The 57,671-nt window shown below is 57.7% G+C and carries 53 protein-coding genes and 3 tRNA genes (1 of these 56 running past the window's edge); 38 read left to right on the top strand and 18 right to left on the bottom strand.

Annotated features, from left to right (window positions below; all coding sequences use genetic code 11):
• From SPI05_RS07140 to SPI05_RS07090, 11 genes are all read left to right on the top strand, one after another.
• On the top strand, positions 1-480 hold the final stretch of the coding sequence (locus SPI05_RS07140) for a M50 family metallopeptidase (RefSeq protein ID WP_321077395.1). It extends 729 nt beyond the left edge of the window; 480 of the gene's 1,209 nt are visible here — the last part of the coding sequence; the start codon falls outside the window, past its left edge; it ends in the stop codon at positions 478-480.
• A gap of 2 nt (positions 481-482) precedes the next feature.
• Complete coding sequence (locus tag SPI05_RS07135; protein WP_321077511.1) at positions 483-1,910, top strand: MATE family efflux transporter; 1,428 nt, start codon at positions 483-485, stop codon at positions 1,908-1,910.
• A 75-nt stretch (positions 1,911-1,985) separates the two neighbouring features.
• Positions 1,986-2,294: a 50S ribosomal protein L21 gene (rplU, locus tag SPI05_RS07130; RefSeq protein WP_295027688.1), complete on the top strand. Its 309-nt coding sequence runs from the start codon at positions 1,986-1,988 to the stop codon at positions 2,292-2,294.
• Positions 2,295-2,305: 11 nt separating this feature from the next.
• Complete coding sequence (gene rpmA / locus SPI05_RS07125; protein WP_004007117.1) at positions 2,306-2,566, top strand: 50S ribosomal protein L27; 261 nt, start codon at positions 2,306-2,308, stop codon at positions 2,564-2,566.
• Between the two features lie 102 nt (positions 2,567-2,668).
• Positions 2,669-4,210 carry a GTPase ObgE gene (gene obgE, locus SPI05_RS07120; protein ID WP_321077391.1) on the top strand — a complete coding sequence of 514 codons (1,542 nt, stop codon included), beginning with the start codon at positions 2,669-2,671 and terminating at the stop codon, positions 4,208-4,210.
• Between the two features lie 50 nt (positions 4,211-4,260).
• Positions 4,261-5,310 carry a glutamate 5-kinase gene (gene proB, locus SPI05_RS07115; protein ID WP_321077390.1) on the top strand — a complete coding sequence of 350 codons (1,050 nt, stop codon included), beginning with the start codon at positions 4,261-4,263 and terminating at the stop codon, positions 5,308-5,310.
• A 96-nt stretch (positions 5,311-5,406) separates the two neighbouring features.
• A complete protein-coding gene (locus SPI05_RS07110) occupies positions 5,407-6,681 on the top strand; it encodes a glutamate-5-semialdehyde dehydrogenase (RefSeq protein WP_321077389.1) in 1,275 nt (424 codons plus the stop codon).
• Between the two features lie 171 nt (positions 6,682-6,852).
• On the top strand, positions 6,853-7,632 hold the full coding sequence (nadD, locus tag SPI05_RS07105) for a nicotinate-nucleotide adenylyltransferase (RefSeq protein ID WP_321077388.1): 780 nt from the start codon (positions 6,853-6,855) through the stop codon (positions 7,630-7,632).
• Entirely contained in the window at positions 7,629-9,512 is a 1,884-nt protein-coding gene (locus SPI05_RS07100) for a hypothetical protein (protein WP_321077386.1), read from the top strand. The genes nadD and SPI05_RS07100 overlap by 4 nt, the downstream gene beginning before the upstream one ends.
• Complete coding sequence (rsfS, locus tag SPI05_RS07095) at positions 9,509-9,970, top strand: ribosome silencing factor (protein ID WP_321077385.1); 462 nt, start codon at positions 9,509-9,511, stop codon at positions 9,968-9,970. Before SPI05_RS07100 ends, rsfS begins: the two co-directional genes overlap by 4 nt.
• Positions 9,971-10,023: 53 nt before the next feature.
• Complete coding sequence (locus SPI05_RS07090; protein ID WP_321077383.1) at positions 10,024-10,659, top strand: histidine phosphatase family protein; 636 nt, start codon at positions 10,024-10,026, stop codon at positions 10,657-10,659.
• Here the strand turns inward: SPI05_RS07090 and SPI05_RS07085 are convergent.
• The 12 genes from SPI05_RS07085 to SPI05_RS07030 all read right to left on the bottom strand — a co-directional run bounded on the left by SPI05_RS07085 (position 10,649) and on the right by SPI05_RS07030 (position 25,367).
• A complete protein-coding gene (locus SPI05_RS07085; protein WP_321077381.1) occupies positions 10,649-10,921 on the bottom strand; it encodes a hypothetical protein in 273 nt (90 codons plus the stop codon). The two genes, SPI05_RS07090 and SPI05_RS07085, sit on opposite strands and share 11 nt — an antisense overlap.
• Positions 10,922-11,395: 474 nt before the next feature.
• Positions 11,396-11,468 (bottom strand) — tRNA-Ala (locus SPI05_RS07080).
• Positions 11,469-11,667: 199 nt separating this feature from the next.
• Positions 11,668-15,912: an InlB B-repeat-containing protein gene (locus tag SPI05_RS07075; protein ID WP_321077379.1), complete on the bottom strand. Its 4,245-nt coding sequence runs from the start codon at positions 15,910-15,912 to the stop codon at positions 11,668-11,670.
• A 221-nt stretch (positions 15,913-16,133) separates the two neighbouring features.
• Positions 16,134-17,687 (bottom strand): ATP-binding protein, encoded by a 1,554-nt coding sequence (locus SPI05_RS07070; RefSeq protein WP_321077377.1) that lies wholly within the window; start codon positions 17,685-17,687, stop codon positions 16,134-16,136.
• Between the two features lie 42 nt (positions 17,688-17,729).
• A complete protein-coding gene (locus tag SPI05_RS07065) occupies positions 17,730-18,413 on the bottom strand; it encodes a response regulator transcription factor (protein ID WP_321077375.1) in 684 nt (227 codons plus the stop codon).
• A 28-nt stretch (positions 18,414-18,441) separates the two neighbouring features.
• Positions 18,442-19,107 (bottom strand): phosphate signaling complex protein PhoU, encoded by a 666-nt coding sequence (gene phoU, locus SPI05_RS07060; protein ID WP_321077373.1) that lies wholly within the window; start codon positions 19,105-19,107, stop codon positions 18,442-18,444.
• Positions 19,108-19,193: 86 nt separating this feature from the next.
• On the bottom strand, positions 19,194-19,997 hold the full coding sequence (gene pstB / locus SPI05_RS07055) for a phosphate ABC transporter ATP-binding protein PstB (RefSeq protein ID WP_321077372.1): 804 nt from the start codon (positions 19,995-19,997) through the stop codon (positions 19,194-19,196).
• Between the two features lie 6 nt (positions 19,998-20,003).
• Positions 20,004-21,071: a phosphate ABC transporter permease PstA gene (gene pstA / locus SPI05_RS07050; RefSeq protein ID WP_321077370.1), complete on the bottom strand. Its 1,068-nt coding sequence runs from the start codon at positions 21,069-21,071 to the stop codon at positions 20,004-20,006.
• On the bottom strand, positions 21,068-22,087 hold the full coding sequence (pstC, locus tag SPI05_RS07045) for a phosphate ABC transporter permease subunit PstC (RefSeq protein WP_321077369.1): 1,020 nt from the start codon (positions 22,085-22,087) through the stop codon (positions 21,068-21,070). Before pstC ends, pstA begins: the two co-directional genes overlap by 4 nt.
• A gap of 75 nt (positions 22,088-22,162) precedes the next feature.
• A complete protein-coding gene (locus tag SPI05_RS07040) occupies positions 22,163-23,089 on the bottom strand; it encodes a phosphate ABC transporter substrate-binding protein (protein WP_321077368.1) in 927 nt (308 codons plus the stop codon).
• Between the two features lie 150 nt (positions 23,090-23,239).
• Positions 23,240-23,944 (bottom strand): potassium channel family protein, encoded by a 705-nt coding sequence (locus SPI05_RS07035; RefSeq protein WP_297346355.1) that lies wholly within the window; start codon positions 23,942-23,944, stop codon positions 23,240-23,242.
• 10 nt (positions 23,945-23,954) lie between these two features.
• On the bottom strand, positions 23,955-25,367 hold the full coding sequence (locus SPI05_RS07030; RefSeq protein ID WP_321077366.1) for a TrkH family potassium uptake protein: 1,413 nt from the start codon (positions 25,365-25,367) through the stop codon (positions 23,955-23,957).
• A gap of 75 nt (positions 25,368-25,442) precedes the next feature.
• On the opposite strand from SPI05_RS07030, the gene prfB reads away from it, so the two are divergent.
• The 5 genes from prfB to smpB all read left to right on the top strand — a co-directional run bounded on the left by prfB (position 25,443) and on the right by smpB (position 30,587).
• A complete protein-coding gene (gene prfB / locus SPI05_RS07025) occupies positions 25,443-26,570 on the top strand; it encodes a peptide chain release factor 2 (RefSeq protein ID WP_321077364.1) in 1,128 nt (375 codons plus the stop codon).
• 173 nt (positions 26,571-26,743) lie between these two features.
• Positions 26,744-27,532: a cell division ATP-binding protein FtsE gene (ftsE, locus tag SPI05_RS07020; RefSeq protein WP_321077362.1), complete on the top strand. Its 789-nt coding sequence runs from the start codon at positions 26,744-26,746 to the stop codon at positions 27,530-27,532.
• A complete protein-coding gene (gene ftsX, locus SPI05_RS07015; protein ID WP_321077360.1) occupies positions 27,532-28,446 on the top strand; it encodes a permease-like cell division protein FtsX in 915 nt (304 codons plus the stop codon). The genes ftsE and ftsX overlap by 1 nt, the downstream gene beginning before the upstream one ends.
• Positions 28,447-28,547: 101 nt before the next feature.
• Complete coding sequence (locus SPI05_RS07010) at positions 28,548-29,876, top strand: peptidoglycan DD-metalloendopeptidase family protein (RefSeq protein ID WP_321077358.1); 1,329 nt, start codon at positions 28,548-28,550, stop codon at positions 29,874-29,876.
• Between the two features lie 171 nt (positions 29,877-30,047).
• Positions 30,048-30,587 (top strand): SsrA-binding protein SmpB, encoded by a 540-nt coding sequence (gene smpB, locus SPI05_RS07005; RefSeq protein ID WP_307742294.1) that lies wholly within the window; start codon positions 30,048-30,050, stop codon positions 30,585-30,587.
• 157 nt (positions 30,588-30,744) lie between these two features.
• On the opposite strand, the gene SPI05_RS07000 is transcribed toward smpB, so the two are convergent.
• Positions 30,745-31,365, bottom strand: coding sequence for an O-acetyl-ADP-ribose deacetylase (locus SPI05_RS07000; RefSeq protein ID WP_321077356.1), 621 nt, complete (start codon positions 31,363-31,365; stop codon positions 30,745-30,747).
• A 231-nt stretch (positions 31,366-31,596) separates the two neighbouring features.
• A tRNA-Ile gene (locus SPI05_RS06995) sits at positions 31,597-31,670 on the bottom strand.
• A gap of 132 nt (positions 31,671-31,802) precedes the next feature.
• Between SPI05_RS06995 and SPI05_RS06990 the strand changes: the two genes are divergently transcribed.
• Positions 31,803-32,300, top strand: coding sequence for a hypothetical protein (locus SPI05_RS06990; protein ID WP_321077354.1), 498 nt, complete (start codon positions 31,803-31,805; stop codon positions 32,298-32,300).
• A gap of 62 nt (positions 32,301-32,362) precedes the next feature.
• Positions 32,363-32,434, top strand: a tRNA-Asn gene (locus SPI05_RS06985).
• Between the two features lie 331 nt (positions 32,435-32,765).
• On the opposite strand, the gene SPI05_RS06980 is transcribed toward SPI05_RS06985, so the two are convergent.
• Entirely contained in the window at positions 32,766-32,888 is a 123-nt protein-coding gene (locus SPI05_RS06980; RefSeq protein ID WP_321077352.1) for a hypothetical protein, read from the bottom strand.
• Positions 32,889-33,106: 218 nt separating this feature from the next.
• Here SPI05_RS06980 and SPI05_RS06975 point away from each other — a divergent pair, with 218 nt between their 5' ends.
• Complete coding sequence (locus tag SPI05_RS06975) at positions 33,107-34,222, top strand: DUF1524 domain-containing protein (RefSeq protein WP_321077350.1); 1,116 nt, start codon at positions 33,107-33,109, stop codon at positions 34,220-34,222.
• A gap of 67 nt (positions 34,223-34,289) precedes the next feature.
• Positions 34,290-34,661: an RNA-binding S4 domain-containing protein gene (locus SPI05_RS06970; protein ID WP_297724311.1), complete on the top strand. Its 372-nt coding sequence runs from the start codon at positions 34,290-34,292 to the stop codon at positions 34,659-34,661.
• A gap of 75 nt (positions 34,662-34,736) precedes the next feature.
• Here the strand turns inward: SPI05_RS06970 and SPI05_RS06965 are convergent, their stop codons facing one another.
• Together SPI05_RS06965 and SPI05_RS06960 are read right to left on the bottom strand one after the other, a co-directional pair.
• Positions 34,737-36,503 (bottom strand): cell wall-binding repeat-containing protein, encoded by a 1,767-nt coding sequence (locus SPI05_RS06965; protein ID WP_321077348.1) that lies wholly within the window; start codon positions 36,501-36,503, stop codon positions 34,737-34,739.
• A gap of 107 nt (positions 36,504-36,610) precedes the next feature.
• Positions 36,611-37,165 (bottom strand): hypothetical protein, encoded by a 555-nt coding sequence (locus tag SPI05_RS06960; protein WP_321077346.1) that lies wholly within the window; start codon positions 37,163-37,165, stop codon positions 36,611-36,613.
• A gap of 29 nt (positions 37,166-37,194) precedes the next feature.
• Here SPI05_RS06960 and SPI05_RS06955 point away from each other — a divergent pair, with 29 nt between their 5' ends.
• From SPI05_RS06955 to SPI05_RS06880, 16 genes are all read left to right on the top strand, one after another.
• Positions 37,195-38,604: a pitrilysin family protein gene (locus SPI05_RS06955; RefSeq protein ID WP_321077344.1), complete on the top strand. Its 1,410-nt coding sequence runs from the start codon at positions 37,195-37,197 to the stop codon at positions 38,602-38,604.
• Between the two features lie 86 nt (positions 38,605-38,690).
• A complete protein-coding gene (gene dapA / locus SPI05_RS06950) occupies positions 38,691-39,578 on the top strand; it encodes a 4-hydroxy-tetrahydrodipicolinate synthase (RefSeq protein ID WP_321077342.1) in 888 nt (295 codons plus the stop codon).
• Between the two features lie 44 nt (positions 39,579-39,622).
• Positions 39,623-40,366 carry a 4-hydroxy-tetrahydrodipicolinate reductase gene (gene dapB / locus SPI05_RS06945; protein ID WP_321077340.1) on the top strand — a complete coding sequence of 248 codons (744 nt, stop codon included), beginning with the start codon at positions 39,623-39,625 and terminating at the stop codon, positions 40,364-40,366.
• Between the two features lie 139 nt (positions 40,367-40,505).
• Positions 40,506-42,200, top strand: a complete 1,695-nt coding sequence (locus SPI05_RS06940) for a ribonuclease J (protein ID WP_321077339.1) — start codon at positions 40,506-40,508, stop codon at positions 42,198-42,200.
• A gap of 16 nt (positions 42,201-42,216) precedes the next feature.
• Positions 42,217-43,152 carry a PfkB family carbohydrate kinase gene (locus SPI05_RS06935; protein WP_321077338.1) on the top strand — a complete coding sequence of 312 codons (936 nt, stop codon included), beginning with the start codon at positions 42,217-42,219 and terminating at the stop codon, positions 43,150-43,152.
• A gap of 62 nt (positions 43,153-43,214) precedes the next feature.
• Positions 43,215-45,947, top strand: coding sequence for a DNA translocase FtsK (locus tag SPI05_RS06930; RefSeq protein ID WP_321077337.1), 2,733 nt, complete (start codon positions 43,215-43,217; stop codon positions 45,945-45,947).
• 13 nt (positions 45,948-45,960) lie between these two features.
• Positions 45,961-46,560 (top strand): CDP-diacylglycerol--glycerol-3-phosphate 3-phosphatidyltransferase, encoded by a 600-nt coding sequence (gene pgsA, locus SPI05_RS06925; protein WP_321077335.1) that lies wholly within the window; start codon positions 45,961-45,963, stop codon positions 46,558-46,560.
• A gap of 231 nt (positions 46,561-46,791) precedes the next feature.
• Positions 46,792-47,127, top strand: coding sequence for a helix-turn-helix domain-containing protein (locus SPI05_RS06920; protein WP_282922641.1), 336 nt, complete (start codon positions 46,792-46,794; stop codon positions 47,125-47,127).
• On the top strand, positions 47,127-47,393 hold the full coding sequence (locus tag SPI05_RS06915; RefSeq protein WP_295028023.1) for a DUF3046 domain-containing protein: 267 nt from the start codon (positions 47,127-47,129) through the stop codon (positions 47,391-47,393). The genes SPI05_RS06920 and SPI05_RS06915 overlap by 1 nt, the downstream gene beginning before the upstream one ends.
• Positions 47,394-47,488: 95 nt before the next feature.
• Positions 47,489-49,360, top strand: a complete 1,872-nt coding sequence (locus SPI05_RS06910; RefSeq protein WP_321077334.1) for a proline--tRNA ligase — start codon at positions 47,489-47,491, stop codon at positions 49,358-49,360.
• A gap of 30 nt (positions 49,361-49,390) precedes the next feature.
• Positions 49,391-49,885: a peptide deformylase gene (gene def / locus SPI05_RS06905; protein ID WP_296181571.1), complete on the top strand. Its 495-nt coding sequence runs from the start codon at positions 49,391-49,393 to the stop codon at positions 49,883-49,885.
• A 142-nt stretch (positions 49,886-50,027) separates the two neighbouring features.
• Positions 50,028-50,525 carry a DUF3145 domain-containing protein gene (locus SPI05_RS06900; RefSeq protein WP_297724341.1) on the top strand — a complete coding sequence of 166 codons (498 nt, stop codon included), beginning with the start codon at positions 50,028-50,030 and terminating at the stop codon, positions 50,523-50,525.
• Between the two features lie 89 nt (positions 50,526-50,614).
• The gene (locus SPI05_RS06895; protein ID WP_295028016.1) at positions 50,615-51,070 is read left to right on the top strand and encodes a DUF3052 domain-containing protein; all 456 of its coding nucleotides are present in this window, start codon (positions 50,615-50,617) and stop codon (positions 51,068-51,070) included.
• A gap of 142 nt (positions 51,071-51,212) precedes the next feature.
• The gene (gene tig / locus SPI05_RS06890; protein WP_321077329.1) at positions 51,213-52,601 is read left to right on the top strand and encodes a trigger factor; all 1,389 of its coding nucleotides are present in this window, start codon (positions 51,213-51,215) and stop codon (positions 52,599-52,601) included.
• Positions 52,602-52,853: 252 nt separating this feature from the next.
• Positions 52,854-53,462 (top strand): ATP-dependent Clp protease proteolytic subunit, encoded by a 609-nt coding sequence (locus SPI05_RS06885; RefSeq protein WP_321077328.1) that lies wholly within the window; start codon positions 52,854-52,856, stop codon positions 53,460-53,462.
• A gap of 26 nt (positions 53,463-53,488) precedes the next feature.
• A complete protein-coding gene (locus tag SPI05_RS06880) occupies positions 53,489-54,169 on the top strand; it encodes an ATP-dependent Clp protease proteolytic subunit (protein ID WP_414601977.1) in 681 nt (226 codons plus the stop codon).
• A 169-nt stretch (positions 54,170-54,338) separates the two neighbouring features.
• Here the strand turns inward: SPI05_RS06880 and SPI05_RS06875 are convergent, their stop codons facing one another.
• Entirely contained in the window at positions 54,339-55,004 is a 666-nt protein-coding gene (locus SPI05_RS06875; RefSeq protein ID WP_321077324.1) for a type IV toxin-antitoxin system AbiEi family antitoxin, read from the bottom strand.
• Positions 55,005-55,773: 769 nt separating this feature from the next.
• Between SPI05_RS06875 and SPI05_RS06870 the strand changes: the two genes are divergently transcribed.
• Together SPI05_RS06870 and SPI05_RS06865 are read left to right on the top strand one after the other, a co-directional pair.
• Positions 55,774-56,928, top strand: coding sequence for a histidine kinase (locus SPI05_RS06870; protein ID WP_321077323.1), 1,155 nt, complete (start codon positions 55,774-55,776; stop codon positions 56,926-56,928).
• A 19-nt stretch (positions 56,929-56,947) separates the two neighbouring features.
• On the top strand, positions 56,948-57,643 hold the full coding sequence (locus tag SPI05_RS06865; RefSeq protein WP_321077321.1) for a response regulator transcription factor: 696 nt from the start codon (positions 56,948-56,950) through the stop codon (positions 57,641-57,643).
• The last annotated feature ends 28 nt before the right edge of the window (positions 57,644-57,671 follow it).

Genomic DNA, 57,671 nt, shown 5'->3' with positions numbered 1-57,671 from the left:
CTGGGGGAAGTCGCCAAATATGAATGGGAAATCGGGAAAGGCACCGCGAAAATCCTGCTGGCTCTGCCCGTGAAACTGTGGCAAACCACCATCGGGTTGTTCCAGCCGAATCAGCCGCGCGACCCGAACTCCGTGATGGGAATCGTGGGAATGGGCCAGGTCGCGGGCTCTATCGCTGCCAGCGAAGCCACTGGTTACGGGTTCTTGGAAAAGCTGCGGGCCTTCCTGATGTTGTTCGGGTCGTTGAATATGACCTTGTTCATGTTTAACCTGATTCCGCTGATGCCCCTGGATGGCGGGCAAGCCGCGGGCGCGATTTATGAAGGCATCCGCAAGCGGGTGCGCCGCGCGCGGGGCCTCGACGACGGCGGGCCGGTCGATTTGGCGGCAATGCTGCCGGTGACAGCCACGGTGGTTATCGCTTTCATCGCCATGACGGTGCTGCTGATTGTGGCCGATATTTTGAAGCCGGTACTGTGAACATGGAAACGGGGGACACCATGCCGGCTGAAAACCGACCTTCTGAATCGGGGAACCGACCTGTTGAATCGGAGGCACAACCTGTTGAATCGGAGAACCAGCCCCTGAATCGGCGGATTTTGTCACTCGCCGTGCCCTCCCTGGGGTCGCTGCTGGCTGAACCGCTCATGGTGTTGGCGGATTCGGCCATGATTGGGCACGTGGGAACGACCGAGCTGGCCGGCTTGACCCTCGGTTCGTCGGTCAACGTGTTCTTGGTAGGGATTTGTATTTTCCTGGTCTACACCACGACCGCGGTGGCCTCCCGTCAGCTGGGCGCGGGGGACCGGCATGGTGCGGTCAAGACCGGGGTAGACGGAGCCTGGCTGGGGCTGCTGGTGGGAGTGGTGCTGTCCGTAGTCCTGTGGGTCGGGGCGCTGCCGATTGTTTCGCTGTTCGGGGCCTCCGCGGCGGTTAATGTTCAGGGGGCAGCGTACCTGCGGGCGGCGGCACCTTCAATGCTGGGAATGATGCTGGTACTGGCGGGAACCGGGGCCATGCGCGGCGTGTTGGACGCCAAGACTCCACTGGTGATTTCGGTCACCGGCGCCATCGCGAACGTGGCTTTCAACGCCACGTTTATCTACGGTTTCAACCTGGGAGTCACCGGGGCGGGCATCGGCACTTCCATCGCGGGTATCGGCATGGGGGCAGCGTTTGCGCTGAAAATTATGGCCGGAGCCCGGCGCGCCAAAGTTGCACTGTATCCCGAGTTCCGAGCGATTTTCGCGGCGCTGGCCGGGGGCGTGCCCCTAATGATTCGCACTCTCACCATGCAGATTGTTATCCTCGGCACCCTGTGGGTGGCGGCCTCCCAAGGGGAAGTCGCCATCGCCGGGCGTCAGATTGCGGCAAACACCTGGACTCTCGGGGCAAACCTGCACGATTCTCTGGCTATCGCGGTGCAGGCACTCATTGGTTTCGAGTTGGGACGAGCCGACCGCCAGGCGGTGCGTGACCTGATTCGCCGGGTGACGCTGTGGGGACTGGGGCTGGGAGTCGTGCTGGGACTGAGCATCGCGGCTCTGGCTTCGCTGTGGCCGCGGATCTTTTCCAGCGATCCTGAAGTGCTGGCTGCGGCCGCTTTGGCACTGCTGGTATCGGCCTTTTTTCAGCCGCTGGCCGGGGTGGTTTTCGTGTTTGACGGGGTCTTGATTGGTGCCAACGACACGTGGTATCTGGCTCTCGCGGGACTGATTAACCTGGGTGTTTATATACCTGCTCTGGTGCTGGTGTGGCGTTTCGCACCCGGCGGAATCCTGGGACTGGCCTGGCTGTGGGGGTGCTATTGCGGGGTGTTTTTCCTGGCTCGCTTGGCCACGTTGAGCTGGCGTATCCGCCAAGACCGGTGGATGAAACTTGATTTTGCAAAAACAGGTGAAATCCGGTAATTTAGAACTTCGGTGCTTCTTGCGGTTCGTGAGGGCACAGTTGGACGAAAGACATTCAGAAAAGCGAGTTTCGACGTGGTATATGCAATCGTTAAGGCCGGCGGTCGACAGGAGAAAGTCTCTGTCGGTGAAGAGCTGCTGGTGGAAAAGGTAGACAAGGCAGTGGGGGAGACGATTGAGCTGCCTGCGATTCTGTTGGTGGACGGCGCCAAGGTAACGTCCCAGGCTGCTGACGTAGCAAAGGTAAAGGTCAGCGCGGAGGTGCTGGGCGCGGCCAAGGGTCCCAAGATTTCCATTGTCAAGTACAAGAACAAGACTGGTTATCGGAAGCGTCAAGGTCACCGTCAGCCGCTGACCCGCATTAAGATAACTTCCATTAAGTAAGGGGTGTAACAATGGCACATAAGAAAGGTCTCGGTTCTTCCCACAACGGTCGTGATTCGAACGCGCAGCGCCTGGGCGTCAAGCGTTTCGGCGGTCAGCTGGTTAACGCTGGTGAAATTTTGGTACGCCAGCGCGGCACCCACTACCACCCCGGCTTTAACGTGGGCATCGGCAAGGACGATACTCTGTTCGCGCTTAAGACCGGCGAAGTGGAGTTCGGCCGTCATCGCGATCGCCGTATCGTGAGCATTAAGGAAGTCGCCAACGCCTAAATGTTGGCAGTGACTACTTTCGTGAGGGGGCTCGTTCGAGCCCTCTTGCTGTTTAACGTAACGATGGCTCTGTGAGGGAGCCGGAGGAGGTCAGTAGCCCAGATGGTCAGCTTCGTGGATTATGTGAAAATTTTTGCCCAAGCCGGGGCTGGCGGCAACGGCTGCGCCTCCATTCGCCGCGAAAAATACAAGCCGTTGGCGGGCCCGGACGGCGGGGCTGGCGGCCATGGGGGATCGGTCATTCTGCGCGTCAATCCACAAGAAACAACCCTGCTGCCGTTCCATCATCGCCCGCACGTGAAAGCGGAAAGCGGTCAAGCCGGGATGGGCGACTACCGCGATGGACGTCGCGGTGAGGACCTGTTCTTGGACGTTCCCCAAGGTACGGTCGTCACCAGTGAGGATGGCGAGTTTCTGGCGGACTTAGATGCCCCGGATGCCCAGTTGGTCATCGCGCGCGGCGGGGTGGGAGGCATGGGCAACTACGGCCTGGCCTCCGCGAAACGCAAGGCACCGGGCTTTGCCCTGTTGGGAGAACCTGGTGAAGAACGTACCGTCATTCTGGAACTGAAGTCGATGGCTGACGTGGCGCTGGTGGGATATCCTTCGGCGGGCAAATCTTCGCTGATAGCGGCTATGAGTGCGGCGCGCCCCAAGATTGCGGACTACCCTTTCACGACCCTGGTACCGAACCTGGCGGTAGTGGATAATCCGGTCGCGCGCTACACCGTGGCGGACGTGCCCGGATTGATTCCCGGCGCGGCCGCGGGCAAAGGTCTGGGGCTGGATTTCTTGCGTCACATCGAACGTTGCTGCGTGATTGCCCACGTGGTGGACTTGGCGGCGTGGGATCCGGAACGTGAACCGCTGGCCGACATTAAGACTTTGGAACGCGAACTTGCCCACTACGCGAAATCCCTGGACCGCTACCGTCCCGGGAGGGACTTCTTGCCACCCCTGATGGAACGCCAACGCGCCATTATCCTCAACAAAATCGATGTCCCGGACGGGCGAGACATGGCCGCCCTGATGGAAAACGAGATTGCGAAACTCGGCTGGCCGGTCTTTACAGTTTCCGCGACTACTCACGAAGGGTTGAAAGAACTCGCTTTTGGGCTGGCCGAAATGGTTCAGGAATACCGTTCCCAACTGCCCGAGGACGACAGCGCGCGACCCGTGTTGCGCCCGCAGCCGAAATCAGCGCGCCCCGCCAAGACCTACACCATTGAGATGACCACAATCGAGGGCGAGCCGGGATTCTCTATCCGTGGCGAACAGGTGGAGCGCTGGGTGAAACAGACCGACTTCACTAACGATGAAGCGGTCGGTTACCTGGCCGACCGCCTGGCAAACGTGGGAGTTGAGGACGACCTGCTGAAAGCCGGGGCACACGCGGGGGATACCGTAGTGATTGGCGACCCCGAAACGGGTGTTGTTTTTGACTGGGAGCCGACCCTGCAAGCCGGAGCGGAACTGCTGGGCGCGCGCGGCACGGACGCGCGACTCTACGAAAACACCCGCCGCACCAACCAGCAGCGCCGTATCGACTACCACGCCTGGATGGACGCCAAGAAACGTGCTCGTGAAGAACTGGACGCGGAGCGCGAGTCTGGCCTGTGGAACGACCCCGGGGAAACCGAGTAGGACCGAGAATACGCCCCAACGCCCTGGTGCGGGTAGGGTAGGCTGAACGCATGACGACAGTAGTGAAAATCGGTTCCAGCTCGCTGACCAGGGCCGACGGATACCTGGATTTGAACCGTATCGACGAGGTTTCGCGACTGTTGGCGCGGGCTCAGAAGGGCGGTGAGGACATCGCGTTGGTGTCCTCCGGGGCCATTTCGGCAGGTTCGCAGCCTTTGGGTCGCCAGGAACGCCCCAAAGACCTGGCTACGGCCCAGGCGGTGGCGGCGGTCGGGCAGGGGCTACTGATGTATCGCTGGAATCAGGCGATGGCGTGGCAAGGGGTGATTGGGGCCCAGATTCTCTTGTCGGCCGCGGAAGTGGTGAGCCACCAGCAATACAACAACGCTTCGCGCGCGCTGGAAAAGCTACGGGCTTTGGGGGTCATCCCGATTATCAACGAAAATGATGCCGTCGCTACTGATGAAGTGCGTTTTGGGGACAATGACCGGCTCGCGGCGATAGTGTCGCACATGGTGCGTGCCGAGAGACTCATTCTCTGTACCGATGTTGACGGCTTGTACACCGCCCATCCCTCCGATCCGACCGCGCGGTTCATCCCCGAAGTTCGAGGGGAACAGGATTTAGCCGGCGTGCAGGCGGGAAATGCTGGTTCCCGCTGGGGCACCGGGGGAATGCACACGAAACTGCTGGCAGCGCGGGTGGCGTGCGCAAACGGGACCGAAGTGGTGTTGACTTCAACCGATAATTTGGGTCCGGCTCTGCGCGGGGAACCAGTCGGGACGGTGTTTCGAGTCACCGGTCCGCGGCGCGGAATTAAGCAACTGTGGTTGGCTTACGCGGCGACCGTGCAGGGACGCCTGGTGTTGGACGATGGCGCGGCCCGGGCGATTACAGAGGGAAAGAAGTCGCTGCTCGCTGCCGGTATCACTGAGGTGGAAGGGACTTTCCACGCCGGGGACGTGGTGGAGCTGGTTGATACCAGGGGCGAAATCCTCGCAAAAGGGGTCGCCGCCTATGATTCCGCGCAAGTTGAGGCTGAAAATACGGACCTCGGCCCGGTCGTCCACCGCGACTATTTGGCCGAGACACGGTACTGATTGTGGATATAAGGGGAATATAGGGCAGTAGCTGCCAATAATGGCAGCAATCGCCCTATTTTCACCCGTTATTCCCGTTGTTGGTAGCCTTTTCTCATGAGTGTTTACGATCAAGTGCGCCAGATAGCACGGCAATCACAGGCAGCCAGCCGGGTGATGCGCGGGGCGGGGAGCCCAAACCGGCTGTTAGAGACCATTGCCGGTCTGCTCGAAACCAACACCGAGCGAATCTTGGCGGCCAATGAACGCGATATGCAGCAAGCCAAAGCCAATGAAATGCCCCCTGGTCTGCAAGACAGGCTGCAGCTCACCCCGGAGCGGGTGCAGGCTCTGGCTGACGCCGTGCGTGATATTGCGGCGTTGCCCAGCCCGATAGGCCAAACCCTGTGGGGACGCACCATGGAGAACGGTCTCAGGATTGAACAAATCCGGGTGCCTCTGGGCGTGGTGGCGATGATTTATGAAGCGCGACCGAACGTCACCGTAGATGCCGCCGCGCTGAGCTTGAAAACGAATAATGCCGTCATTTTGCGGGGCGGCTCAGCCGCCGTTCATTCCAATCGGACCCTCGTAGACGTTATTCAACGAGCCCTGGAACAGCAAGGTTTGCCGCGAGACACCGTGCAGACCCTGGACGGACTGGGCCGCGAGGCGGTCGAGGCGATTTTGACGCAGCGGGGATTGGTGGATTTGGCGATTCCTCGCGGCGGAGCGGGACTCATCGAAATGGTGGTGAACACCGCGACGGTTCCGGTCATCGAGACGGGGGTGGGGAACTGCCACATTTATGTGGATCAATCCGCCAAACTCGATGACGCCCTACGCATCGTTATTAATGCGAAAACACAGCGGGTCGGGGTGTGCAACGCGGCGGAAACCCTGCTGGTGGACTGCGGCATCGCGCCCGCGTTCCTGCCGCTGGTCCTGCCGGCACTGGCGGCGAACCAGGTCCGCCTGCACACCGACCAGGCGACCCGCACGGTAGCGAGCCAACACCCGGAAACTGAGCAAATCGACCTTGTGCCCGCCACAGAAAAGGATTGGGAAACGGAGTACCTGGACTACGACTTGGCGGTGCGGCTCGTGGATGGGGTGGACGCGGCGATTGACCACATCACACGGTATTCCACCGGTCATACCGAGGCTGTTATCGCTCAGGATCAGGACGTGATTGACCATTTCGTGAATGCCGTTGATGCGGCGGCGATTGCCGTCAACGCCTCCACGCGATTCACCGATGGCGCCGTGTTCGGGTTGGGGGCGGAAATCGGCATCAGCACTCAAAAACTGCATGCACGAGGCCCGATGGGAATGGAAGCGTTGACGACCACCAAATCCGTCATCCGCGGTCACGGTCAGGTCCGTTCGTGAGCCGAGCTCGCGAGCGCCTGGAGGTGCCGCGCGTGGGGACAAACTCAAAGGATAGATATTGCAGATTCTCTCACCATTTATAGGAACCACTCAGGTTCGGGCGGGTATAATTTCATAAAAGGAAGTTTTGTGTGCTCGTATTTGGGTAGTAAAGGATTAAGAAAGGCCGTCATGGAGTCTCGCTCGCACAGATGCGTTTGGGCGTTAGACTCCGAAAATTCGGCAAAGTCCAATCAGCGTCGACGTCGTATCGGGGTGATGGGCGGCACTTTTGACCCGATTCACCACGGTCACCTGGTAGCGGCTTCGGAAGTACAGGCGGTTTTCGGCCTTGATGAGGTCATTTTTGTGCCCACTTTTATGCAGCCATTCAAGCTGGGGCGCCCGGTCACTGAGGCGGAACACCGCTACCTGATGGCGGTGATTGCGACGGCTTCAAATCCGCGGTTTTCGGTGTCCCGCGTGGATATTGACCGAGCTACCACGACCTATACGATTGACACTCTGACCGACTTGAAAGCCGCTTTAGGTGATGCGCAGCTATTCTTTATCACCGGAGCTGACGCGATTTCTGACATTATGCGCTGGAAAGACATCGACAAACTGTTTGAACTGGCGCACTTCGTGGGGGTAACTCGCCCGGGACATTCCTTTGATCCCGCTAACCTTCCGGCACAGCATGTCTCTTTGGTTGAGGTTCCGGCCATGGCAATCAGCTCAACCGACTGTCGGAATCGGGTAAAATCGCACCAACCGGTGTGGTACTTGGTGCCCGACGGTGTTGTTCAATATATTGCTAAATATGGACTCTATGCTGACGACACGCGACTGCAGTCGGATTCGCGAGAGGCGTCATACGCCGTTCCCAAGGCGGCTTTGACAGCGGCCGCGGTGAATGACGTGGCGCAGCCAGAAAGTTCAACGATGACTTTGTCGAGAGGGGGATTGTGAGCGAGGGCAAGCCAAGGCCGCGACCCGTGCCGGTGCAGGCGGTCAATTTACCGGGCTTAGGAGCTAGTGCCCCTCGGCCTGGGCAAGTGTTGCCCGGTGCCGGTCCGACCGGTCCCGCTCTGCAAGTTCCCAATACTGCCCAAGCCGTGCGTGCTGTTGACAAGGACGGGGCTCTGACCGGCATGATTCCGGTAGTTGGCAAGGCTCAGGCCGTGAGTGCTGCCGGGCCGCAAGTCGCCGGTGTCCAGCGTCCCCTCGTGCGCGGCACTACTCCCGTGGTGCCCGAAAAACCCGCAGTTCCGGTCGGGAATCGCCCCGCGGATACGGCGGTTCGTCAGTTGCCGACACCGGGGACTCCGGTGCCCCCTTCCACGACGGGCATGATTCCCACGATAGCGCCGAACTCGACCGGTTCCGCGCAGGTTCCCCCGCCCCGAGCGAACCCACCTGTTCCCGGCAGCGCGTCCCGGCCCCTGCCGTCCTCCCCGGCAGGTTCCGCTGCGGCGAGGCCGGCGGCACCTGGAGGCAGCGTAAATCCGCCAGTTCCGGTATTTTCAGGACCCGGCGGCTTGCCAAACCAGGCCCGGTCGTCAACCACGTTACCGACCTCACGACCGAATCCTCCGGTGCCGCGTCCCGGCCAGATGGAAGCCGCACCGCCTCACCAGCAGACTCCGCCGGAAACTGCTCCGGCACAGCCCGGAATGCCCGGTTCACGCCCCGGGAGCCCCGCGGCTCCCGGATTGGCGCCGGACGCCAAGGCTCCGGGAACGGTACCGGACTTCGCGGCGCGCCCGCCCTTGTCAGCTGGACGACCCGGACAACCGACACAGCCGCCCGCCCAGCCGGGGCAACTCGGACAACCGGGACAAATGCCTGGGCAGAGGCCTGGCCAAACCGTTCAGCCCAATCAACTCAGCCAACCTAATCAGCCGGGACAACCTGGGCAACCGGGATCGGTCCCGGGTCAGCAGCCTGGTCAGACCCATAAATCATCACAACCTGGGCAGATGCTGGTTCAGACTCCGGGAGCTCCCTCAGGCGATTCCCGCATGGCAGGCCAGCCGGGGCAGATACCCGGCCAGTCCGGCCAGCCCGGAATGCCGGGACGTCCGGGAATGCCTGGTCAACCGGGGATGCCGGGACAGCCGGGCGCTCCCTATGGAATGTGGGGACGTCCGAATCCTTACGGCCGCCCGGGGATGCCCGGAATGCCGGGCATGCCGGGTATGCCCGGCTATGGGATGCCTGGACTGCCTTACGGCCGCCCCGGTATGCCAGGTATGCCAGGTATGCCAGGCTACGGGATGCCCGGAATGCCTTACGGCCGCCCCGGAATGCCGGGAATGCCCGGCCGACCTGGAATGCCGGGAATGCCCGGCCGACCTGGAATGCCGACCTTGTGGAATCCGCAAGAATCCCGCTCGGCACGCCGCGAAAGCCTGGAACAAGCCGAGGCTCGACAACTCCAAGAGCTCAAAGAAGCCGAACAGAAATTCCACGAGGCCGATGTTGAAGTTTTGCGTAAGGAACTCGGCTCGGACATCACCGAGGAAGAACTGGAGAACATCGACTGGGAAGAGTTCGAATTCGAGGAGTCCTTCACCGAACGTTTGATTCGCAAGTCCGGGCGTTGGGGCGAAACTTTGCTGATGCTGGGTCAGGCGGCCCGCTGGGCGTTGGTCGTGCTGGTGACTGTGGTGGTCGTGGGCATGCTCATCTTCGCTCTGGACAAGAACGCCGCGGTGACGTCTGCCTCGGGAACTACGCTAGAGACGGAAGCCACGCTGAGCGCGGCTGCGCTAGACTCTCCAGCCGCCACGTCAGGAGATGCTCTCCTGCCCGATTCCACAACCGAAATGGGGATTTTTTCTGTATGAGTGCTGACGCCAAGTCCATCGAACTCGCCATAGCAGCAGGTCAAGCAGCAAAATCGAAGAAGGCCACGGAGGTTATTGCCCTGGACGTTTCCGAACGCCTGGTGCTGACCGACATGTTTGTGCTGGCTACGGGCAATAACGACCGTCAGGTGCGGGCCATTGTCGACGCTGTTGACGAGGCGATGACGAAAGCTGGTTTAAAGTTGCTGCGTCGTGAGGGTCTGGAGCAGGCTCATTGGGTTTTGCTCGATTACGGGATGATTGTGGTGCATGTCCAGCAAGAAGACGACCGACAGTTTTACGCGTTGGAACGCTTGTGGGCCGATGTGCCCCTGGTTGAGGTGCCCGATCCGGAGGAACCGGCCTCTCAGACTGACAGTCCCGCTCCGTCCAGCCCCGCTGTGCAGGCACCCGAACCCGTCTCTCCGCTGGACCTCATCGGCGAGGACTTTTCATAACGCTGGCCGGCAGGGACAAAAGTAACGGGTCGACCGAACAGGAGGACAGGGCAATGACGAAAACCTTGGTGATGTGGCGGCATGGACAAACCGATTACAACAAGCAGCACCGGATTCAGGGACAGATTGACATCCCCCTCAATGAAACGGGCATAGCACAGGCCCAAGACGCCGCAGTCGGGTTGGCTCGTTTGCCTTTCACAAGGGTAATCTCCTCACCTTTGGGCCGTGCCCTCGACACCGCTCACGCACTGGCCGACCGGCTCGGCTTGCCCGTCGAAGTCGACGAACGCCTGATGGAACGGGCTTTTGGGGCTTGGGAGGGGCTCAACGCCACGGAAATCAAGGCGGGCTGGCCCGATGATTTCACCTCATGGCGCGATTTTGGCGACCCCGACCCGGAAACCACCAAGGTGGAGCCGCGCCGCGAGGTTGGACTGCGAGTGTCTCAGGCTTACCGCGACTGGGCTGACAAAATTGCTGATGGTGAAACGATTTTGTTCGTTTCCCACGGGTCTGCCACCTCGCAGGGAATCGTGACTTTGCTGGGACACGACCCGGCCCAGTGGCATGGCCTGCGCGGTTTGGACAACTGCCATTGGGCGGTGATTCAGTCCGAGCATCGCGAGCCGTACTGGCGGATTGATTCGTATAACGTGGGCGTGTCGGATACCGCGATTAAGGCTTAGTTGTCCTGGCGGCTAGCGCATCTAGCATTTCTTCATAATAGCCCTCGTCAAACACTGGTTCGAGGGCGAGGATTTCGTCAAGCAGTTCTGAGGGAATGGCATTTGGATGGTTCTGTACCACAGCGCTTATGCCTGCCAGTGCGCCAAGAGTCCCATCATCATCGATGAATGTATTCATATCCTTGAACTCTTGATCAGTAATGACCTTTTGCTGGTGCATATGCTTGAGAACCAAACGTATTTCCTCTTCGCCCTCATCCATTTTAGTCCTCCAATCTGCAGAAAGTAATCACCTCTACTTTACCGCGGGAACGCTATACTCCACTGGCTTAGCTCCGACTGAATTCGCCACGGCGATACTCGTGGTGTTTTCTACTGTTCCCAAGGGCGTTGGGGGACCTCACGTAACCCGGCGCGAAACGTGGTGATAACGCAGGTTTCCTTATAACTGGCCTGGTTGCAGGGTATTTCGCGCTGAGTAAATGAGCGACATTTCCAAGGTTGTGTTCTTCCACGGGGTTAGGTGAAACCCGTGACGCTTCCGGGAGACTCTGCTCACTCCGGGCGGCGTTGCTAATTTGCGATTAGATTGGGGTTGCTGGTCTATATGACCACCAACCCCGATCTAATCCCCGATTTCTAACATTTCGGGCCAGCCCTCTCGGGTTCGAATCCCCTATAGAGTCCTTAAATGTTTGAAAATCCGGGGACTTGCTGTTCTCGGATTTTCAAAATGTGGAGCATAGGGGATTCGAACCCCTGACCTCTTCCATGCCATGGAAGCGCGCTACCAACTGCGCCAATGCCCCGAAGTGCCTAAACAGTATATATAACCTGGGCGGTGACAGCAAATTAATGACGTGCCTGACCGATATCGGCCGCGCAAGGGGTGTGGGTGGGGGCAAGTTGGTGTGTGGCCGGGGGCCTTGCGGCAGCACGAAGGACCGCACGAGGCCGGTCGCGGGCACGAGGCCGGGGGCGCGTGGTTGGGGCGCTTAGAGCATAATCCTAGGCCCGGTAACCCTGGGCACGTTTCCTGCTGATTCGGAGCATCAAGCCACCGGTGGCGGTAAACAAAACTGCTGCGTATAGGTAGAGCAGCGAATTGGCTCCGGTCACCGTCGTATCAAAAGCGTTCAGCTTGTCCTGCGGATTAGGCTGATTGGGCACGCTTGGCGAAGCCGGTGCGGACGGCATACCAGGGATACCGGGCGAAGCCGGTGTGCCGGGCTGGTTTGGCGTACTGGGTGCAGCCGGAGAAGCCGGAGTACTTGGCGAGGTGGGGGAGGGAGTGGGCGAAACTGGGCCCGTGGGATTTCCTCCCGGGATGCCGGGTGTGCCTGGTGTAGTGGGGTTAGGCGTCGGGGTACCCGGTGTGCCTGGTGTGGTCGGGTTAGGCGTGGGTGTGCCCGGGTTTCCGCCTGGGGTTGGGACAGTGAATTTCGCAGTAAAGACCGTGTTGTCGTTGAGCGGAGTGTCGGTAAGTGGATCCGTATCCCACATGTCGAAACTCTTGTCTGCATCCGGAGTCACGTAGTGTTTATTCGGATCACGCGTTCCTATCAACTGTTGGGGGACGGGAAGCTGCTTCGATTTAATACCTTTGAGGACATCGTAATGAAGTTCTTTGATGGGATTCCCGGCGCCATCGGTGCCAAAGGAACCGCCCTCATCTGCCTGGAAAGTCACTCTGACATAGCCTGGTGGTGTCGTACCAGTGCTTGGCACTTCGAGGATTCTGACGTCCTTGTAATAGAAGGTGATTTCATCGGAACCGGTACCGTTAATTCCGACAAGTTCGTTAGTATCTTCATTGACGTCATAAAACAGCTGCTGCTGCGGCTTGGAGGTGAGTACCCAACCGTTGATTGGCTTGTAGTTGCGTGCGTCATAGTGACGCGCCAGACTGGAGACAGTTTCCTGGTCGAGAATGCGGTATTTATTGAGAACATTCTGTCTGTCTGCTGTAGTTTGAGCAGGATCTAATTCTGCTGTGGCTCTTTCGTCAATGTAGTTAACTTTGTAAACTCGGGTCCTGAACGGGGTGTAAAAGAACCGGAAAACATTATGCTTGTAATCGGGATTTGCGGTTGCCTGACCATTGACAGTAATAGTTTTTGGTTCGACCTTTAACGTTTGCAAGTAACTGTTATTTGTCTGCTGCATACGGTTGTTATACTCGGTATAGAGTTTCAAAAGATTCGTATCAGTAGTTTTCATAATTTCGGCATGTGGAGCCAGAAACCAAGAGTCGCTTTGTTCAGAGCCAGATGAAGTAGTGTACTGACCGGCGCGCTGATTCTGGATGACTCGAGATTTTGGATTATCCATAATGGAATGATCGATATGGTATTGCTGATCCAAAAAGTAATGGTAGACGGTGACCTTTTCCAAATTATCCTTCACCCAGATTGCTTTTAAGTAAATAGGACTGACGATATCGTTGCCGAAATAGTAAAGTTCGGGAACGCCGTAAGTCTGAGAATAGGAATCATCAAATTTGGTCGTATAGGTGCCATCGGCGTCCTTTTTATAACGCAGTACTTCCCATCCCAAGAAGTTGTAACCGTCTCGGGTTGGGGTGGGAGGTTTGACCAATTTTTGGCGCTGGAGCACGGTAAATTGTTGTTTATCGCCGTCATTAGCTAACTTGTGTGGGTAAGTTACCTCGACTTGCTGCTCTGCGTGACCCTCAAGGATGGTTTTTTGAGTTTTAGTGAGTTTCTGTTCGTCGAGTGGTGCTAAGTTACCGCCGTTGGGGTCAAAAATAACCTTCCAATTTTTATCGGGCTCATCCCATTTGGCATAAAGAACCATGTTGTGATTAGGCATGGTCTCGTTGCCGTCTCGCACCATTTTAGTACCGTTGGGATCGAGCGCCCAGCCTTTGAATTCGAAGTGTTCAGGAACACCATCTGGTTTTTTGACTTTATAATTGCCGAGTTGATCCTTTATGAGATTACTGGACGCATCGTGTTCCAGGAGGTCAGTCAAGCCAAGTTTGAAAAAATTATTAGGGTTGTCTAAATCTAAATCTCTGAGTTTGTAATCGTAGTAGATGTTAATCTTTTCTTTTTGAGTATACGCAGAGTCTGCTTTGGGTGAGTCTGGATTATTATTAAATTTTAATTCGTACTTGTTACGGGTGTACATAAATTTCATATAACCGTTTTTATTAAAAGAGAAACTATCTCCGTCTTGGAAATTTGTATGGAAGCGCATTTTACCTTTGTCGTTATCGAAAGGCTTTACGGCTTCGCGAGCATTATTGTACTCATCGAGTTGATCTATTTTGAACTTTTCAGAGGAGATAGTAGCGCTGAGGGGGGTATAGCCTAAAATGGGGGGGGTCAATGGCATATAATTGTCTAATTGTGTATCAGACTTCACTTGGTAGAGGTCGTAATCAGGAATAAAATTACCCTCGAAATCTTGCAGCCAAAAATCGAGATGGTGGGGCATAACTCCATTACCCTGTTCTATACCAAGAGCAATATCAAAGGGTTCACCGGTCTTGTCAGGTTGTCCGTAAATTGGAATTTTATATTTTGCATCTTCGGGAACTTTTTCTATGTCCAAGAATAGATCTGCAGATAACCTATAAGGGGGTGTATCACGAAATGCTTTTAAGGAACCAACATAACGCGAAATATTGGGTATATTAAGAGTCCAGCCAAAGCTATTATAACCAGATGAAAACCCTTTTACCTCTAACGGGTCGTTAGGCCATTGATCTACCATCCGTTGATTAAAACGCGCCTTAAATGTATAGGGCTTCTCAGGGCTGCCTACGGTTTTGCCATTTCTAACTATTGTTGGAAAGAAAGTGTTGTATTTAGTTAATGATTTTGTGAAATAAAGTGTGTAAATTTGCCGGTCGTAATATACATTGTAGACAGTTTTGCCCGTAGAGGAAACGGACTTTACCACACTGGGGTTACCGGCTTCGGCATTTTCCTTCGCGGTCAAGTCTGCGTTATAAACAAAGAATTTATTGAAATAAGACTTATTTGTCCAAGCTTTCTGCAATCGTGCTGCACTAAGGTCAGGAAACTCAACATTCTCTATCGTTTCAGCCGATAAGTCCGGACTGGAACCTGTGTCTACATTATTAATAACTCGAGTACCGATGAAATCGTATTTGTCCCTCAGCTTTGCGTTATCTGCATGATCTGACTTTTCCGCCCAGTACAGAACCGTATACTTGGCTTTATCTCTTTCCTCCCATACGGCAGTGAACTTAACGTTTTGTGCTGGCATGATCAGTTTGGTGTCCAAATCCTTTATAGGATTGTTACTGGCGTCCTGGATGGGCTCCCCAGCCTTAAAGGTTACGACACTTCCGTTTCGGGTACCCTGTAAATCAACGGATGGCTTCCAACCGGCAAATTTTGCTCCGGACTTTGTCGGGATATCCGCTGCGTTCAGTTTCGGAATGACTTGCCCATAATACAGTGCGCGATCCGGAACGGCAGTTCCGTCAACTGTGTCAAACTCGGCATTGAAGTGGTTGCGATTGTACCGCAAGAATACCGTCTGTGACTTTTGAGAAATTAAAATTTGATTACCGCTATCTTCCGGGATGAAACCCGCTATCTTAGCTTTCTCTAACGGTTCAATGGTAACCAGCGAACCGAAATCTCCAGTTTGCTCTGTGGTAATCTCACCTGCACTCCCTGGCTTGTTGCCATATTTATCCATCTGATTAATATCTTGAAACAGGTGCTTAATCGTAATAGTTCCGCTACCTCCGGTATATTCGTATTTTTTCTGAGCTTTATACGCTTCTCCGTAATCAGCATCTCCCGAATGCTCTCCAGCTTTTGCGGCTTGGACAACTTTGTTATAGTCAATGTCAAAATTCTTTATGGGCTGACCTGCGCCATTTTTGGGATTATCGTAACCGGTGAATTCCGGCAGTTTTACAGTCTGCTTGACTTTTTGACGTTCCTCTGGCGTAGCCGACTCTCCCACAGTAGCGACGTAGGGCTGGTAGTTGGTGACTTCCTCTCCATAGCGGGAGACGATGTAGTCGCTGCGTAGAGTGTAAATGTCAGGCTGTGCGGGGTTTTTGACCAAATCTTCTGCCTTTTGACCATCAGGTACTTTAACTGGCTGTGCCTCCAGGTTGTCCGCATACTGACTGGTTTCGCCGGCATATGCCGTCATAGGCTGGAAAAAAATCATCGCCCCCGGCAGTACTAGAGCCAGTGCCAGCATCAAAGATACGGTTTGTTTTACGGATACTCTCATGGGGACTCCTCACCATCGACCGAGCTATTGAGTGCAACGCGGCAAGTTATTGTGTTCAATCTCCAGATAATCTGAGGAAACACAACTGTTTCATTCTATCTTACCCCACCTGGAAAGGCCAGCTTGCCCTTACCTTTTAACCATGCCCCGCACCCACAGGCAGCTCCAGGCCGTCCCCCCGAATCAGCGCCGCAGTTCGCCCCCACTGGCTGGCGCCAAAATCAGGCCGCGTCCGGAAAAGTCACTTCGATGCGCGTGCCCTGGCCCGGGGTCGAGTTCACTGTAATCTCCGCCGAATGTAGGATAGCGGCGTGCTTGACGATAGAGAGACCCAAACCGGTACCCCCGGTCTGTCGCGAATGGGATTTATCCACCCGATAAAACCGTTCAAACACACGCTCCTGATCCTCGTAAGGAATCCCGATACCCGTGTCGGTCACAATCAGCTGGGGCCTGCCCAGATGAGTCCCCGCCCAAACTTTCACCTCACCGCCCTCGCGATTGTACTTAATCGCGTTGTCCACCAGGTTATACACCATCTCACCCAGGAGCGGCTCCACCCCGGTGAGGGTCGTGTGCGAACCGGAGAGGGTCAGCTTCACATCGAAAGACGCGGCGCGAGGCTGCAGCCGCTCCACCACCGTGCGGCACAAATCAAACAACTCGACCTCCCCCGCTTCTGCCGGCAGACCACCCTCGTCCAGCCGGGACAGCTCCATAATGTCGCCAATCAGGTCTAGCAGGCGGGAGGACTCCTGGTGAATGCGCTCAGCAAAACCCGGAATGTCCTCATCTTTCACCAAACCGTTACGGATAATCTCGGCATATCCAGAGATGGAGGTCAGCGGGGTTTTCAACTCGTGAGACACGTTAGCGGAAAACTCGCGGCGAGAACGCGCGGCCGCTTCCTTGTCCCGATTCTGATGTTCCAGACGTTGCAGCAGCGGCAAAAACTCGGGGTAAATCGGGACCGTTCCGTGGTCTTTGCCGTAGGCCTGGAGCATATCGTGGGGCAGGGGAGGCTCCGCCGACTCAGACCGGCTCGGCTCGTCTCCCGGTTTCGTGTCGGTGTAGGCACCCGAACCGAAAACCCCGCCACCACCGAAAACGCTGGAGTTCCCGAACACCCCGTTTTTGCTGACTTCGGGCAGCAGGTCGCGGTCATAAGGGGTGCCCGAGAGCGGGTGGTTCAGGTCAATCTGTTCCAGCGGCGCGACAATGAGGCGGGCCTGACGCCGCGCAATGAGGAAAGACAGCCCAAATACACCCAGGGCAATGCCGCCCAAAATCGGCAGCCCGGACAGGGCCGTGGCATAAAACGTGCGGACGGGACGCGCCACGCGGACGATTTTGCCCGACGGGATAGCCCGCGCGTAATAGCACATATCCTCGCCGAGAGTGTCAGAATCACGCACCTCGATATCGGAGCCCAACCCGGAAGCCTGGTGTCTCAAAGCCGAGACAATCTCAGGCCGGTTCGCATGGTTGGACATCTGAGCGGCGGGAACTTCTGAATCATAGAGAACCTCACCGTCACCGGCTACCAAAGTCAGGCGAACCCCGGGGGTCTGACGGTGAAAATCGGTGAGCATCTGGGTCTGAATATCATCGGTATGATGTTCCAGGCTCAGCGCCAACAGGTTGCCCTCTTCGGTCAGAGTATCCAAAATGTTGGCGCGATTGACCTCGTAAAAGAACAAAACGGAACCGACATAAGCAAGCACCAGGGCTAGGGCAGAAATACCTGAGATAGCCCCCAGAATCTTGCGTCGCATATAATCTCCCTTGATTCGATGGCGATTACGCTAACAGCGCCCTCATTCGGAAATCTTGTAGCCTACGCCGCGCACGGTTTCAATGTGTTTTGCGGCCGGACCGAGCTTCTTGCGCAGCGTGCGAATATGCACGTCAACCGTGCGCGTCTCGCCGTGGAAACTGTATCCCCAGATGGAATCCAGCAGTTTGTCGCGGGAAAACAAAATCCCCGGCTGGCTCATGAGTTCCTCCAGTAGCTGGTATTCCTTTAGAGTCAGCTTCACCTCCTGACCCTCAACCGCGACCGTGTGGCGGGGAAGGTTCAGGTCAATAGTGCCGATGGTGAGGATTTCCTCGTCCTCAGCAGCGGGGTCGGCGGGGCGAGCCACGCGGCGCAACACCGCCCGGACTCGTGACACCAGCTCCATCATGCCAAACGGCTTGGTGATGTAGTCGTCCGCACCCAAGTCCAAGGACTTGACCTTGTCGAACTCGGCGCCTTTCGCTGTGACCATGATGACTGGAATGCCCTCGGTTTCCGGGTTGGCCCGAATCCGGCGCAAAATCTGGATGCCATCAACGCCAGGCAGCATAATGTCCAGCAAAATCATTTCCGGGAGCAGCTGCGCCATCGCTTCGCGAAATTCCCGATAATCAGCGAAGCCCCGTGCGGTAAAACCGGTGGAACCGAGGGTGTAAACGACCAAATCCCGAATGTTTAGGTCGTCCTCGACAAAATAAATCACACTTCCATTATTCCAGGGAGCGCCCGATTCAGGCGGATTTTGTGTCGAAGATGACATCGTGTACCCCCGTGATTGCGAAATCCACCCACTCGGCGATGTTCGTGGCGTGGTCGCCGATGCGTTCCAAGTATTTGGCAATCATGATGACGTCGATAGCCTTTTGGGCGTCCGCCGCGTCAGCATGCACGATGAAATCAATCATCTCGGTGGCGACCTCATCGAACATCCGGTCTACCGCGTCGTCCGCCGCTTGGGTGGCAGTAGCCAAAGCCAGGTCGCGGTCGACAAAAGACTGGACCGCGTCGTGGACCATCTCAGCAGTTTTCGCCGCCATTTGAGGGATTTTGGGGAATCCTCGCACCAGGGACATATCCGTAGACTTCACGATTTCCGCAATGTCCGCGGCCTGGTCGCCGATACGCTCCATGTCGGTAATCATTTTGAGAGCGGCGGAAACCTGGCGTAAATCCCCGGCTACCGGTTGCTGTTGCAACAGCAATTTCAGGCACAGGTGCTCAATGTCTCGCTCCATCTGATCGATTTGGGCATCAGCCCGGATCACTTCACGAGCGATTTCATCGCTGGAACTGGACAGGGCCACCATGGTCTGACTGATGGCCTGTTCGCAGAGCTCTCCGGTCTGAACCAGCAGTTCTTTGAGCTGCATGAGTTGTTGATCGAATCGGGAACGCATTACCTCTCTACTTTCTGTTTCATAACTCAAAACTATATTTCCCTGACGTACCCCGCGGAATCTGCCGGGCACGCGAAACCACGGTGTTAGCTGAACCGACCCGTGATGTAGTCCTCGGTGCGTTTGTCCGAAGGCACGCTGAACAGGGTTTCCGTATCGTTGTACTCCACCAGTTCGCCCAGCAGGAAGAACGCCGTGTTGTCGGCGATGCGCGAAGCCTGCTGCATATTGTGGGTCACAATCACGATCGTGTAATCCCGAGCCAGATCGACGACCAGTTCCTCAATCTTGGAGGTAGAAATCGGGTCGAGAGCGGAGGTCGGTTCGTCCATTAAGATAACGTCCGGTTCGGTAGCCAAAGCGCGGGCGATGCACAGACGTTGCTGCTGACCACCGGAAAGTCCCACGGCGGACTTGTGCAAGCGATCCTTTAGCTCGTCCCAAATCGCGGCTTGACGCAGGGAACGCTCCACGATGTCGCTCAGTTCCCGATGATTGCGAATCCCGTTGATGCGCGGCCCGTAGGCGATATTGTCAAAGACCGACTTGGGGAACGGGTTAGGCTGCTGGAACACCATGCCCACCCGCTTGCGCAGGGCGATGGCATCCATATCCTTGAAAATATCCGCGCCGTCGAGCAGTACCTGTCCGGTGATGCTGACGCCCTTGACCAGGTCATTCATTCGGTTCAAGGTTTTCAGGAAGGTCGACTTGCCGCAGCCGGAGGGGCCAATCAAAGCCGTAATCCGATGGGGCAAAATGTCGATGTTGACTCCCTTGAGAGCCTCAAAGTCGCCGTATTGCAGGTGTAGGTCACGTGCGGAAAACTTGGCGGTGGTGGAAATTTTGGGCGCTGCGGGGGACTCCAAAACGTTAGTTTGCCCAGTCATGAGTGGTTATTCCTTTCCTTTAGGGTGGAAACGGTCGGTGAAGTTCGACGCGTCAATAGTCGGTTCGGCATGGTTCACCGTGTCGGTAGTGGGGGCGGGGGTTTCAGAGTTGGCCTTACGCCACTTGCCTTTGCCGCCCTTGGGAGCCTGGTCAGACAGGCCCGCCAGGCTGGCGTGAACCCGCTTGGTGATGGTGCGAGCCAAAATCGAGAACAGGAGGGCAATCAGCACCAGCACCGCGGCTGAGAAGTTAGCGATGTCCACCGCGTTTGGTTCCACCGCTTCGGTACGCATCGCCCACACGTGCAGCGACAACGTCTCGCCGGGACGCATGGGGTTGAATGCGTTGGTGGGGGAGGTGATGTCTGTGGAGGACCAGTTGATGTTGGTGGACATACCGGCCGTATAGAGCAGGGCGGCAGCTTCCCCGAAACCACGCTCTGCTGCCAGCACGACCCCTGTCATCAGGTGGGGGAGGGCCGCCGGGAGCTGTACCCGCACGATGGTGGTCCAGTGGGTCGCACCCAAGGCCGCGGAACCGTACTTCAGGTCTTGGGGTAGTGCCCGGAGAGCCGACTCGGTGGACGTGGTGACTAAGGGCAGGTTCAGAATCGAAACCGCCAAAGCGCCAGCCAGCAGGTTCCACTGTTGCCCCACCATCAGGATAAAGACCAAGTAACCGAACAGGCCGACCACGATGGAGGGTAGGGAGGACAGCGACTCGATAGAGATGCGTATGAACCCGGTCCAGCGATTTTCTGGAGCGTATTCAGCCATGTAGATTCCGGCGGGAACACCGAGGGCGACGGACACAATCAGGGACAAAAACACCAGGTAAACGGTGTTGAACACCTGGTTCATGATGCCGTCACGGCTGAAACTGAGGAACACGGGGTCAAAACTCAGCAAACCGCGAACCACGATGTAGGCCGCCAGCGCCACAATCAACATCAGGAAGAAACCTCCGATAGCGCCAAAGACGCCGGTCATCAGGTTGTTGATGCTCTTGGCACGGCGAATACGGTGTTCCATCTGGGCGGAAAGACCCGAAGCGGTAGTCGTAGCGGTACTCATTGATTCTGCTTCCTTTCCGCGCCGATGAGGTGGATCACAAAGATAAAGAACATCGAGATGAGGAACAGCAGCAAAGCCATGGTCCACAGCGCCGAGTTGTGTTCCCCGCCGTTGGTGGTGTTGCCCATGTCGGCGGTAATCGCCGTGGTCAATGAACTGGTCGGAGAGAGGATGTCTGCGGGCAAGGCGCGAGTCTTTCCGATGACCATCGCGACCGCCAGAGCTTCGCCAAAAGCCCTGGCCAAACCCAGGATAATGCCGGTCAAAATGCCCTTCTTGGCCGCGGGCAGGACAATGTGGTAAATCGACTGCCAGCGGGTAGAACCCAAGCCGTAGGCCGCCTCGCGATAATCGTAAGGAACCGCGGTAATCGCGTCGGCGGAAACGGTGGTGATGGTCGGGAAAATCATGACCGCCAGGACAATGCCCGCCGCTAGAACCGAATAGCCGCCCAGGGGGGCGTGAAAAAAGTCACGAATAAAAGGCACCAGGACGGTCAAACCGACCCAGCCGTAAACCACGGAAGGGATGCCGAGGAACAGTTCTACAGCGGGACGGAACAGGCGCTCACCCGCGCGGGGAGCAATCTCTGTAATGAACACGGCGGCTCCCAACGCGAAAGGCGTAGCGATGGCCAGGCCCAGGAAGCAGGTCGTCAGCGAACCCAGAATAAAGATAAGGGCGCCGACGCTGCCGCGCAGAGTTAAGTCCGGGCTGTCCTGCGGTTCCCAGTCCGGGGAAAACAGGAATTCCCCCACCGTGTGCTGGAACGCGGTAAAGGTGAAAGAACCTTTGTACAGCAGGAACAGGCCAATAACGACTGTTAGCACAATCAGGAAAACACCCGCAATCGCCACGGCAGAACCGCCGATTTTGTTTGCCAAACGGAAACGTTTGTCCGCCCCGCTCGAGTCGAACCGCGGCCGAGCCAGAGATGAATCCGCCGCGGAATTACGCGCCTGCGGGAGCGCTGAATCTGTGGATTCAAGACGAGTGGACACGTCCGGTTCAGTCATCCTTGTTTCCATCGATTCAGGCTCCCGCACCGAAGAAGCTGTGGTAGCCATTTGTTCAGTTGCGCCTGAGCCTCTTTAGGCCGCGGGGTCAGGGTGAGAATCGGTGGCTTCCGAGGACATCTTGGAAGACACGCCGTAGCCCATCTTTTCCAGGTCGCCAGCGAATTTGTCGCCCATCATGTAGTCAAGGAAAGCCTTGGTTACTTCATCAGGCTCACCCTTGGTGTACATGTGCTCGAAGCCCCACACCTTGTATTTGCCGTTGTAGGTATTTTCCAAGGTCGGTTCCACGCCATCGATAGCGAGGGGCTGAACTTCGTCCTTGCCAGCCAGGTAGGACAGAGCCACGTAGCCGATAGCGCCCTTGTTCTGGGTCACGGTCTGGAGCAGAGTACCGGAGTCGTCGGTCTCGAGGGACTGGTTGGAGGCTTCCTCGGCACCGTTCAGCGCCCAGGTCTTAAACAGGGCGCGAGTACCGGAGGAGGACGGGCGGGTGACCAACACAATCTTTTCGTCCGGGCCGCCAACTTCCTTCCAGTTTGTGGTCTTTCCGGTAAAGATGTCGGTCAACTGGGCGGTAGTGAGGTCCGTGACCCCCAAATCCTTGTTGACCACCGGAGCCATCGTGATGGTGCAGACCTTGTGGTCGACCAAGTCGGCGGCCTGGGTCGCATCGAGCTTCTCAGAAGCGAAAACGTCAGAGTTACCGATGTTTACGGAACCGGCCGCAACCTGCTTGAGACCCTCACCGGAACCGCCGCCGTTCATCGTGACGGTCACATCGGGGTTGTCTTTCATGAAAGCATCGGCCGCGGCTTTTGCCAGGGGCAGCAGCGCGGAGGAGCCGGAACCGGTGACGGTGCCGCTCAGGGTCGAAGTCGGTTCACTGGACTCGGTGTCAGTACCGGAAGCGGCCTTATCGCCACCGCCGGCACAGCCGGTCAGTAAAGACATGGAAAGCAAACCAGCGCCAAAAATTGCGCCAATACGAGAGATTTTCATTGTGTTCCTTTCATACATCGAACTTTTACTCCCAAGTCAGATAGTAAGAAAGGATTGTTAAGGCTAGCGCGGGGCCAATGTTAAGATTACGTAAAACAATTTTACTTTACGGAAGTTGTCCTTTTCTTTTACGATTACAAGGATTTTTCGTTAATCTTGGCGGGTGACTTTGGAGATAATCCGAGTCGGCGCCACCACCATGACCCGGTCGTCAGGGGACAGTATGGTCTGGGCGTGAGCGGTCTCCCAAGTGCCGGAAGCCGATTCAATCGCCACGATAGAGAATCCATCGCGGCGGCGCACATCGAGCTCACCGAGGGTTTTCCCGCAGTAGCGCGGCCCCAAACTGGTGATGACCAAGGCAAACCCGTGCCCCAGGTCAATGTAGTTCTCGAAAGACTGCGCGACCTGGTGGGCAGCGCGCAAGCCCATCTCGGATTCCGGATAGAACACGCGAGTGATGCCCATCTGGTTGAGGATTTCGCCCTGTTCCGCGCTGGAGGCTTTCGCCCACACTTGGGGACAGTGCAGGGTCAGCAGGGCGGAGGCGCTCAGGATTGAGGCGGCGAGGTCGGCGCCAATCGTGACCACCCCGCAGGCGTACTCCTCGACCGCCAGCTGAGTCAGCGCCTCCTTGTCGGTGGCGTCAGCCCGCACCACGTGCCGCAGGAGCGCCGACGCACGTTGTACGACTTCTGGGTTACAGTCGATACCCAGTACTTCCACCCCGCTGGCCTCCAACTCGGTCGCCATGCTCAGGCCGAAGCGTCCCAAGCCGATGACGACGGCGCTTTGCGGGTTACCGGCCGGATGGGCCGGGGAGTTTGGGGTGGAGTTGTGATTAAACATATTCATTTGCTTTGTCCTAACCGATAAGGGGATGGTCACGAGGAAGTTCGTAGGCTACCGGTCGTTTCCGGGTCGCGAGAGCCGCCGCCAAAGTCAGCGGTCCGACACGTCCCAGAATCATAAAAATTATGACCATGAACTGCGCCGCAACAGGCAACATGGGGGTGATTCCGGTACTCAGACCCACGGTGCCCAGGGCAGAACAGATTTCAAACAGGCACTGGTTGAGGTTGAAAGGTGTAAAGAGCATCAGCAGGAAAGTTCCCACCGCGACCAGGCCGGAAAACAGCGAAAACACCGCCAAGGCTTGACGCTGAGCCGAACGGGCCAAGCGCCAACCCAGGATATTGATGGCGTGAGCCCCCCGGATTTCACCCCAGAGGGTCGCCATCACCACGGTCACCGTAGTGATTTTCATACCTCCCGCGGTACCGGCCGGACCCCCACCAATCAGCATCAGCCCATCGGTGATGAGCCAGGTCTCCGGGTACTGTTGGGAAATATCGAGGGAGTTGAAACCCGCGGTGCGCGGCGAGATTGAGCAAAACAGCCCGTTGAGGAAACGCTGCGGAACCGGCATCGCCCCTAAAGTATCGGGATTGCGCCATTCCAGAGCCGTGATGGCGACCCAGCCGAAGACAATCGCCACCGCGGTTCCCAGCAGCATAATACGAGTGTTCATGCCCCATTTCCACCAGTGCAGGCCGTAGTGGTAGAGCACCAGCCAGACGGGGAAGCCTAAGCCTCCTATCACGATGAGCGCGGCCAAGCTCAACAGCAGGAAGGGGTCGGCGCTAAAACTCATCAGGGAGTCTTCGTAAGGGGCGAAACCGGCATTGTTGAAAGCGGAACCCGTGAGGAAAACCCCGTGCGCCACCGCCTGCAGCGGTGAGGCGGCGTGCCCGGAAAACCACAGATAGAGACTGTTAAAGACAGAAAACACCAGTTGCAGCAGGAACGAGGCGACCACGATTTGCGCCACAGAATGGCGCACTTCACGCGGAGTCAAGCCGAACCACACTTTGGCGATGGCACGATCCTCGAAAGTGGCGCGTTTGCGCAAGGCCGAGGCGAGCAGGGTGACCATGGTCATGGTGCCGATACCGCCCAACTCAATGAGGGCAAAGATGACAGCTTGACCGAAAGCGGACCAGTAGCTCCCCGTGTCGACCACGATTAGCCCCGTCACGCTGGTGGCGGAAGTAGCGGTGAAGAGCGCAATCGACAGGGGAGCGCCGTCCGCTAACGCCGGCCCACAGACGGGGACGCCGGCGGGGATAGTTCGGGGGGTGACGATGTCGAAAGTCATGGCAACCGCAGTGCCGCTCCGGGACGCCGGAAGCATCAGCAATACCGTTCCCACCAGGATAGTTATCAGGAATGCCGCCGAGATTTTGCGGCCAGGATTAAACTCGGAGATGCGAGCCACCGGATAAGTATAGACCCAGCGCCACGCAACGCAACTTATTTGAGAACCGCCCCGGATTACCAGTAAGGTAAAAAGGTGATTTCCCCCGATGATTTTCAGCCCCTGATTGAGAAACTGCGCGCGTCTTTCGCGACGATTTCGGCGGTGATGGACCCGGAGCTGCTGGAGCAAAAGATTGCCGACTTGACGAAACAAGCCGCCGCCCCGGACTTGTGGGACGACCAAGAAAACGCCCAGAAAGTCACGCAAACGCTGTCGGTAGCGCAGGCCGATATGCAGCGTTTACGAGCGATGCAGGCGCGGATTGACGATTTGGAGGCCCTGGTCGAGCTGGGGGCGGAAGAAAGCGGGGAGGACCGCGACGCGATTCTCACCGATGCGGAGCAAACCTATGAAACCTTGAAACGGGACCTGGACGCGATGGAGGTGAAAACCCTGCTGAACGGGGAATATGACGAACGTTTCGCGGTCGTCACGATTCGTTCCGGGGCGGGCGGGGTTGATGCCGCCGACTTCGCCCAGATGTTGCTGCGGATGTACCTGCGGTATTGCGAGCGACACAACTATGCCACGAAGGTGCTGGATACGTCCTATGCGGAAGAAGCGGGGATTAAGTCGGTGACGTTCCAGGTCGATGCCCCTTATGCGTACGGAATGTTGTCAGTAGAAGCAGGGACGCACCGGCTGGCGCGGGTCAGCCCGTTTAATGCGGCGGGTAAGCGCCAGACTTCTTTTGCGGCGGTGGAAGTCATTCCCCTGATTGAGACGACCGACCACATCGAAGTGCCCGAGAGCGACATCAAGATTGATGTGTTCCGTTCTTCCGGGCCGGGCGGCCAGTCTGTGAACACGACAGATTCGGCGGTGCGCCTGACCCACCTGCCCACCGGCATCGTCATCTCGATGCAGGACGAAAAATCCCAGATTCAAAACCGGGCCGCCGCGATGCGCGTGTTGCAGTCACGCCTGTTGATGCTGCGCCACCAGCAAGAACACGATAAGAAGAAGGAGCTGGCGGGGGACGTCAAAGCCTCGTGGGGCGACCAGATGCGCTCCTACTTCCTCTATGGCCAGCAATTGGTCAAAGACCTCAGAACCGGCTACGAATCGGGCAACCCGGACAGTGTATTTGATGGCGACCTGGACGGATTCATCGACGCGGCGATTCGCTGGCGCAAACATCAAGAAAAGCACGACCAGTAGCGGACTCACCGAGAAACAGACGGGAAAGACTCACCCCACGAACGCCCTTTTGCGCGGTAATAATCGCGGATTTCCCCTGCGATTGCACTTCTGCGGGTGTCACTCCGTTTTTATCGTTTTGTTATAAATAGACTTAGAAGCGTACCTGAAACTGAACTGGGGAGCGGAAAAGGTTGATTACCTTCGACAACGTCACCAAAATTTACAAGCGGGGAGCGCGCCCGGCGCTGGACCACGTGAGTCTCACGATTGACCGGGGAGAGTTCGTGTTCCTGGTCGGGACTTCCGGATCAGGAAAGTCCACGTTTCTCTCGCTGGTTCTGGGCGAAGAAAGCGCCACGGAGGGAAAGATTCTGGTCTTGGGCAAGGACCTGGGGCGACTGTCGAGGTGGAAAGTGCCGGGGTTGCGCCGCCAAGTCGGCGTGGTGTTCCAAGACTTTCGCCTGTTAGAAAACAAGAACGTCTATGACAACGTGGCGATTGCCCTGCAGGTTATCGGCAAGCCGCGCCGGGTCATTCGCCGGGTCGTCCCCGAAGTACTCCAGATGGTTGGTTTGGGCGGCAAAGACAAACGTTTTCCCCATGAGCTCAGCGGCGGCGAGCAGCAGCGCGTGGCGATTGCTCGCGCCATGGTGAACCGTCCGCCCATTCTGCTCGCGGACGAGCCGACCGGAAACCTGGACCCCTCTACGTCCTTGGGAATTATGCGACTGCTGGACCGGATTAACCGGGCGGGCACCACCGTGGTGATGGCTACTCACGATGAAGAAATCGTGAACCAGTTGCGCAAACGCGTCATCGAACTGGACGAAGGCCAGGTCGTGCGCGACCAGGCTCGCGGCATCTACGGAGCCTCAGCCCCGAAAGGATCCGCCGACGGTACCGACCGCACTTCTGACGTCGCGGGGGCGTTAGCGAAACCGAAAGGTGTCGGTACGGCGCGGAAAGGAGGCCGTAAATAATGCGACTAACTTTCGTATTATCCCAGGTAGGCCAGGGTTTGCGGCGCAATTTGGCGATGACGGTCGCGGTCATTATCGTGACCTGTGTCTCGCTGCTGTTTGTTGGCTCGGCAGTGCTGGCGGAAATGCAGATTAATAACTTGCGCGACACCTGGTACGGCAAAATCGAGATTTCCGTGTCGATGTGTACCAAGGACGACGTGTCTCCCAACTGCAACGGTCAAGAAGCCACCGAGGCCCAGATTGCGGCGATTGACGAACAGTTGAAGTCCGAGCGGCTCAGCAAGTACATCGACAATGTGTATTTTGAGACGAAGGAAGAAGCCTTCGAGAGTTTCAAAAAGCTGGCCGGAACCGAACAGTATTATCAATATGTCCAAGCGGATATGATGCCCGCATCGTTTAGAATCAAGCTAAAGAACCCGGAACAGTACCGGGTGGTCGTTGAGGAACTGCAGGGACGCGACGGAGTCGCCCAAGTTATTGATCAAAAGCAGATTCTGGAGAAACTCTTGATCGGGTTGCATCAGGCGACCTACCTAGCCATCGGGCTGGCCGTGGCGATGATTATCGCCGCGGTCCTGTTGATTACCACCACTATCCGGCTGTCCGCGATGAGTCGGGAACGCGAAACTTCCATTATGCGCCTGGTCGGAGCCTCGAACCTGTTTGTGCAGCTGCCGTTTATGGTGGAGGGCGCTATCGCGGCGACGATTGGCGCCCTAGGGTCGGTGGCGATTCTGTGGGCCAGCGTAAAGTTCCTGGTTGGGTCCTGGTTATCGGGACTTTCCGGGGTCGTCGAGCTCATTTCGACTAACGATGTGTTGCTCATTGCGCCGTTCCTGGTGTTGGCGGCCATTTTGCTGGCAATCGTGGCTTCGGCGGCCTCCCTGAACCGCTACACCAGAGTTTAGGGTTCTGTTGACTATGTTTCGGACCGGGAAAGTCGCGGCATTTCGCTAAACTTTTTAAGCACGGCGCGTTGTCGGGGAAAGCTGGAAAAGGAGGTGAGCACGTGCGAAGCAAATTTACCGCCCTGGTGGGGGCGCTGGCGGCACTCGGAATTGCCTCGATGTCCACAGTTTCGCTCAGTCATGCCAACGCGGCGCTCACCCCCGCGAACGCTAGCGCGGCGAGCGCGAGCGCGACCGGCCTTGTGCGGGCTGATAAGAATTCGGACGAACGCAAGAAACTCGAGGCACAACAAGCCGCCTCGAAAAAGAAACAAGCGGAACTCGCGGCCCAGCTGGAGGGGGTTAACGCGAATCTGGTCCAACTGGCTGTAGCTCTGGAACAAACGAAAGCGGCCATTCCTGTGGCGCAAACTGAGGTCGCCAATGCACAGGCGAAACTGGCTGATGCGCAGGCTAAACACCAACAGATTCAAAGCCGGTTAGAGATTGCGAATCGTCAGAAACAGGAACTGCGCGAACAGATTGCCCAGGGCGAGCAAACCATTGAAAAAACGCAAGTCGCTATCGGTCAGATGGCGCGTATGGCTTACCGCGGGGCGATGCTGGAAACTTCGCCGCTTTCCTTGCTGCTGGATTCCCAGTCCCTAGATGAACTCACGCTGCGGGCGCAGGTGGCATCCACGGCGACCAAGTCGCAAAATCGTGCCATTGTGGAAGCTCAAGAGGCCAACGCGGCTAACAACAACGCCCGGGCTCGCCAGGAAGCCGTGACCGTCCGCATTGGGGAACTGGAGGCTCAGGCGCAGCAGGCGGTGCAAGCCGCTGATGAAGCCCGCGCCGAACAGCAACGAAAACTGGGCGAATTTCAGGAGTTGCAACAAAAACAGGTCGCCCAGCAGGGGCAGCTGAACAATCAGCGGGCGGCGTTTGAGAAACAAATCGCGGACGAACAGGCCACGCAGGCGGCCGCGGCGGCGCGAATTGCCGCGCTCAATCAACAGCCGGACGCTATGCCGGCTCGCTCCATCTCGGGAGGAATTTTTGGCGCACCCCTCTCATCACTATCGGTGACTTCGCCTTACGGATACCGGGTTCACCCCATCACAAAAACGCGGCGGCTCCATGCCGGCACGGACTTCGGGATAGGTTGCGGAACTCCGATTTATGCCTCGCAGTCCGGAACAGTGACCTTTGCTGGCTGGGAGGGGACCGGCGGGAAATCGACGTATATCAACCACGGCACCATCAACGGTTCCAAGTGGCAGACGACCTACCGCCACCAGTCCCAGTTCAAAGTTTCGGTCGGCGCTTCCGTGCAAAAGGGCCAGGTCATCGGCTTGGTCGGTTCGACCGGCGGTTCTACCGGGTGCCACCTGCACTTTGAAGTTTGGCAAAACGGGAAAACTATCAACCCGCTGGGAGTGCTGTAGGCACTCCCCTCACAAGGGCGGCGTCACCAGACCGGGTAGGCGAGCGGGCGGCCTTGTGCAGTGTCAGTGACGAGCCCGTCACGGGGCTGGCGGACACCCGGCCTTGTGGAGACCGAGGGGCGCCGCGGGGAAAAGTTGGCAGGCCCCGCTTTTGCGCTAAAATTGCACTCTATGGGTAAAAAAGCTGCTAAGGGGGCGGGTCAGCCAGGGAAGCTGACCCCCTCTCAGCGTGCCAAAGCGGAGTCGGACGCCAAGAAAGTCATCGCCCGGAACAAGAAAGCCGCGCACGATTATTTCTTGGAGGACCGCTACGAGGCGGGATTGTCGCTGACCGGCACTGAAGTCAAGGCTTTGCGAATGGGACGGGCTTCACTCGCGGAAGCCTGGGTCGAGGTCGACCGCGGGGAAGCATGGCTGCAAGGGGCTAATATCCCGGAATATTTTTACGGGTCCTGGACGAATCACGCTCCGAAACGGAAGCGCAAACTGCTGTTGCATAAGCGCGAAATCGCGAAACTCGAGGGGGCCGTCACCGCGAAAGGCTACACGATTGTGCCGGTAGAGTTATATTTTGTGGGCGGACGCGCGAAAGTGGAGATTGCAGTGGCGAAAGGCAAGCAAGAGTGGGATAAGCGTCAAACTATCCGCCAGCGCGAGGACGACCGCGAGGCGCAGCGGGCTTTGCGGGAGGCGAACCGGCGCTCCCGGTAATCGCCGTGGGAGGCCGGGGCTGGCGCAGCCTGGCGCAGGCTGACGCAGACGACATGGCCGGAGCGACGCGAGCACAGTGCCATATCGGATAAGGTTCGGCGGGCTGGCGAAGCTCGGTAAAAGCGGTTGCGTCGCCGCTTTGTGCGGGGGCGCGGGGTTAGTCTGTCGGAGCTGACTTGAGGTACTGATGTTCGGCGCGGGCGATTTCGGCCTGAAACAGCTCCAGCGCGTCGGGGGAAAACAGGACGAAATACACATTGTCAATCGGAGGTTCTGGGTTTTGAGAGGGGTCTGGAGCTGCGGAATCGCCCGGGAGGCCGGTGTCACTAGAGGGGTGGGTCCCGGCGGCCCACTCGCGCACGGCTGCCACGCCGATGCGCGCGACTTGGGCCATATCCCAGCCGTAGACTCCGCCGGATATGGCGGGAAACGCCACGTCGTGGGCGCCTATCCGTGCGGCTTCACTCAAGGAGTTCGCAAAAGCGTCGTGCAACAGCTTCGGGTCGGTTTGTCCGGCGTGACGGTTGGGCCCGACGGTGTGAATGACCCACCGTGCGGCCAGGTTGAACCCCCTGGTGGCGACCGCTTCGCCCACCGGCAGACCGTCGGGAAAACGCGTCGCACGCAGCTTGCGACAGGAAGCAAGCAGCTCCGGACCGGCCGCTCGGTGAATCGCCCCGTCGACACCGCCGCCTCCCAACAGGGAGGGGTTCGCGGCGTTGACAATCGCGTCCACATTCATCTCGGTGAGGTCTCCGCCAATCGCGTGTATCTGCATTTTTGTTCCCTTTCGGCTAGGTTTTCAGTCTAGCGTGAAGCGAGATAAACGTCGCGAGGAGATGCGGCGGGGGTGAGTGTGTTCATTGTTGTTTCTTTCCGGTTAGTGGGTGGGTTGGAACACCATTAAGACACGCCGAAACTGTTTCGCTTACCCCACGTAGACCCCACGGAGGGGTTTTGCTCGACACCTTGATGGGCGTTTTTATTGCTATTGCAACGTTTCTAGCGGTGCCCTGTGCGGGGCTTGAACCCGCGACCAACGGATTATGAGTCCGCTGCTCTGACCGACTGAGCTAACAGGGCGTAAACATCCTAACAAGTTACCGAGCTCAGGTGGTATTTCTGGACGCCGCGAATTTGCATTTTCGGTGTTGCCGCCGGGAAGCGTGGAAATGCCCGCGAGGGAAGGTAGCCCGCTGAGATACAGTGGAGTTCATGAGCCTGAGGAAAAGCAAAATCCCCGCAGAACTGAAACCGCTGCTGCCCCGCGGCGGACGCAACTGTGTACCGCTGTACTTCGCGGACCAAGACTTGTGGCTGTTTGCCGACCCCAGCGGCTTAATCAGGCGAGACGGCGAGTTGACCCGCTGGGAGTGGCACGAGGTGCAGCAGATTGGGTGGGACCGCGATACCGACACTTTGAGTGTGTCCTGGCCCGACCCGGGCAAAGCGCCGCTGCTGCTGAAGAACCCGGATTCGGCCATGCTTAAGGCCTTCGGGGACTACGCGCGGATTTACCTGCAAAAGTCCCAAATCTATACCCAGTTTTCGACGCTGCCCTCCGGGACGAAAGTGCGGATTGCGGTGCGGGCCAAGGCGGACGGGAGCCGGTTTTCCGAAGTCGTTGCTTTCGGGGCGCTGGCGCCGGGCGACCTATCCGCGCTGTCCAGTTTGGAATCCCAGGTGCGCGACATGGCGGGCCTACCGGCCTAAAACCGGTAACCTCGCAGCGAGTGGACATTCGCGAAAAGGTTCTGTTAGAATCTTATCCGCAATCCCGCGTAGCTCAACGGCAGAGCGTCCGACTGTTAATCGGCAGGTTGCTGGTTCGAATCCAGCCGCGGGAGCTTTTTTGTATCCGGTATTTCGGGGTTTTTCGAGCCGTTTTTTGCTAGTCTGCCTTTGCTTTTCTGGCTCTTTTTCAGGTCGGTGCGTGCCCCGCGTCCCGGGCGATTGGCTAACCAGTGGTCGATAGTGTCGGTGGACCAGCCTTTGGCTGTGACTTTTTCGCCCGTGCCTATCTCAACATCGGGCGCGGGCATATAGCCGCGCTGAGAGTACGCCTTTAGCGTATTTTCGGAAAGACTGGTGTAAGCAGCGACGCCGCGCAGTGAAAGAAACATGGTAGCCCCTTTTTTTGGAGGAAGCCCCGCCCCCGTGAAGGGACGGGGCGATTTCCTAACTATCCTTCGGCTTCTGCACCTTCTCACGGATGAGAATCAGTGCTAAAATAGCTTCAGGAAGGGAAATCAGGATTTCGATGACCGCGATCATCTTAATCTCCTTGTCCTCCAGCCCCAAGATGCAACCTTGGGGCTTTCCTTTTGTTAGAGCGGATGCCCTAACACCTCTAACTATACGCATATATAGGCGTAGCGCCAAGCGGAGAGCGTGAGAAATCGGGGATTAAATCGGGGTAGGTGGTTATATAGACCAGCAACCCCGATTTAATCACCAATTTGCAACAGGGGACGCGGCCGGTCGCTCAAAAAAGCCTGACTGCGCTTTAAAATGATGCTGTGAAAGGAACCCCGGCGCCGCCGAACGGACCAGCCCAGACTCCGCCTAAAGCCAGCAAAGCCAAGAAGCTGCTGGTGGGAGCGGGGATACTGTGCGCCATGGTGGCATGCGGTAACGGATTAGGGAGCAAAGCCAGCGATTCTGAGCCTACTGTCTCTGCTAGCCCAACCGTTTCCACCAAAGCGCCGCGCGTCACCGCGGAACCCACCCCCACGCCTTCTGGCTCTTTCCCCACGCAGACCCCAGAAATCATTGTTGAACCCAGTTCCGCCGCCACCCCCACGCCGGAAGCGTCCGGAGACGCCGCGACTGTGCTGGCGACCTTGCCCGTGAAAGGGCGGGCGGCGAAAACCGGGTATCGGCGCGCGGAATTCGGCCAGAGGTGGCGCGATATCGACCGGAACGGCTGCGACACCCGCAACGATATCCTGAACCGCGATTTGACCAACAAAACCTGGCGCGCGAACACGCGCGGATGCGTGGTGTTGAGCGGGATTTTGGCGGAGCCATATTCCGGGGAAACCAGGTATTTTGATAAGTCACAAGCCTCGGCCATCCAGATTGACCACGTGGTCGCCCTGTCCGACGCGTGGCAGAAAGGCGCCCAAGCCTTGACCGCAGCGCAGCGCGAAACCCTGGCGAACGATCCGTTGAACCTGTTGGCAGTGGACGGCCGGCTCAACCAGCAAAAGTCGGACGGCGACGCGGCGACGTGGCTGCCGCCGCATAAGGGCTTCCGGTGCGCCTATGTGTCGCGCCAGATTGCGGTCAAAGCGAAGTATCGACTGTGGGTGACCCCGGCTGAACGCGACGCGATGGTACGAATTCTGAGCAATTGTCCCGGTCAGGCACTGCCTGCCGACAGTGGGGTGGTCGTCCCCTCCGGAACCGTGCCGGAATCCGTCCCGCCGGACCAGCCAGCCTCGCCGCAGAACGTGGCTCCTCCCGTGGCAGACCCCGCACCCGGGGTGCCAGCTGGTCCGGGAGCTAGCTATGCCAACTGCCGGGAAGTCTGGGCAATCCTGGGTCGGCCCATTACTCCGCAGGATTCGGGATTCCGGGACAAATTTGACGGGGATCACGACGGGGTGGGCTGCGAATCCCGACCCCGCTAGGGTTCGCAGTTTCGCCAGATTCTCCCGGTTTTCAGCCGAAAATCCCGGCTGCGGGTAGACTGGGGGAATGGAAAAAATGCGTGTCGACGTGTGGTTGTGGGCGGTGCGACAGGTGAAGTCGCGCTCCTTGGCGACCGCGGCGGCGCGCGCCGGGCACGTGAAAATCAACGGGGTCAGTGCGAAAGCCTCCAGCGCGGTGCGGGCGGGGGACGAGGTACGGCTGCGGGTCGCGGGTTTCGACCGTGTCCTCAAGGTAAAAGCCCTGATTCCCAAGCGCGTGGGGGCGCCTGAAGCCGTGAAATGTTATGAGGACGTCACCCCACAGCGCTTGACGAATCCCGCTAATGCGGCCGTCATCTATCGACCGCGCGGCACCGGGCGGCCGACCAAAAAGGAACGCCGTCAGCTTGACGCCTTGCGCGGGCGGACGTCCTTTTGAAGTCAGTCACAGCGCCCGGCGACGCCTGGACCCAACCGACGCGGGTTTCAAGCCCGCGCGGGTTTTCCACCGGGTTTAGCGCACCAGGGTCTTGGCCGCATCAATCGCCTGGTCAGGAACGACCGCGGTCCCGCCAACTGCCAAGATACGCAGGCCGGCACCATGGGAGGCATAGAGGTCACGCAGCGCCAAAGTCGTGGCTTGGGGCAAACTGTTCCCGTTAACCAGCAGGATCACCCCGTTCTTGAGCGACCCGGCGACGGCAGCATCGGCCAGGGCCGTGCCGTTGACCAGGTAGATGTGTTGAATCGGGGACTTGTTGTAGCCCAAGGTTTTCTTGGAACGGGCTTGGGCCAGCAGGCGAGCCGTCTCGAAGCGATCCGCTCCGCCAATCCGCTTGATATTGGTCGGGTCGCTCTGAGCGGGCGTGGCTGCGGGAACCCCCGCGGAGTTCAACCAGGCTTGAATTTTCGGAATCGCGGCGCGGTACTGGGGCAGGCGCTCTTGCCAGAACGTCTGGTAGCGCTCAAACACCAGCGGAGCCAACCCCAGCGGCCACTTTTGGTAATCATAAGTCCCGTTGATGACCGAACCGGCCATGGTCCACGATCCGGGTGTGACGCCACGATGCAGGTAAGTGTCGAATTCCAACTTGAAAGATTCCCGCAGGCTGTCCAGGAACGTATCATCTAGCCAAGAGTAATCGACCCCAAAGTAACTTCCGTACTGTTTGACGACTTCCTCAAAAGTCGCCAGGTCGTGCGGCAGGGAGATGTCGGCTCCGTAGTAGCCGGAGCGCACCACGGAGGACAGGAACCAATCTGCGTCAGCTTTGTTGTCGGCATAGAGAGCGGCAACCGAAGGATAGGTGGAATATTTCTGTTTGGTTCCAAACAAGAATTTAGACCAATTATCCTCGATGGTTTCGCGGGTATATTTCTCAGCTTCCGCACCAAACTTAATCCACTGCGAAGAGGCCGAAATCTTTTGAGCAATCTCTCCGTTTGGTTTGGACAGTTCCGTGTAATTTTGCAGGGTCTTTTGCCAGCGGGCGATGTTTTCCGCGGTCTTGGGGGTGTCGGCCGAGGGGACTTCCACCGGTCCTGAGTTGCCTTCAGAAGTCTTGGTGGTCGGCGGGGTCGGGGTGCCTCCCGAAACGAATTTGCTCAGCTGCTGGGTGGTGGCCACGGGTATGGCGCCTGTTCCGCCCAGCACGGTAATCTGAGTAATTCCGCCTTGTTGCAAACGCTTCAGAGTCGCGGCGGGAATGGTTCCGTCAGGTTGCACCAGCAGAATGGGAGTGTCCAAAGCTCCGGCCGCCAACGCGTCAACCATAGAGCCGCCGTTAGCAATCAATACCGAGATGTTGCGCGGATGATGATTGAGCTCAACCCAACGGTCATAGAGCAGAGCCGCGGTTTCGTAGCGATCCGCGCCTTGAATCTGGGTCGCTTCGACACGGTAATCGGGCGGGTAAGCGGCGTTGAGTCCCGCCGGGGTGCCACCCCACAGACCGGGTCCGCCGAGATAAGCCAGCCGATGAGTATCCATCTGGCGCAGAAAGTTGACTCGGCCAAACGTATCACCACCCCAAGGGTCGCCATAGACGATACGTCCCGGCAAAGCTCCGGCGGTGATAGCATCTGGAATTCCGTTCGGCGCCGCCAAGTACACCGTGTTGGCTTCACCATAGGCGGATGCCGCCAGAGAAGTGGCCACCCGGTCAGGGCCGGCCAGACGGTCCTCGGGATTCGCCCCGTTGGCTGCCGGAACGCCCATTCCGGCGAGGAGCGCCGCCCCGGCCAGACCACAAAGGAACTTTCGCTGGGAACTAACAGTCATTTTCGCACCGCACTTTCCATAAAATAACCTGCTTACGAGGGAATTTTACCTCGACCGGCACCCGAGAAGGCCATTTTTGCAGCCAAAACTCGCGGCTTTAGTCCGTTTTAGTCCCAGTCGCCCAGGAAATGGCTGCGTTTGGGGAACTGGGCGCGGTAGTCGTCAGCACGCCGACCCAGGAAGTATCCCGGCACGCATAGCACCAGGAACGCCACGCAAAACACAAAACCGGGCGCGGCCTGCATCCCCGCCACAACAAAGGCCGCCACCGACAGCACCACACCCAGACCAGCCCCGATGGCCCACAACACTTTTGCGCCAATCGAAAACGCCAGGTGAACCAGGCCCACGGTGGCAGCCAGCACACAAGACCCGGCCATCATCAACGTGACGGTCGCTCCGGTAGTCAGCGAGTTCGGCTGTTCATAGGCCGAGCCGGCATAAGTCAAAAAGTAAGCCGCCAGCGCGCACCCGAAAGACCCCACTACGAACGGCCACACGTCAGCGGTGGAGCGCCACAGTGATTGTTTCGATGCCGGGGCTTTTCCGGATTTGTCGCGAGGATTGTTGCCCGCACGAGGTTCTCCCTCCGGTTTTGCGTTTGTGGGGGACTGATCGGGGTCGCCGGGTTTTTCCTGTTTGCCAAGGTTGTGCTGGGACATGACTCCTAGTCTAGTAAGATTGGGTAACTATGACTGATTTGAAACCTGTTGCGTGTCCGCTGCCAGCGCTGCCTGCAGGTGTTCCCGGGGCGGATGTGACCCTGGAGGACGGGGCCATTCGTCGCACGATTTTGCCCGGAGGAACGCGGGTTATCACCGAGCATATGCTGGGCACCCGTGCCGCTACCGTGGCACTGTGGGTCGCGCGCGGCTCTCGTGACGAGATTGAGGGGGCGCGGGGCTCCACGCACTTCCTGGAACACCTCTTATTTAAAGGAACCCCGCGGCGCACCGCCCACCAGATAGCGATGGAATTTGACGCGGTGGGAGGTGATTCCAACGCCGCTACCGGCCGGGAATGCACCCACTACTATGCCGAAGTTTTGGGCGAGGACGTGCCCATGGCCATTGATGTTTTGATGGATATGCTGTGCGCGCCCTTGCTCAATGCTGCCGATTTTGAGATGGAACGTGGCATCATCCTCGACGAGCTGACGATGGCGCTGGATAACCCCAGCGAACAGGCTTTTGACGAATTTACCCGCCGGGTTTTTCCGGCGCATCCACTGGGGCGTCCCATTGGCGGCACGATTGAATCGGTAAAAGCCGACACCCTGGAGGCAATAGTGGCTCACTACCAGGCCGGATATGCCCCGGATCGCCTGGTGGTGGCGGCCGCGGGAGACGTCAGCCATGACCAGGTGTGTGAACTGGTGGCGGGGTCTTTGTGCCGTCCCGATTCCCCGTGGCCGCAGTGGCAATCCGGCCCCGACCCGGCCCAGCCCGCTTTAGACTTCAACACTGTGGCAGCCGTCCCGCTGGGCAGCCCCGCCGACCGTTGCGGGAACAGTCTCAACGCGGCTGGTCAGGGCGCATGGAAACCAGAATCCGGGGTGTTCCAAATCGCAGGAAAGTTTGAACAAAGCCGCATCATTATTGGCGGACCAGGACCGGGGGTAGCGGACGCGAATATGCCCGTCATGAATGTGCTGAACACCGTGCTGGGCGGGGGAATGAGTTCGCGTCTGTTCCAAAATATCCGGGAAAAACGCGGTCTGGCCTACACCACCTACGCGTTCAACTCGTCGCACCGGGACGCGGGCAGTTTCGGGGTGACCGCGACCTGCAATCCGGCGAATGTGGATGAAGTAGCGGCGCTGCTGCGTGCCGAGCTGGAGGAAATCGCCACCAACCCAATCCCCGCGGACGAGCTAGCCCGAGCCAAAGGGCAACTGCGCGGCGCCACCTTGCTGAGTTTGGAGGATAACACCGTGCGTGCCAATCGCCTGGCTCATGCCGAAATCTTGCGCGGGGCCTATATCCCGCTGGCCACGAAGCTGGACCAGATGCAGGCCGTCACCGCTGCACAAGTGCGGGATTGGGCGGCTGAACTGGCGAAACGTGCCACCATCGAGGTGCGATTGGGGCCGGGGGAATAAAACTGTCCCCGGCGGTTCCGTCAAACCCCGCGTCCACATGGCGGACGTAGCTTCCATCATGTGAACAAAGCGCTTAAGATGACTGCATGAGTACTTTTGGGCGTTTTTCAGTAGCGATGGTGACTCCTTTTCATGCGGATGGTTCGGTGGATTACGAATCCGCCGCTCGCTTGGCGAAGCACCTGGTGGACTCCGGCTGCGATGCCATCTTGGTTTCCGGCACCACGGGGGAAGCGCCCGCCACGCACTTGGACGAAAAAGCCCAGCTGTTGCAAACTGTACGGCGTGCGGTAGGCCCAGACATCAAAGTCATCGCCGGGGTCAGTTCCAACGATACGGCCCACACGGTCGCGATGGTGCGCTCGGCCGCTCAGAACGGTGCCGATGGACTGCTGGTGACCGCGCCCTACTACAATCGGCCCTCCCAAGACGGCATTGTCGCCCACTTCCAGGCGGTTCACGAGGAAAGTGACCTGCCCATTCTGGTCTATGACATTCCCGGTCGTACCGGGGTGCACATTGCCCCCGAGACGATGGACCGGCTGGCCCGACTGGAGCGCGTGCGGGGCGTGAAAGACGCGACCGGCAACGTGAGCGCGGGTATCCAGGCTATGCGGCGCACCGGATTGGAATGGTACAGCGGCGACGACGCTCTAAACTTTTTCTTTATGGCAGGCGGCGCTTCCGGAGTCATTTCGGTAGTGGGACACGTGGAAGGCAAACGGATTTCAGCCCTGCTGGATGCCGTTGCCGCTGGCGACCTGGCCCGCGCGCGGGAATTGGATGCGGCGCTGGAGCCATCGAATCGTGCCATTATGGGCGCTGGTCAGGGGGCGACTTACGCAAAACAGGCCGTTTACGCCTTGGGGCTGATTGAGTCCCCGCGTCCGCGTCTGCCGCTGGTCGAACCCAGCGAGACCGAAATCGCCGATATCTGTCGGGCTCTGGTGAGCCAAGGACTGCTGCAAGAATAACCGGCGCGGCCTGACGCCACGCCACAAAAAGGGAGGAAGCGGAAATGTTGAAAGTCGCGGTAATCGGGGCCAAAGGTCGCATGGGCAGCCAAGTCTGCGCTGCGGTCAGCGCAGCGCCGGATATGGAACTGGTCGCCCAACTGGACCGTGACGATGACATCACCGCCGGGTTGCGCCGTGCCCAGGCCACACACGCGGTCGATTTCACCATTCCGGCCAGCGCGGAAGCCAACGTGATGGCGGCTCTGCAAGCCGAAACGCACGTGGTGGTCGGCACGACCGGCTGGAGCGATGACGCCTACGCACGGGTTCGCCAAGCCGCCCAGGACGCTGACCGTTCCGTGCTGATTGCCCCCAATTTTGCCATTTCCGCCGTGTTGGCTATGAAGTTTGCGGCCGCGGCAGCCCCGTACTTTGAATCCGTGGAAATCCTCGAAATGCACCACCCTGACAAACTCGACGCCCCTTCCGGCACCGCCATCGCCACCGCGAAAGGTATCGCCGCGGCGCGCGAGGCCACCGGTGCTCCCGCCTTCCCGGATCACACCGAATCGGATCCACACGGGACGCGCGGCGGAAAAATCGCGGGCGTGCCGGTCCACGCCGTGCGTTTGCGCGGCTTGTACGCCCATGAGGAGATCCTTTTCGGTAACCCCGGTGAGCAACTGGTGGTGCGCACCGATTGCTTTGACCGCGTGTCCTTCATGCCCGGAGTGTTGCTGGGGCTGCGCAAAGTCGCCACTTTCCCCGGTCTCACCGTCGGCTTGGAGCCGCTGCTGGGGCTCTAGGCACGGCTTTCCTCTTTCCCGTTCCTATTCCCGTTTCCTCCCACCCATCACAAGGGTCGAGCGGACTTTCGTTCCCGCGGCCTGCGCTCCTGGGCGGGTGGGTACGCCTGGGGGAGGGGCAAACCGCTAAGATAGGGGGGTGAGTGAAGATATTTTTCAGCTGCCACAGCCCGGCCCGGCCCAACCCGATGTCTTGCGATTGGTGCCCTTGGGCGGCTTGGGCGAAGTCGGCCGCAACATGACTGTTTTGGAAACCGAAGGCAAAATCCTCATTGTGGATTGCGGGGTGCTGTTTCCCGAAGAGATTCAGCCCGGGGTGGACCTGATTTTGCCGGATTTCACCTATATTCAAGACCGAATGGATGACGTGGTGGGCGTGGTGCTGACCCACGGGCACGAGGATCACATCGGAGCGGTGCCCTACCTGTTGAAACTGCGCGAGGATATTCCCGTCTACGGTTCGCACCTGACGATAGCGCTCGTGGAACCGAAACTTTTGGAACACCGCTTGTCAACCACGAACCTGCGGGTCAAAGCAGAGGGCGAGCGGCTCGACTTGGGACCGTTCCATCTGGAGTTTTGTGCTGTAAACCACTCGATTCCCGACGCCTTGGCGGTCATGGTGCGCACGAAAGCCGGCTCCGCGCTGATTACCGGGGACTTTAAGATGGACCAGTTGCCCCTGGACGGGCGCATTACCGACCTGCGTGCTTTCGCGCGCTGGGGGGAGGCCGGGGTCGACCTGTTCTGTGTAGACTCCACGAATGCTGAGGTCCCGGGCTTTATTGCCTCCGAACGGGAAATCGGACCCGTCCTCGAGGACGTATTCCACCACGCTACCGGCCAGATTGTCGTGGCATCGTTTGCCTCCCACGTCCACCGGGTGCAGCAGGTGTTGAACGCCGCCGCGAAATCCAACCGCAAGGTCGCCCTGGTGGGGCGGTCTATGGAACGCAATATGACCATCGCCGCGGAGGCCGGTTATATGACCGTGCCGGACGGGGTACTGATTGATCTCAAGGACGTCAATTCCCTGCCCCCCGAACGCCGCGTTTATATGGCTACTGGCTCGCAGGGCGAACCGATGGCCGCCCTGTCGCGGATTGCCAACTGCACTCATCGGACAATTTCTATCGGCCAGGGCGACACGGTGGTGCTGGCGTCCTCCTTGATTCCCGGCAACGAAAACTCGGTGGGGCGCGTCATCAACCAGCTCATTCGTCTGGGTGCGCAAGTCGTGCACAAGGGTAATTCGAAGGTTCACGTGTCCGGTCACGCCGCCACGGGCGAACTGCTCTATGCCTACAACATCGTGAAGCCAAAGAACGTGATGCCCATTCACGGCGAGATTCGCCACTTGGTCGCCAACGGGAAACACGCCGTGAAAACCGGGGTCGATCCGCGCCACGTCATGCTTGCTGAGGACGGGGTGTGCGTGGAAGTCAAGAACGGTGAGGCCCAGATTGTGGGCCAGGTGCCGTGTGACTTCATCTATGTGGACGGTACCTCTATCGGGGAGATTGGGGAGTCCGAACTTTATGACCGCCGCGTGCTGGCCCAAGAGGGGTTTGTGGCGGTTTACGTGGTGATGGAGATGAGTACGGGGACTATCCTCGCTGGTCCGACCGTCATCGCCCGCGGCGTGGCGGAAAACGATGACGTGTTTCGGGATATTGAGCCGGCCATTGCTGACGCGTTGAGCGCGGCTGCGGCCGACGGACAAGCCAGCGTGCGGGACATGGAGCGGGTCGCCCGCCGCACCCTGGGCCGTTGGGTGTCCAAGCGGTTGAAGCGCGCACCCATGATTGTGCCCCTAGTGCTGGAAGCTGACTAGCTCAGGGAGAATCGCCGTGGCTCGTTTCATTTCCACTCAATCAATCAACCTGGAACTACCCTTGCGGGTTGACCACCTGCCCAATCAGGGTGCCGAAGTCCGTGCCTCCATCCTGGAAGGGGCGGTCGTGGCCGGAGGTTTCTTTGTGGTCGCCACCGTGGCACGGCAAGGTGTCGCCGCCTGCGTGACGGCCCCCCTGGGAACCGGCCCGAACTCGATTCAGGCCCGGCACTCCTTAGGCAGAGAAGGGATTTCCGTGCTTTCCCACGAAATCGTGGGGGATATCGGGTTGCGGATAGCGGCCATAGACTCCGAAGGGGTGCGCAGCGTCATTACGTCCCCCGGTGTAGAAATTGAGCCCGACCCGCGCGACCTGGCGGGGATAATTCTGCGGGACAATGATTATGTTTTTGCCAGCCTCAACGACCTGGCTTATCCACAGCTAGCCGAGATTCTCACGAACTGGATTGAACAGCTGCCGAACAATCTGTTCCTGGCGGTAGCGGGGGGTCCGCTGGTCGGGGAAGTCGACCTGGACGTGATGGTAAAAATCCTGGCCAGGGCGGATTTGTTGACATTGAACAAGCACCAGACTGAGACAGTGCGGATGCGCTTGGGACGCGGTCCCATTGCTGAGGTGCTGCGCCGTTACGTGAAACCAGAGACGATTTTGGTGCTGCGTGATGGACCAAACGGGGCTGCGATTCAGGAATTCGCGGGACAGATGCCGCGAGGAGTGCCCGCCTACCCTACTGACTTGGTGGACACAACTGGAGCTGGAGAGGCCCATACCGGGGTCCTGCTGGCCTCGCTGATGATGGGGCTACCGCTGGACCAGGCTTGTGAGCGGGCGAACGCGGCCGCCTCGCTGGCGATGGGGCGGCGGGGTTACTACCTAATTCCCACGGCTTCCCAAATCGATAACTTCCTGGCTGCGAACTCTCGTCTATAATCCCACCTTTTTCGGCGTGGGAGTGCCAAAAAAGGTTCCCGAGCGGATAGCCTAAAAACGCTATGAGTGCGACCAAAACACAAGCTAAAACCAACCCGTCGAAACGCGGGGCTGGGCGCGGCAATCGAAAAACAACTCGACCGGGCAATCGACCCGAGCCGGCTCGCCCCACTTTGGACCCCCAGGTCAAACGAGACATTTTGGGGCTGTGCCTCATTGCACTAGGGATTTTGGTAGCTCTGCGGGAATGGTTCGGCCTTTCCGGCACGGCCGGGAACGTGATTCATGTGACTTTCGCGGGAGTTTTCGGTGTGTTTGCGGTTATTTTGCCCATTGGTTTAGGGTTTCTCGCCGTGCGTTTGTTCCTGCGGGGTCGTTTCCTCCCCGACCCGGACAATGACGGTGTCACCGAGGCCGAAGCTGCGGAAGTCGCCGCGCTTCGCGGCGCACAGGAAACCCGGATTCTGGTGGGGCTTTTGGTTATCTTGGGAGCGCTGGCGGGAATGGTGCATGTGGCGAAGGGCTTACCCTGGCCCTCCACCGGTTTTCCCGAGATTATGACGGCCGGAGGTCTGCTGGGCTGGTTTTTCGGTCATCCTATCGGCGTGCTGTTTTCGCCGTGGGGAGCATTCCCGCTGCTGATAATCATGATGCTGATTGGAGTCCTCATCACCGGGGGAATTCCTGCAGCGACCCTGGTGACGCTGATTCGGCAGCGTTTTGCCCGACTGGCTCCAGGTCACGACCTCAGCGATGAAGAGTCGGAGGTCGTGGACCTCAGCGGTGCTACTGAAGTCATGACTCCTTCGCGGATGCCGTGGAAACGCCGTCGCCCCCAATCCGATGCGGAAGAAACCAAGGTCATGGAGTCGGACTCGACCTTGACCGCTCAGTCCACAGACCCTGTCGCGACACAGACCCTCCCGGAACCGCCCGCGACCGGAGCCACCGAACTACTGCCTTCTCGGAAACGCGGGGGACGACATAAGGCCGAAAGTAAACCGGCCGAGGCGACACCGCAGCCCGAACCGTCTGCCAAAACTCAGGACACTCTGCCGGAGCGGGTCCACACCGGCTTGGGACACGACATCGACTACCACCTGCCCTCCCTTGACCTGTTGAAAGTCGGGCCTGAACACGTGAAACGTTCCCCGGCCAACGACCGCGTTATCGAGTCCCTGACCAACGTCTTTCAGCAATTTGGGGTCGCGGCTGAGGTTACCGGTTTTTCACGCGGGCCGACGGTGACCCAGTACGAAGTCACACTCGGTCCGGGAGAAAAAGTCTCGAAGGTCGAGGGGTTGTCCAAGGACATAGCCTACGCGGTGGCGTCCCCGGAAGTGCGGATTTTGTCTCCCATTCCAGGGAAATCTGCGATTGGGATTGAAATCCCCAACGCGGACCGCGAAAACGTTTACCTCGGTGACGTGCTGCGTTCCGAAGTGGCCTCGCGCCTCACGCATCCGCTGGTCACCGGGGTCGGCAAGGACGTGGAAGGCGACTACGTCCTGACAAACATTGCCAAGACCCCGCACCTGCTGGTCGCCGGGGCGACCGGGTCGGGTAAATCTTCGTTCATTAACTCGATGATTACCTCCATCATGATGCGAGCCACCCCGGAACAGGTCCGGCTCATTTTGGTCGATCCGAAACGGGTGGAACTCACCGCCTACGCCGGGATTCCTCACCTGGTCACGCCCATTATTACCTCGGCAAAGAAAGCCGCGGCGGCGCTGGAATGGTGCGTCAACGAGATGGATATGCGCTACGACACCCTGTCGAACTACGGATACCGTCACGTTGACGATTTCAATCAGGCGCTGCGCGCCGGCAAGGTACAAAAGCTACCCGAGTCGCGTTTCGAGCCCGAATGGATGCCTTACCTGCTGGTCGTGGTGGACGAGCTGGCCGATTTGATGATGATTGCACCGCGGGACGTGGAAGCCTCCATTCAACGCATCACCCAGCTGGGTCGCGCGGCGGGAATCCACCTGGTGTTGGCGACGCAGCGTCCCTCCGTGGACGTGGTCACGGGCATTATCAAAGCTAACGTGCCCTCTCGACTCGCTTTCGCGACTTCCTCGAACCAGGATTCCCGCGTGATTTTGGACCAGTCCGGGGCGGAAAAACTCATCGGTCAGGGCGATGCCCTCTACCTGCCCAGCGGCGAATCCAAGCCCCAGCGGGTGCAGGGAGCCTGGGTCTCGGAGGGAGAAATCACCCGGGTCGTCGCCCACGTCAAGGCACAGATGGAACCCGTGTATCGCGAAGGTGTCACCAGCGAACAGAACAGCGAGGAAGCCAAGGTTCCCGAAGAAATCGGCGATGACCTAGACGATGTGCTGGCCGCCGCCGAACTGGTGGTTTCCACCCAGTTCGGTTCCACTTCGATGATTCAACGCAAACTGCGCAAAGGATTCGCCAAAGCTGGTCGGTTGATGGACATCCTCGAAACTTACGGGGTCGTGGGACCCTCGGAAGGCTCCAAACCGCGCGAAGTCCTGGTTACGAACGAGGAACTGCCCGGTGTCCTGGCCATGCTGCGCGGAGAAACCGAGGCTGTGCCGGACCTCCCGCCGGACGGGGAGGAACCGGAATACGATACCGGGGAACCTTTTGACGACTCTGCAGACGGGGAGCCTCCGGCACAGGCCCCGGAACCCGACGACGCTGACACCCGCCCGCTCGACCCCACGCCGACATTTTCCGATGGACCCGACCCGGCGACCCCGGCAGCCCAGGTGGGCCGCCAGGAATTATACGATTCGGACGACACCGAGCCTTTGCCGTTCTGACTAGGATGGATTCATGACCACAAACCCGCAGGAAGCGCCGCAGCCGCCCGCGCCCCCGAACTTTAACATCGCCAATGTGCTGACGGTTATCCGCCTGATTTTGGTGCCGGTATTTATTTGGTTGATGCTGGTGCCGGGGGTGAAGGCACAAGTGTGGGCCTTCGTGGTGTTCGCCGTGGCCTCCGCGACCGACAAGCTGGACGGGACCCTGGCGCGAAAACTGAACCTGATTACTGATTTCGGTAAACTCGCCGATCCTATCGCTGATAAAGCCCTGGTACTCAGCGCATTTGTGCTGCTGAGTCTGCACTGGCCGGTGTTTTGGGCGGTGACTGTCCCCGTTTTGGTGCGGGAACTGGGGATTACCCTGATGCGTCTGGTTTTGGCACGCCGGGGGCGGGTCATGCCCGCCAGCCGCGGCGGAAAACTTAAGACCGTGACCCAGATGGCGTTGATTTTACTGCTGTTGATTCCGTGGGAAGCCCTGGTTCCCGCGGCGTGGCCGGTGGTGCGCATCGTGGCGATAATCCTGTCCGTCGTGGTCGTAGTCATTACGGTTTTCACCGGTATTGACTATGTGCGCCAGGCCTTGCACCCGGCTGAGGAACATTAGCCGCGTTCCCTAGGTGTTGTGCTGGGAGCGGCAATCAGTCCTGGGGATGAGATTTCCGGGAATAAAATCCTGACAAAGTCGGTTAAACTGAGTGTGATGAACCAAAAAGAAACCTTTGCCAACATGAAGTTGCCTTACGCGCTGCGTCCGGGGATTAGTCCGGAGCGTTCGGTCAGGCCGGCGAATCGTGCGGGGGTGCGAAGCCTACCTAATAAGCGGTATTCTGATTCCATGATGCAGATTTCTCCAGTTGCTAAAGCCTCCACGCCAGTTTTGCGGCGCGAGCTCGGGGAGGTTTTGCGTCAACTGCGCCAAACTCGCGGCCTGACTTTGCGTGATGTTTCAGCGAAGGCGCGCGTGTCGTTGGGTTACCTGTCCGAGGTGGAACGCGGTCAGAAGGAAGCCTCCAGCGAGTTGCTGGCCTCCATCTGTTATGCGTTGGACGCGCCGGTTTCTTTCGTACTCCATGAAGTCGCGGATCGGATAGCTGTGGTCGAGGGCGTGGTGGTCCCCGAGCTGGTGCCCGATGAGCTGCTAGACAGCATCGACTGCGCCCCGATTTCCTGATGCCTCAATTCCAGGGCGGTCCGGTGCAGCGCGGCATGACGCGCTCTCAGTTTAAGCAAGCGCTCTCCGAGGTGTTTCCGCACGGTTTGGGCGAAACTCTGGCCAGCGACCAAGTACTGACAGAATGGGGCATGACCGCGCTCCAGGCGTTAGAACGCGGCGCGGATCCTCTCGCGGTGTGGCAAGCCCTGTTGCGCGCCACCGATCGAGACACAGAAGAAAACCTGTTCTGGCATCGCCGGGATTTACATGCGTCGCGTCACTAACCCCTGCCCGTGGCCCAAATGTTACTATCTGGCGGGCAAATCCCGAGGTCGGGTTGGTTTTAATCTTTGGGCTGGTTTCGCGGTAAAGTTGAGGAATGCTTACAAAAATGTCCTCTTTCTTTGTCCGCACCCTGCGTGAAGACCCGGTAGAAGCCGAAGTGGAGTCCCACAAGTTACTGGTGCGGGCGGGCTATATTCGCCGCGCCGCGCCAGGGATTTACACCTGGCTACCGTTGGGGTTGAAAACTTTGCGGCGCGTGGAAAACATCGTGCGTGAAGAGATGGACCGCATTGGGGGACAAGAATTGCAGTTCCCGATGCTGCTGTCCAGCGAACCCTACGTGGCAACGAACCGCTGGGAAGAGTTCGGCCCTTCGCTGTTCAAACTCAAAGACCGCAAAGACGGGGATTACCTGCTGGCCCCCACCCACGAAGAAATGTTTACCCTCGCGGTAAAGGACCTGTACACCTCGTACAAAGACCTGCCGGTCATTCTGTACCAGATGAAGGAAAAGTACCGCGATGAGGCTCGTCCGCGCGCGGGAATCATTCGGGGTCGCGAGTTCGTGATGAAAGACTCCTATTCCTTTGACCTCACGGATCAGGGGCTGGAGCATTCTTACGCCCTGCACCGCGGAGCTTACCGGCGGGTCTTTACCCGTATCGGGCTGGATTACGTCATTTGTCACGCTTTGAGCGGCCCGATGGGTGGTTCCGCCTCCGAAGAATTCCTGTTCCCCTGCGCTGTTGGTGAGGACACGTTCGTGAAGTCCCCCGGAGGCTACGCCGCCAACGCGGAGGCCGTCACCACCATCGCTCCTGAACCCCTCCCTTATGACGATGCCCCCGCAGCGGAAGTACGGCCGACCCCGGACTCCACCACGATTGAAACGTTGGTGGACCAGGCGAACAAACTCTATCCGCGCTCGGACCGGCCTTGGGAAGCTAGCGACACGCTGAAAAATGTGGTGGTGGTCGCCGACTATCCTGACGGGCACAAAGAAGTCCTGGTTATCGGGGTCCCCGGCAACCGCGAGGTTGACATGAAACGCTTGGAGGCGAGCCTGTCTCCCGCTGACGTGCGTATGGCGGAGGCCAAAGACCTTGAGGCCTACCCAGATTTGGTTCCCGGCTACATCGGCCCGCAGGTCATCGGCCCGAACTCACCGAAACGCACTACGGACGCTGACGGCAATCCTGTCGGTTCCCCGCGCTACCTAATCGATCCGCGAATTGTTCCGGGCACACGCTGGGTGACGGGAGCCAACCAAGCCGGAATGCACGTGTTCAACCTGGTGTGCGGGCGTGATTTTACGGCAGATGGCACTATTGAGGCCGCGGAAGTCTTGGAGGGCGACCCGGCTCCTGATGGTTCGGGGCCATTGACATTGGAGCGCGGCATCGAAATTGGTCACATCTTCGCGCTGGGACGCAAGTACGCCCAGGCTCTGGGGCTGAGCGTGCTGGACGAAAACGGTAAGGCACAAGTCGTGACGATGGGCTCTTACGGGATTGGCGTGTCGCGTCTGGTGGCGGCCATTGCCGAAGCAAACCACGACGATAAGGGGCTGATGTGGCCGCTCAATATCGCTCCGTTCCAGGTTCACCTACTGGCCACCGGCAAAGACCCAGAGATTTTTGCCACTGCCGAAAAGCTCGCGCGTGAACTCGACGCAGCCGGTATCCAAGTACTGTATGACGATCGCCCGAAGGCCTCCGCAGGGGTGAAGTTCAAGGACGCAGAGTTGTTGGGAATGCCTTTTGCGCTGGTAGTGGGCAAGGGATTAGCTGAGGGCAAAGTCGAGATTCGCCAGCGCCGCGAGGGCACAACTGTGGAAACCTCCCCGGAGACTTGTGTGGAGGAACTGTTGCAGGCCATCTCGAACGAGGCTGCGAAAACAGCTTTCTCCCTCAGCTCCACCGAGCTGATTGGCGAGCCCGATCAGTGGGAAAAGGATCAAAACTAGGCGCCCGGGCGGCGGCAAAGAGAGGTCAACATGGCATTTCGTGAGATACGCGTGGTGGGGGATCCCGTGCTGCGCACCCCTTGTGACTGGATTACAGACCCGCGCGACCCCGGCGTGAAGCAGCTGGTCGAGGATCTGTTAGAGAACGTAGACGAGGACGGTCGCGCCGGGTTGGCAGCGAACCAAATCGGGGTCAGCCTGCGGGCGTTTTCCTGGAACATTGACGGGGAAGTCGGCTACGTTTTGAACCCCAAACTGGTCGCCACGAGCGAAGATGAATTCCAGGATGGCGATGAGGGCTGCCTGAGTGTACCGGGGCTGTTTTATCCGACGAAACGCGCCTGGTATGCCCGCGTTGAAGGCATCGACCTGGACGGAAAACCGCTGGTGGTTGAGGGTGAAGAACTGATGGGGCGCTGCCTACAGCACGAATGCGACCACCTGGAGGGACACCTGTACCTGGACAGGTTGGAACGCAAATACCGCAAGGAAGCGCTGCAGCAAATTCGCAAAATGGGTTGGTAGACCCCGGATAGGCGTGCAACTGCCACCGGTTTAGCGCATAATAGAAACATAAGTTACCTCGTTGTGATTCGGTGTTCGGAGGGGAAGCCGCAATACCGGCCCGTTGAGCTGTGGCTCAACTCAAGCACAACAGGAGGTAACCATGAACCAATACACGCGAGGTGTCCTGTTTATTCACACGGCGCCCAGGGCGTTGTGTCCCCATATTGAGTGGGCGGCGGGGACGGTTTTGAACACCGAAGTCAGTTTGGATTGGACCGTCCAAGAAGCTGACCCGACGTTTTTTCGCGCCGAATTTTCTTGGGTAGGCATGGCCGGAACCGGCGCCAAGTTGGCTTCAGCCCTGCGCGGGTGGGAGCACTTGCGCTATGAAGTGACTGAGGACGCGGCTCCCGGCACGGACGGCGGACGCTGGTCCCACACTCCGGAATTGGGAATTTTCTATGCCCAAACCGATAGCGTGGGCAACGTGGTGGTGCCGGAAGGCAGAATCTTGGCGGCGTTGGAACACGCGGATAATCCCTTGCAAATGCGCCGTGAGCTGGACTTAGCTTTGGGGCGCGCGTGGGACGAGGAGCTGGAACCGTACCGTTGGGCGGGTGTTGGCGCTCCGGTGAAGTATCTGCACAAGGTCGTGTGAGCCCTTTCTCAGGGTTGCTAACGTTGCCAGTGCGGGGAAAATTCGGTGTAAATTCCCCACGGAGGCTCGGTTTCATATATCCTGAAACTATGACGAACAATGCTTCCGCCCACGCGGAACAATCTCAAAAGGATCGCGCAAACAAATCTCAGCCTGGTCTTGGTTTCAAAAAGGGATCGATTGTCCAAGAATTTTATTATGACGATGACGTCGATGAGACACTACGTCGCGCCATCGAGGACTTCCTCGGAAACGAACTGGTCGATGAAGATTACGGGGATGTCTCTGACGGGGCGCTAATTTGGTGGCGCGCCGAAGATGGCGAAGTCGATGATTTGGCGGATTTATTAGTTGACGCCTCTGGAAACCTCGACGATGGCGGGCTGATTTGGGTCATGACTCCCGTGTCCGGTAAGCCAAACTCGGTGGATACTCAGTTCGTCGAGGAGGCCGCGAAAACCGCTGGTCTGCGGGTTATGTCCTCCTCTCACGTGAGCCCCGATTGGTTGGGAATCAGCCTCATGGCGCGCGGCACGAACCGCTGAAATCCGCCTCTATTAAATCCTCGCCCGTACCGGCCCTAAGTTTCAGAAAAAGGGGCTAATGTCGTAAGATTTAGGGGCTTATGAAAACCAAGCGGACCGGACTGGCCGGCAGACCGCAAGAACAAACGATTTTGGAGACAAAGTGAAGAGCACTGTTGAAAACCTCAACCCCACAAAGGTCAAGTTGGCAATCGAGGTTCCCTACGAGGAATTCAAGCCCGAGATGGACAAGGTTTTCAAGGAATACGCCAAACAGGTCAACATTCCCGGTTTCCGCCGCGGACACGTCCCGGCTCGCGTGCTGGAATCCTACATCGGCCGCGGCGCGGTCATTGAGGACGCGGTCAATCACGCGCTGCCGGAATACTACGGCCAGGCTGTGCAGGAACATAAGATTGCTCCGATGGGTCAGCCTGACGTGGACGTGACCGATACCCCCAACATTGAGGGCGAAGCCGGCGGCGATTTGAAGTTTACGGTGGAAGTGGAAGTGCGTCCCGAGGTCAAGCTGCCGGACTTTTCAAAGCTCAGCTTGGAAGTAGACGCGATTAAAGACGACCCGAAAGCCCTGGACACCGAGTTGGATAACCTGCGTCGTCGCTTCGCGACTCTGAAAACCGTGGAGCGCGCCGTTAAGCAGGACGACTTCGTCACCCTGGACCTTAAGAGCGAGATTGACGGCAAAGAGGTCGATTCCCTGAACCAGACCTCCTATCACGTTGGTGCCGGTGGTTTAGTCGAGGGCCTGGATGAGGCTTTGAAGGGTTTGAAAGCCGGAGCAACTAAGACATTTGAAACTCAACTGAAGTCTGGGCCGCACGGGGGAGAGACCGCTCAGGTTACCGTCACCGTGGATTCCGTGAAGGAACAGGTCTTGCCGGAAGCCGACGATGAGTTCGCCATGATGGTTTCCGAACACGACACCATCGATGAACTGAAGCAGGAACTTGCGGAAAACGTGGATCGTCAGGCTCGCGCCGGACAGGCTATGTCGGCTCGCGACAAGCTGGTCGAAAAGCTGCGCGATGAGCTGGAATTCCCGTTGCCGCAAGGGGTGTTGGATGAGGCTGTCGCGGCGCAGATTGGCGAGGACGCCAGCGAGGAAGATAAACAGAAAGCTCAGGAAGCTGTCGAGCAGGATCTGAAAGTACAGATTATCCTGGACGCTTTGGCCGAAGAACGCAAGATGAACGTGTCTCAGCAGGAACTGTTGGAGTTTGTACTCCAGACCGCGCAGGCTTACGGCATGGACCCCTCCATGCTGCTGCAAAACGCGGAACAGAACAACCGGATTCCGGCATTTATCCAAGAAATCGCTCGTAACAAGTCCATCGCCTCGGCCCTCGGAGAGGTCGAGGTCAAGGACACGAACGGCAAGGTTGTGGACCTGAAGGAATTCATCGGCGAGGAGTCGGCAGAATACGAGGACTCTGAGGAAAAGCCGGCAAAGAAGGCTCCGGCAAAGAAAGCAGCGGCCAAGAAAGCCCCAGCCAAGAAGGCTCCGGCAAAACAGGACACCGCAGACGAGTAACTCTTGAGCGCAAGGCGGGTTTCGGTACTGACCGGAACCCGCCTTGCGCTATCAACTGACACCCCCGCACGGGCGAGGTGAGGGAAAATCCGCCGGGGGAGACTTGTGAAAAAATACGAAAGAAACCGACCGACACCGCTAGGGGACGCGTTTGAGCAGAATCGGGATTAGCCCATAGCGAAACAGGGGGAATGAAGCGCGAAGGACGCACGGTTTTCCGTTAGGGTTAAGTGAACCAAGCGAGGAGGAAACGTGACCGTAGTTAATCGCGACGAAGAAACGCCCGATGTACCCACGGGTGGGTTTATTTACAAGCGCTTACTCAAAGAGCGCATCATTTGGCTGGGCGATGAGGTCAGCCAGGAAAATGCCAATGCGATTTGCGCCCAGATGCTGCTGTTGGCGGCCGAGGACCCGGATTCTGACATCTACCTCTATATCAATTCACCCGGCGGCTCCGTCACCGCGGGCATGGCTATCTATGACACCATGCAGTACGTGAAACCTGACGTGGTGACCGTGGCGATGGGAATGGCGGCCTCGATGGGGCAGTTTCTGTTGACGGCCGGGACGAAAGGCAAGCGTTTCGCGACTCCGCACGCCCGCATCCTCATGCACCAGCCTCTTGGCGGTGTCCAAGGAACCGCCTCCGAAGTGCGGATTAATGCGGATTTGATTCTGGCGATGAAGCAGGAACTCGCTCAGATTACCGCCGAGCGCACCGGTCACACGCTGGAAGAAATCACCAGGGACGCGGATCGTGACCACTGGTTTACCGCTCAGGAAGCCTTGGAATACGGCTTTATTGACGCGGTGGTAGAGAACGCGGCCGCGGTGCAGAGCTCGAAGAAGGGGGAGTAATGAGGCATTATCAAGGTGATTTAGGCATGTCCGGGGCAGGGTTTGCTGCGGTTTCGCCCGCGAATGCGTCTGTCCCCGCGGGGGCGGCTCCGGCGTTGCCCAGCGCGCGCTATATCCTGCCGACCTTCGAGGAACGCACGGCTTACGGCTACAAGCGCCAGGACCCTTATGCGAAACTGTTTGAGGATCGGATTGTGTTCCTGGGTAACCAGGTCGACGACGCTTCCGCCGATGACGTGATGGCGCAGTTGCTGGTGCTGGAAAGCCAGGATCCCGATTCGCTCATTACCATGTACATCAACTCTCCGGGCGGGTCTTTTACCGCGATGACGGCGATTTATGACACGATGCAATACATCAAGCCCGAGATTCAGACGGTTTGCTTGGGTCAGGCGGCCTCCGCGGCGGCGGTGCTGCTGGCGGGGGGTGCTCCGGGCAAGCGTCTGGCGCTGCCCAACGCGCGGGTACTGATTCACCAGCCGGCCATTCAGGGCGCTCAGGGTCAGGCCACCGATTTGGCGATTATTGCTGAGGAAATTGACCGGATGCGGGCCTGGCTGGAGGAAACGCTGTCGAAGCATTCCAACCGCAGCGTGGAGCAAATGCACGAGGACATTGACCGGGATAAGATTCTCACGGCTCCCCAGGCGCTGGAGTATGGTCTGATTGACCAGGTGTTGGAGCCGCGAAAAGGCAGCTCGAGCTAATTGTGACTTGCCAGAAACGTGGCTTCACGCTTTGATAGCGTGGAGCCACGTGATTTTTTGGCTGTGTTTAGCCTTGGTTAGGTTTGGTTGGGATTGGTTGGACTGAGGCTGTGCCTCTAGATGACCACTGTTCAGAAGCGCGGTGCGGGGAATCTGGCAGCCAATCTTCTCACCCCTTTTCGTTGTAGTTTTCAAAGAACTGATCCCAGGTGGACTGGAGCTGTTGTTTTCTGGCTAATTTTGCGACTTTCTGGGTGTTCACCTGTCCTAGGAGTGCCTTGGCGGGGTTGATGGCTTCGGAGGGAGCCTGCCCCCATTCGGGGCGTGATACCAAATCCAGCAAGGTTTGTTCCCGAGTTTGCGCCCGAAATTGACCCAGCTGGCAGGTAACGAGTTCAGTATCCTGGAGATGATAACGGCTGATAGAAAAACATACGTGAATCCCGCCCGTGAGCGTCACATTGCGGTGTTGACGCGGCACAAGAATTGGGCAGATTCCCATTTCGCGAGGAATCAACCCCCACCAGCGCGCGGCACCGATACCAGCCAGTATAGGAACGTCTTCACCGAATACACTGGCGGCATAAGCCATTGCAGCCTCAACGGTACTAGGTTGCCATGCGATTCCAACTTGTGCGTCAGGTATGCCGATATAGGCTCCGCAACCCAAGCGATACACAAGTTTCTGGCGATACAGTCGCAGTAGTTCCTTGCTGGGGTTTGCGTATATCGCGCTTAGCTGTGCGGGGCGAACCGTGCGCAAAGGAGCCTGTGCGATTGCGGTTGGTAAACCACCTCGACGCGGTTTAGTTATAGGCCCCCGATTCCTGTTCATATATAAAAACTTACCATAAAGGTAATAAAATGCATATTAGTATTCTGTAGACGGGATTCATAGAAAGGCGCTGGAATACGGTCTGATTGACCAGGAAAGGTGTGTGGCTAGCTTGGGCCGGCGCGTTTTTATCCTAGGCGGACGAGCTTTTGTAACTGTGGCAGAAACGTTTCATTTTTTGATGTTTTTCCAGACTCCAACAGTGAATGTGCCTGTTAGGATTATCGTCGAAGCCATTGTCAGAGGGTCATAAATCAGCTCAATATATTTCCCCGCGGCTTTTTTGCGACGAGATGGGAAATACACCAGGGCAAACATACGAAACGGGGAGCTAATCGTAGGGGGTTACAGTACCGTCCTCCGAGTCACCTTGGTTTTTATGATATTTATCCTTCAGTTAGTCCCCGAAAAGTAACTGCAGCCTATGTTATTTGAACTTAACTTGGGGGTTAACCACGTACTTTTGTGGGTGTTCTCAGGCTGCCTCATTCGCTAACGTGTTTGCCAGCCCACATTAGTGGGATTGAGACTGATTGATGAAGGAGAAAGCCGTGCTAAGTAAAATTGCTCTTGTTACCTTTGCTAGTGCTCTGACTTTTGGGGTGGTGCCCATGTCGGAGCCACCATTTGGTGTACATCTGCGTGGTCTGGATGATGCACTAGTGAGTCAGCCGATTTATGTTGGCAAATCCACGATGTTGTACAAACCATGCCCTTGGCACCTCAAAATACTAGGAAAATGCTAGGCATGATGCTCTAAAATTGCCGTGTGCCGTTAAAACGCAACTTTCTTACCAGACTCGGTCTGTGGCCGATTTCTGTGGTGCTCTGTGCAGTTGCTGCACTTGGCATGGATTTAGGGGACTTTCTTGGAGGCTCGGTATGGTTCACCTGGCACACTTGGGTTCTTGAAGTTGCAGGCATTATTTTGCTGGTACTAACTGCCTGGCGGCCGGGACTGTTTGGATTGACCTTCATAGTTTTCCAGTGCATAGCCTCCATGCTTCCACTTCCTTGGGCGGTCGGTGCTGTGTCTCTCTTTGTCTATCTACTCATTGGCTACTTTGTTTTTACAGAATATTATTGGCTTGCCGTGAACGGTGGTCTTTTAATTATTGTCACAGATTTATTTGGATACAATCCCAAGGTAAATTTCCTTAGTGTAATAACTTTCGATGTGTTTGCTCTTCTCTTTGCGGCTCTTATCGGGTGGATTCTAAGAACGCGTGAGGAATCCGTTGAAGAGGCTAGGCTGAAACTTCAAGAAACCCAAAGAGACAAGGAACGTGCAATCGGATTGGTACGTGAGAATCTTGCCAGCACTTTACACGACAAGTCAGTGGCGGAATTGTCTCATGTGGTCATGCTTTGTGATGGGCTTCTGAATTCCAATGAAAGCGAAAACAAGCGAAAAATCGAGATGATTGTTTCGGAGTCACGCCAGGCCATGAAGCACCTTAGAGAGATGATTGGCGGACTTAAGAAAGGGGAATCTACTAGCGGTGAAGTGATATCTCTGAGCGAAACTGTTGGAAATGCCCGTTCATTGGCTGGAACTTGTGACATAGAATTAACGGTCATACTGCCAGATAAGGTGGAAGAGACTCTCGACCAGACATCACTAGGTATTCTCCAGATTTTTATCGGCGAAATTGCCACCAACCTCGTCAAATATGCTGAAAAAGGTACCTTTGCACGGATCGAAGGTGATTTTACTGATGAAGCCTTACAGGTGGTTTCCACGAACCAGGTTTCCCAGAATGTGGCAGTGAACCAAACAATGAGTTCCAGGCAAGGACTGGGACACCTTGCCGCATTGTTGTCGGAACGGGGCGGTCGTCTGAACTATTCATCAAATGGGAAACTGTGGATGATTTTGGCGTTAATCCCGATAGTGCGTACTTCTCAGTTTCGAGGAAGCTAAGAAAACGAGGTAAACAGGTATGGAAAACGAACTGAAACCAAACTCGGATGCTTTAGGGCGACCTTTGCGTGTGCTCTTGGCTGATGACGATGATTTGGTGCGTAACCTTATTCCCGAAACTTTGAGTGCATTTCAAGATATAGAGGTGGTGTCCACCGCTAAGAATGGACATGAGGTATTGGAGCTGGTGAATAAATACACTGTTGACGTTGTGCTGATGGACGTGGACATGCCAACAGTCGATGGCATCGAGGCAACCACGTGGTTGGCGCGTGAGCACCCGGAGATTAAGGTTTTGGTCTTTACCTCTTTCGGGCGGAGACCTTCAGTTATGGAAGCCATAAAAGCTGGAGCTGTCGGGTTTATCACTAAGGATACGCCGATAACGGAGATTGTCCAAGATTTACGGCGTGTTTCGCGCGGGGAGTCCGTTTTGAGTCAGAATCCGGCGGAGGCATTGATGGATATTATGCGAGCCCAGCCTTTGCAGACCGTATATGACGAAACCTTTATTCAGTCAGTAAATGGTCTTCCGAAACAACTCCGAAAGGTCTATCAGCTTTTGATTGAAGGGTTGTCGAATAAGGCGATTGCCAAGAAGCTCGGTCTCAAAGAAAACACGGTGCGAGACTATGTGTCTCAGATTCTGGCCCGCACCAACTGCGAAAGCCGATCGCTCCTCGTTGTGAAATCCTTCGAGAATGGTTCATTTTAATAACGTGTGGCGGGGGGGGGGGGGGGGG

Origin of the sequence: Mobiluncus sp. (genome assembly GCF_034180645.1) — a bacterium.
Taxonomy (GTDB): domain Bacteria; phylum Actinomycetota; class Actinomycetes; order Actinomycetales; family Actinomycetaceae; genus Mobiluncus.
This window is presented reverse-complemented; position numbering and strand designations above follow the sequence as displayed.

Bases quoted from the DNA above. Each gene is read 5' to 3' on its own strand.
- SPI05_RS06865 (WP_321077321.1), top strand. From the start codon at position 56,948: ATGGAAAACGAACTGAAACCAAACTCGGATGCTTTAGGGCGACCTTTG.
- SPI05_RS06930 (WP_321077337.1), top strand. From the start codon at position 43,215: ATGAGTGCGACCAAAACACAAGCTAAAACCAACCCGTCGAAACGCGGG.
- SPI05_RS07040 (WP_321077368.1), bottom strand. From the start codon at position 23,089: ATGAAAATCTCTCGTATTGGCGCAATTTTTGGCGCTGGTTTGCTTTCC.
- SPI05_RS07090 (WP_321077383.1), top strand. From the start codon at position 10,024: ATGACGAAAACCTTGGTGATGTGGCGGCATGGACAAACCGATTACAAC.
- SPI05_RS07135 (WP_321077511.1), top strand. From the start codon at position 483: ATGGAAACGGGGGACACCATGCCGGCTGAAAACCGACCTTCTGAATCG.
- SPI05_RS06880 (WP_414601977.1), top strand. From the start codon at position 53,489: ATGTCCGGGGCAGGGTTTGCTGCGGTTTCGCCCGCGAATGCGTCTGTC.
- SPI05_RS06920 (WP_282922641.1), top strand. From the start codon at position 46,792: ATGATGCAGATTTCTCCAGTTGCTAAAGCCTCCACGCCAGTTTTGCGG.
- pstA (WP_321077370.1), bottom strand. From the start codon at position 21,071: ATGAGTACCGCTACGACTACCGCTTCGGGTCTTTCCGCCCAGATGGAA.
- SPI05_RS06900 (WP_297724341.1), top strand. From the start codon at position 50,028: ATGAACCAATACACGCGAGGTGTCCTGTTTATTCACACGGCGCCCAGG.
- SPI05_RS07000 (WP_321077356.1), bottom strand. From the start codon at position 31,365: ATGCAGATACACGCGATTGGCGGAGACCTCACCGAGATGAATGTGGAC.
- SPI05_RS06875 (WP_321077324.1), bottom strand. From the start codon at position 55,004: ATGAACAGGAATCGGGGGCCTATAACTAAACCGCGTCGAGGTGGTTTA.
- SPI05_RS06960 (WP_321077346.1), bottom strand. From the start codon at position 37,165: ATGTCCCAGCACAACCTTGGCAAACAGGAAAAACCCGGCGACCCCGAT.
- SPI05_RS06895 (WP_295028016.1), top strand. From the start codon at position 50,615: ATGACGAACAATGCTTCCGCCCACGCGGAACAATCTCAAAAGGATCGC.
- dapB (WP_321077340.1), top strand. From the start codon at position 39,623: ATGTTGAAAGTCGCGGTAATCGGGGCCAAAGGTCGCATGGGCAGCCAA.
- smpB (WP_307742294.1), top strand. From the start codon at position 30,048: ATGGGTAAAAAAGCTGCTAAGGGGGCGGGTCAGCCAGGGAAGCTGACC.
- SPI05_RS07070 (WP_321077377.1), bottom strand. From the start codon at position 17,687: ATGCGACGCAAGATTCTGGGGGCTATCTCAGGTATTTCTGCCCTAGCC.
- pstB (WP_321077372.1), bottom strand. From the start codon at position 19,997: ATGACTGGGCAAACTAACGTTTTGGAGTCCCCCGCAGCGCCCAAAATT.
- SPI05_RS06910 (WP_321077334.1), top strand. From the start codon at position 47,489: ATGCTTACAAAAATGTCCTCTTTCTTTGTCCGCACCCTGCGTGAAGAC.
- rpmA (WP_004007117.1), top strand. From the start codon at position 2,306: ATGGCACATAAGAAAGGTCTCGGTTCTTCCCACAACGGTCGTGATTCG.
- SPI05_RS06955 (WP_321077344.1), top strand. From the start codon at position 37,195: ATGACTGATTTGAAACCTGTTGCGTGTCCGCTGCCAGCGCTGCCTGCA.
- pstC (WP_321077369.1), bottom strand. From the start codon at position 22,087: ATGACTGAACCGGACGTGTCCACTCGTCTTGAATCCACAGATTCAGCG.
- SPI05_RS06965 (WP_321077348.1), bottom strand. From the start codon at position 36,503: ATGACTGTTAGTTCCCAGCGAAAGTTCCTTTGTGGTCTGGCCGGGGCG.
- SPI05_RS07085 (WP_321077381.1), bottom strand. From the start codon at position 10,921: ATGGATGAGGGCGAAGAGGAAATACGTTTGGTTCTCAAGCATATGCAC.
- SPI05_RS06915 (WP_295028023.1), top strand. From the start codon at position 47,127: ATGCCTCAATTCCAGGGCGGTCCGGTGCAGCGCGGCATGACGCGCTCT.
- obgE (WP_321077391.1), top strand. From the start codon at position 2,669: ATGGTCAGCTTCGTGGATTATGTGAAAATTTTTGCCCAAGCCGGGGCT.
- SPI05_RS06990 (WP_321077354.1), top strand. From the start codon at position 31,803: ATGAGCCTGAGGAAAAGCAAAATCCCCGCAGAACTGAAACCGCTGCTG.
- ftsX (WP_321077360.1), top strand. From the start codon at position 27,532: ATGCGACTAACTTTCGTATTATCCCAGGTAGGCCAGGGTTTGCGGCGC.
- nadD (WP_321077388.1), top strand. From the start codon at position 6,853: ATGGAGTCTCGCTCGCACAGATGCGTTTGGGCGTTAGACTCCGAAAAT.
- SPI05_RS07110 (WP_321077389.1), top strand. From the start codon at position 5,407: ATGAGTGTTTACGATCAAGTGCGCCAGATAGCACGGCAATCACAGGCA.
- dapA (WP_321077342.1), top strand. From the start codon at position 38,691: ATGAGTACTTTTGGGCGTTTTTCAGTAGCGATGGTGACTCCTTTTCAT.
- rsfS (WP_321077385.1), top strand. From the start codon at position 9,509: ATGAGTGCTGACGCCAAGTCCATCGAACTCGCCATAGCAGCAGGTCAA.
- phoU (WP_321077373.1), bottom strand. From the start codon at position 19,107: ATGCGTTCCCGATTCGATCAACAACTCATGCAGCTCAAAGAACTGCTG.
- proB (WP_321077390.1), top strand. From the start codon at position 4,261: ATGACGACAGTAGTGAAAATCGGTTCCAGCTCGCTGACCAGGGCCGAC.
- SPI05_RS07075 (WP_321077379.1), bottom strand. From the start codon at position 15,912: ATGAGAGTATCCGTAAAACAAACCGTATCTTTGATGCTGGCACTGGCT.
- SPI05_RS07035 (WP_297346355.1), bottom strand. From the start codon at position 23,944: ATGAATATGTTTAATCACAACTCCACCCCAAACTCCCCGGCCCATCCG.
- pgsA (WP_321077335.1), top strand. From the start codon at position 45,961: ATGACCACAAACCCGCAGGAAGCGCCGCAGCCGCCCGCGCCCCCGAAC.
- SPI05_RS06970 (WP_297724311.1), top strand. From the start codon at position 34,290: ATGGAAAAAATGCGTGTCGACGTGTGGTTGTGGGCGGTGCGACAGGTG.
- def (WP_296181571.1), top strand. From the start codon at position 49,391: ATGGCATTTCGTGAGATACGCGTGGTGGGGGATCCCGTGCTGCGCACC.